We start from the raw sequence: 55,477 nt of genomic DNA, 5'->3' as shown, positions 1-55,477 counted from the left end.
GCCTCGATCAGCGCCACCGCGCGCGCCACGGCGATGCGATCGCGGCCGATCTCGTCGGGCTTGCAGCGCAGGCAGGCGCGATAGCCCGCGGCACGCGCGACGGCGCCATCGGCATAGAAAAGCACGTTTTCGCGCCGGGGATGCCGCGCCGGGCAGCTTGGCTTGCAATAGATGCCGGTGGTCCGCACGGCGACGACGAAGCGGCCGTCATAGGCCCGGTCCCGCGCGGCGAAGGCGGCCCAGGCGCTATCGGCATCGATGGTGGCTGGATTGGTCATAACAACGATATAGATCGTGCGCCGCGCGGCCACATCCCGCGCGTTGCGTTCAAAGCAATGGCGTCTCGCGTGCGCCGCCTCTATACGGCTGGCCGCCGTGTCGTCCGCCATCCTCCAGCGTTCATCCTATCGCCAGCGTGCTTCGCTGAGGAGCCGGCTATCGGCGCTGGCGCTGGCGATCGTCGCGACGGTGATCGTCATCCTGCTGCTGATCGAGCTCGGCATCTTGCCGCCGCCGACGCCGCGCGACGTAAACCCGCTGCACATCTTCGATGTCACGCCGATGGTGCCGACGCCGGTCCGCACCGTGTCACGCACCGTCAAGCCGGCTGGATCGGCGCCGCCCAAGGCGAAGCCCAAGCCGCAACCGACCCCCGCCGCCGCGCCGGTCCCGACGCCGCCGACCTTCATCCAGATGGATTCGACCTCGTTCGCCGCGACCGACATCGGCAAGATGGCCCCGGCGCCGAGCGCCGATGCCGATGGCGCGGGCAGCGGCAAGGACAGCGTCGCCGCTTACGGCCCCGGCGAAGGCCCGGGCGGCGCGCCGCTTTATTATGCCGAATGGTATCGCGAGCCGACGCATGCCGAGCTTTCGACCTACATGCCCGCCAATGGCCCACCGACCGGCTATGCGCTGATCGCGTGCAAGACGGTGGCCGCCTATCATGTCGATAATTGCCGCGTGCTCGGCGAGACGCCGGGATCGGGCTTCGGCCGGGCGATGCGGCGCGCGGCGTGGCAATTCCTCGTCCGCCCCCCGCGCCAGGGCGGCAAGTCGCTGATCGGGTCATGGGTGCGGATTCGCATCGACTTCACGCCCTCGGGCGTTGCCACTTCGGGCTGATGTCCGCGCGCTTGCATCCAACTGACACCGATGCTAGCAGCGCGCACAACCCATCGGGGGCCGGGAACGGCCCTCTTTTCGTATGGGCCATATGTTTCGAAGCGATAACGGGGAAGACGATCGCGTGGAGGTTTCCAGCGGGATTCAGGCGAGTTTAGCGGGTCGTTACGCGACCGCTCTGTTCGAGCTCGCGCGCGATGCGAAGGCGATCGACACGGTCGAGGCGAGCCTTGCGACGCTGCGCCAGGCGCTCGATGATTCGGACGACTTCAAGCGGCTGACCACCAGCCCCTTGGTTTCGCGCGGCGACGCCACCAAGGCAGTCGAGGCGACCGCCAAATCGCTCAAGCTCGATGCGACCACGGCCAAGTTCCTCGGCGTGTTGGCCGAGAATCGCCGGCTCAACCAGCTTGCGCCGGTGATCCGCGCGTTCCGCCAGCTTTCGGCGGCGCATCGCGGCGAGACCAATGCCGAAATCATCTCGGCCTATCCGCTCTCCGACGATCAGGTCGCTGCGTTGAAGCAGCAGCTCCGCCAGCGCATCGGGCGTGACGTCGCGGTCGACTGTTCGGTCGATCCGTCGCTGCTCGGCGGGCTGGTCGTCCGTATCGGTTCCCAGATGATCGACAGCTCGATCAAGACACGTTTGGACTCCCTCGCGCATGCGATGAAAGGCTAAAAGGCTAACGCAATGGATATCCGCGCCGCAGAAATCTCCAAGGTCATCAAGGACCAGATCGCCAATTTCGGCACCGAGGCCCAGGTCTCCGAGACCGGCACCGTGCTGAGCGTGGGTGACGGCATCGCGCGCATCTACGGCCTCGACAACGTCCAGGCCGGCGAGATGGTCGAATTCGCCAACGGCATCCAGGGCATGGCGCTCAACCTTGAAGCCGATAACGTCGGCGTCGTGATCTTCGGCACCGACGCCGAGATCAAGGAAGGCGACACCGTCAAGCGCACCGGCACGATCGTCGACGTGCCAGTCGGCAAGGGCCTGCTCGGCCGCGTGGTCGACGGACTCGGCAACCCGATCGACGGCAAGGGCCCGATCGACGCTGCCGAGCGTCGCCGCGTCGAAGTGAAGGCGCCGGGTATCATCCCGAGGAAGTCGGTCCATGAGCCGGTGCAGACCGGCCTCAAGGCGATCGACGCGCTCGTTCCCGTCGGCCGCGGCCAGCGCGAGCTGATCATCGGCGACCGCCAGACCGGCAAGACCGCCGTCGCGATCGACGCCTTCATCAACCAGAAGGACGTCAACAAGGGCAACGACGAATCGAAGAAGCTCTATTGCATCTATGTCGCGGTCGGCCAGAAGCGCTCGACCGTCGCGCAGATCGTCCGCCAGCTCGAAGAGAATGGCGCGATGGAATATTCGATCGTGGTCGCCGCGACCGCGTCGGAGCCCGCGCCGCTGCAGTTCCTCGCGCCGTACACTGGCTGCACGATGGGCGAATATTTCCGCGACAATGGCATGCACGCCGTGATCGTCTATGACGACCTTTCCAAGCAGGCCGTTGCCTATCGTCAGATGTCGCTGCTGCTGCGCCGCCCGCCGGGCCGCGAAGCCTATCCGGGCGACGTGTTCTACCTCCACTCGCGCTTGCTGGAGCGCGCGGCGAAGATGAACGACGATCTCGGCGCCGGCTCGCTGACCGCGCTGCCGATCATCGAGACGCAGGCGGGCGACGTGTCGGCCTATATTCCGACCAACGTGATCTCGATCACCGACGGGCAGATCTTCCTCGAAACCGACCTGTTCTTCGCGGGTATCCGCCCCGCGATCAACGTCGGCCTGTCGGTCAGCCGCGTCGGCTCGGCCGCGCAGACCAAGGCGATGAAAAAGGTGTCGGGCTCGATCAAGCTCGAGCTCGCCCAGTATCGCGAAATGGCCGCGTTCGCGCAGTTCGGCTCGGACCTCGACGCGGCGACGCAGAAGCTGCTCAACCGCGGTGCGCGCCTGACCGAGCTCTTGAAGCAGCCGCAGTTCAACCCGATGCCCTTCGAGGAACAGACGGTGTCGATCTTCGCCGGCACCAATGGTTATCTCGATGCGATCCCGGTCGAGCGCGTCACCGGCTTCGAGGCCGCGATGCTGCAGGACATGCGCGCCAACCACGCCGATATCCTGAAGGACATTCGCGACAAGCGCGACCTGTCCGACGAGACCAAGGGCAAACTCAAGACCGCGCTCGACGCGTTCGCGAAGTCGTTTGCGTAAGTAGTAACCGTCACCCCGGTGCAAGCCGGGGTCTCCACCTGCAAGAGATGCCAGCCATCGCTGGCATGACGTTGATGGGAAAGACATGGCGAGCCTCAAGGCCCTGAAAATCCGCATCGGCTCGGTGAAGTCGACGCAGAAGATCACCAAGGCGATGCAGATGGTCGCCGCCGCCAAGCTGCGCCGTGCGCAGATGGCGGCCGAAGCCGGCCGCCCGTACGCCGAGCGGATCGAACAGGTCGTCGCCAGCCTCGCCGCGCGGGTGACGATCAGTGACCAGACGCCCAAGCTGCTCGCTGGCAACGGGCACGATTCGGTGCACCTGCTGATCGTTACCACGTCGGAGCGCGGGCTCGCCGGTGCGTTCAATTCGAACATCATCCGTGCCGCACGTCGCAAGGCCGACGAGCTGATCGCCGCCGGCAAGACGGTGAAAATCCTGACCGTCGGCAAGAAGGGCCGCGTGCTCAAGCGCTTCTATCCAAAGCACATTGCCGGCGACATCGACATGAGCGCGATCAAGAACGTCGCGTTCTCCGATGCGCAGAAGGTCGCCGACGAAGTGATCCAGCGCTTCGACAATGGCGAATTCGACGTTGCGCACCTGTTCTATGCCAAGTTCCAGTCGGCACTGGTGCAGGAACCGGTCGGCCAGCAGGTCATCCCGGTGCCGGTCGATCCCGACGCTGCCAAGACCGCCGGCGCGGTCGAATACGAGCCCGACGAGGAAACGATCCTCGCCGATCTGCTGCCGCGCAACCTGGCAGTGCAGATCTATCGCGCGCTGCTGGAGAACGCCGCATCCGAACAGGGCAGCCGCATGACCGCGATGGACAATGCGACGCGCAATGCCGGCGACATGATCAATCGCCTGACGATCGAATACAACCGGACCCGTCAGGCCGCGATTACCACCGAACTCGTCGAAATCATCTCTGGTGCGGAGGCCCTGTAATGCAGCTTCGTTCCGTCCTTCCCCTGATCGCGATCGCCGCGCTGGCCGCGTGCAGCAGCAAGCCGCAGGCCGCCGACAACGGCGCCGCCGCGGCGCCCGCAGGGATGAACGAGCAGCAGCGGGCGCAAGCCGAGCATCGCGCGCCCGACCCCGACACCGTGCTGCGGGAACGCTGGCAGGCACTCTTCGGCAATCCTGACAGGCTGATCGCCGCGCTCAACGACATGGGCTACAAGGTCGGTGGCTATACCGCCAGCGGATCGAGCTATGCGGCAATCGGCCAGAAGCAAACGCTGCCCGACGACGATCCCAATCCGCCAGCGACGGTGAAAACCAACGCCATCGTCGCCGGCGACGCCCCTAATGCTGTGAAGTCGATTATCTTCACGTTCGACACGCATGTGTCGGGCTCGCCCGATTCGGATAAAGTGCGCGACATCCTGGGCATGCCGCGCCAGATCATCAACGGCGTGCTGCAGCGCTTCGAGGTCAATGCCGGCGATCCGATCGTTGCCGCGCTCCAGCAGTTCAGCGGCGGGACAATCAGCCGCTACGGCAGCACCATCACCGTCGACAGCAAGCCGGGCGCATCCGCCGGCCGCTTCGCCGACCAGCATATCGTCGTGACCATCAGCCGGACCGGCGACGCCGGCTCGGGCAATTGAGATTGAAGGCGTAAGGAAACGATCATGGCAACCGCAGCCCCCACCACCGAAAAGCCCGCGCGCAAGCCGCGCGCCAAGAAGGCCGCGCCTGCCGGCGGCGACACCGCGACGCCAAAGGCGACCACCAACAATGTCGGCCGCGTCACCCAGGTGATCGGCGCCGTCGTCGACGTCACTTTCGAGGACCGCCTGCCTGCGATCCTGTCGGCGCTCGAGACCGACAACAACGGCAACCGCCTCGTCCTCGAGGTCGCGCAGCATCTCGGCGAGAACACGGTTCGCACGATCGCGATGGACGGCACCGACGGCCTGACCCGCGGCCAGACCGTAACCGACACCGGCTCGCAGATCCGCGTGCCGGTCGGCCCCAAGACGCTGGGCCGCATCATGAACGTGATCGGCGAGCCGATCGACGAGCTCGGCCCGATCGGCGCGACCGAAACCGCGCCGATCCACGCCGAGGCACCGAAGTTCGTCGACCAGTCGACCGAAAGCGCGATCCTGGTCACCGGCATCAAGGTGATCGATCTGCTCGCGCCCTACGCCAAGGGCGGCAAGATCGGCCTGTTCGGCGGCGCCGGCGTCGGCAAGACCGTGCTCATTCAGGAACTCATCAATAACATCGCCAAGGGCCATGGCGGCACCTCGGTGTTCGCCGGCGTCGGCGAGAGGACGCGTGAGGGCAACGACCTCTATCACGAGTTCCTCGATGCCGATGTCATCGCCAAGGATGCCGACGGCAAGGCGACCTCGGAGGGATCGAAGGTGGCGCTGGTCTACGGCCAGATGAACGAGCCGCCGGGCGCGCGTGCCCGCGTCGCCCTCTCCGGCCTGACCATCGCGGAATATTTCCGCGACCAGGAAGGCCAGGACGTGCTGTTCTTCGTCGACAACATCTTCCGCTTCACCCAGGCGGGCTCGGAAGTGTCGGCGCTGCTCGGCCGCATCCCGTCGGCGGTGGGCTATCAGCCGACGCTGTCGACCGACATGGGCGCGCTGCAGGAGCGGATCACCTCGACCAACAAGGGCTCGATCACCTCGGTGCAGGCGATCTACGTCCCCGCGGACGATTTGACCGATCCGGCACCGGCGACTTCGTTCGCGCACCTGGACGCGACCACGGTGTTGAGCCGCGCGATCTCGGAGCTCGGCATTTACCCGGCGGTCGATCCGCTCGATTCGACCAGCCGCGTGCTCGAGCCACGCGTCGTTGGCCAGGAGCATTACGAGACGGCGCGTGCCGTCCAGTCGATCCTGCAGAAGTACAAGAGCCTGCAGGACATCATCGCCATTCTCGGCATGGACGAACTCTCGGAAGACGACAAGCTGACGGTGGCGCGGGCGCGCAAGATCCAGCGCTTCCTCAGCCAGCCGTTCCACGTCGCCGAGGTGTTCACCGGCATCCCCGGCAAGTTCGTCGCGATCGAGGACACGATCAAGTCGTTCAAGGCGGTGGTCGACGGCGAATATGATCACCTGCCCGAAGCGGCCTTCTACATGGTCGGCGGCATCGACGAAGCCGTCGCCAAGGCCGAGAAGATGGCGCAGGAGGCGTAACAACCTAAAGCCCTCCCCTTCAGGGGAGGGTTGGGTGGGGGACGCGGGCGATGGTCTCGATGAGACACGCCCCACCCCCAACCCCTCCCCTGAAGGGGAGGGGCTTAGGAAGAAGAAACAATGCTGCATTTCGAACTCGTCACGCCTGAAAAGCTCGTCCGTTCGGAGGACGTGTACATGGTCGTCGTCCCCGGCACCGAGGGCGATTTCGGGGTGCTCGAGCAGCACATGCCGCTGATGTCGTCGATCCGCGACGACGCCGAACTCGCGATCTACCGCGAGGAAAAGGGCGCGCCGGAAATGCTCCGCATCCAAGGCGGCTTCGCCGAAGTGAGCGAGACCGGGCTGACGGTGCTGGCGGAGCGGATTGGAGGCTAAGGCGGAGGCGCCCAAGATTTACCGGGCGTTAAAGGCTTAGACTTAACAGCGGGTAACCACACCGACCGTCGTGCTACCACGGCGTCGCGAGCGGGGGGCCTGTGACTAAGCTGATCATCCAGATACCCTGTTTCAACGAAGCGGAGAGCCTGCCCGAAACGCTGGTCGCGCTGCCTCGACGCATTGCCGGGATCGATGCGATCGAGGTACTGGTGGTCGATGACGGCAGCAGCGACGACACCGCCGCCGTCGCTCGTCGCTTCGGGGTCGACCACATCGTCCATCATCGCCGTAATCGCGGGCTTGCAGCAGCCTTCCAAAGCGGGCTCGACGCCGCCCTCGCGGCCGGCGCCGATATCATCGTCAACACCGATGCCGACGGCCAATATGTCGGCGAGGACATTGCCCGTCTGGTCGCGCCGATCGTCTCGGGGGAGGCCGATATCGCGATCGGCGACCGCGGCGTTGCCGACAACGCCCATTTCCATCCCGTCAAGCGGCTGCTGCAGCGCCTCGGCAGCCACATCGTCCAGCGACTGTCCCGAACCGACCTGCGCGATGCCGTCAGCGGGTTCCGGGCGATCAGCCGCGATGCGGCGCAGCGGATCACGATCACCACCGAGTTCAGCTACACCACGGACATGCTGATCCAGGCCGGCCGCAAGCGCCTGCGGATCGTCAGCGTCCCGATCCGCACCAATCCCACGCTGCGGCCGTCACGCCTGTTCAAATCGATCCCGCAGTTCATCGCGCGCCAACTGGTGACGATGACTCGCGCCTATACGACCTATAACCCACTGCGTGCCTTCATCAGCGTCGGCCTGCTGCTGGCGGTGGCGGGCGCGCTGCCGATCCTGCGCTTCCTGTGGTTCTGGGCCGATGGCAACGGCAACGGCCATGTGCAATCGCTGGTGATCGGCGGTGCCTTACTGGTGCTTGGCGTCATCACCGGATTGCTGGGCATGCTCGCCGACCTGATCGGCGCCAACCGCAAGCTGCTTGAGGCCGCATTGCTGCACATCCGGCAACTCGACGAGCGCGTCGCCAGCCTCGAACGATCGGATGATCGGCTCGCCGCAAGAGCGGAACCGAGGCGCGCGAAACGGGCATGAAGATAGTGCACGCCGCCAGCGAGAGGGCGCCGCGCGCGCGCCTTGCGCTACCCCGCGACGCCACCTTCTGGATGGCTTGTGCGCTAGCATTAGCGCTGACGCTGCAATTCACGCTGGTCGTGCATCGATCGATCAACTGGGACGAATTCTGGTTCTACAGCCAAGTCGAAGACCTTGCCCGCGGGAGATTGGCCTGGCCGCTGCAGACGCTGCACACGCGTGTGTTTGCGTGGATTCTCGACGTGCCGGGCACCAACATCGATCGGATCGTCGCCGCGCGGATCGTCATGTTCTGCTGCGAATTGCTCACCAGCACGATCATTTTTTTCCTCGCCGGCCGGTTCACCGACCGCAAGGCCGGGCTGCTGTGCGCCTTGTGCTATGTTTCGACCGGCTTCGTCTTTCAGCACGGCTATGAGTTCCGCACTGATCCGATCACCGCGGCGCTGCTGATGAGCGCGCTGTGGCTGGTTATGATGGCACCCGCCAGATGGACGACAGCGGCGTTGATCGGACTGATCGTTGCCACCGCCGCGATGTTCACGATCAAAATCGTGCTCTATGCGCCTGCCTTTGCCGGCGCCGTCTGGTTGCATTGGCGCCGCGACGATCGATCTCGCGACTATCTCCTGAAAATCGGCGCATCCGGCATCGTCGCGATCCTCGCCTTTGCCGCGCTCTATTATCTGCATTCGCGCGGCATCGTCGCGGACGACAAGACCGGGGCCCGCAGCATCCTGGGCAATGCCGGCGGCGTGATGTTCAGCACGCTGCTCTATTATTGGATATTCGCGCTCAAGGAGTTGCTGATCTCGCCGGTCCAGTCGCTCCTCGTGCTGGCGACGCCGGTGATCCTGTGGCGGTCCGATCGACATTTCGACGAGAAACTCTGCCTGACGGGGCTCTGGCTGCCGATCACGACCCTGTTGTTCTACCACAACACGGCGCCTTATTATTATGCGTTCATGCTGGCGCCGGTGATGGTCGCGGCAAGCGTCGCCATCGCCGCGACCGCCGCGCGATTCGGCCCAACAATAGTCACCGCTTTCCTTGCCTTTGGCGCGCTGGTGATATGGGCGGGCGAACCACCGAGCCCGATCGACAAGCAGCGCACGCTGCTGCGTGCCGCCGAGACGATGTTCCCGACACCCGTCGCTTATTTTGATTTCTGCGCGCTGCTCGGGAGTTTTCCCAAGGCCAACATCTTCATGACGCCCTGGGGGATCGGCATCTACAAGGCGGGCGGCTCGCCCAGCGTCCGCGAAACGCTGGCAAGCCGGATGGTGCCGCTGATCGTCGCCGACGACCCGATGTACACGCGCGCGCTGGAAACCAACGCGGCGGCGCCGGAATTCCTTCCCGGCGATCTGGCCGCGATGCGCGCCAGCTACGTTCACTTCTGGGGTCCCTATTGGCTTGCCGGCAAGAACATCCCGGCCGGACAGCAGCCGGTGACTGTCGATCTTCTCGTGCCTGGGCCCTATACGCTGCGCAGCGCCGCGGCGACGATCGACGGCGTTCGCTATCGGCCGGGTGACATCGTCACCCTGCAGCGCGGCCGTCATGTGATCGCCGATCATCCGGGCGCCATCCGCCTGATCTGGGGCAGGCGCATCGTGATGCCGGCGCTCTCCGCACCGACCGAGCCCTATTTCACCGAGTTCTGATCCGGATCAGATAGGCGACCGCGCCGAACACGCCATCGCCGAGCAGCGTCACAGCGCGGAGCAGCAAGGCGAAGGCGAGCACTTCGCCGCCGCGATCCGCCGGGCCGGCCAAAGCCACCAGTATCGCCTCGCGGACGCCGATTCCGCCCGGCGCCAGTGGGACGAGAAAACCCGCGAGCCACGCGGCGAAGAACCAGCCCGTCCATCGTGCCGCCGTGGCCGCATCATGGCCTGATACCGCCAGGACGAACACCAGCGACGCGAAACCCAAGAAAAACAGCGCCTGGCCGAACAGCGGCGCACAGCTTTGCCGCCAGCGCAGGGCGAGCAGCGACAGGGTGGCGCCAAGCGCACACGCCGCGATCCCCAAGGCGTCCGCCCCTCCGCCTGCCCAGATGAAGCTTGCAGCCACGAAACCGGAGAACAGCACGTGCAGCGCGATTTCGGTCGCCGACGCGCGCGCCATCGCCGCCTGCCTCATGCCGAGCCTGCCGCCGAGCCATTGCCGCGAGGCATATTGCAGCACCGAGCCCGGGACATATTTGGCAATCACCGCACGGCCATAGACGGCGATGGCCTCTCGCAGACGCAGGGGCTGACGGTCGGCCGCCTGGCGGCACCATCCCCAGGCCAGTGCGGCAAGCAATGTCGCGTAGATCGGGGTGACAGCTTCACCGAGGATCAGCGTCAGCGGGCGTTCGGCGCCGGCCAGTTGCCGCCAATCCAGCGCCGCGAACCGCCGTCCGAGATAGACCAGGCTGACGAGCAACAAGCAGGCGCCGAGCCAGCGCGCGGCGCGTTGCAGGCGCCCCCTGCTCACCGATACGGGTCGCGCCTCAGCGTGAGAGAATGCTGGTGTGATCGGGATAGGGAACACAATAAGAGCGCCCGAAATAGCGACGTTCGATCAACCCCGAGGAGGCGATCGCGTCGCGATAGCGCGCTCGCCCCGTATCGTCGAACAGGATGATGCCGCCGAGTGTCAGACGCCGCTTCGCCTGGGCAAGGCACACGCCACGATCGCGACCGTCGATCACGATCAGATCGAACAAGCCGGGTACCGCGTCGATCGCATCGACATAGGCGGATGGATCGGCCGATCGGTCCCGCCACAGAATCTGCGCATTCCCGCAAGGCCGGGCGAGATCGCGGCATCGCTCGTACCAATCGGCGTCGTGCTCGACCGATACGACCGTCCCGGCTCGACGCGCGAGCCAGATCGTGCTGGCGCCGGCACCATATTCGAAGACGCGTGCCGCCGGACGGGCGCGGAGGAAGGCCTCGACGTCGCGTGTCGCACGAACGTTCCACCAGGGACAATCGAGCGCGACCATCCGCTGCGGATTATGAATCGCGAACAGCGACGCCGCCCAGCGGGCCCAGCCATAAGGCTGCCTGGCGGGCGCGTCGCGCAACAGGCCGCTGAACGGACCGACGCCGCCGAGCGCTTGCAAGACCGTCGAATAGGGTCGTTTGATTACCTGCATCCTGCCGATCCCCGTTTCTCGCGCGCATCAATACCACGACATCGCTTAGGATAGGTAAGGTTAACGAATAGCTGCCATCGCCATCCGCACCTTCCGGAGAGCCGGCGAATCTCAGAAATTATTAAAGTTTAGCACTTATTGACGAAACCCGACTTCCAGGAGAGCCGGCGCTGGTCGCGGGCAGCACAACGAGGGTTGGAATGGGTGCATTCGGGCGACGCAGTGGTACGGGGACCGGGGGCAGGCCGTCTTTCGGGGTGGCGCGGCCGATGCAGGGTGGGTTCGCCAAGGCGAACGAGCCCGATCATGCCGAGCAGTTCCCGCCGCTCACCGATTTGCCGCTACCGGGTGCAGAAGCCGAACCGGCGAGCGAGGCGGCGGCCCCTGCCTCCGCGGCGCCGATGGCGTCCTCGATGGACGCGCTGGCGCGGCTGGCCGAGCGGCAGGCAGCGTCGGGCGATGCCGGATCGAGCCGCGTCGAGGGCTTCGAGGCTTCGATCCACAAGATCAAGGAGCAGGTGCTGCCGCGGCTGCTCGAACGCGTCGATCCCGAAGCGGCTGCAACGCTCAACAAGGACGAACTGGCCGAGGAATTCCGGCCGATCATCGGCGAGGTGCTCGCCGAGCTGAAACTGACGCTCAACCGCCGCGAGCAGTTCGCGCTCGAAAAGGTGCTGGTCGACGAACTGCTGGGCCTCGGTCCGCTCGAGGAGTTGATCGCCGATCCCGACGTCAGCGACATCATGGTCAACGGCCCCGACCAGACCTACATCGAAAAAAAGGGCAAACTGCAGCTCGCGCAGATCCAGTTCCGCGACGAGGAGCACCTCTTCCAGATCGCGCAGCGCATTTGCAATTCGGTCGGCCGCCGCGTCGACCAGACCACGCCGCTGGCCGACGCGCGCCTGAAGGACGGTTCCCGCGTCAACGTGATCGTGCCGCCGTTGAGCCTCAAGGGCACCGCGATATCGATTCGTAAATTCTCGGCCAAGCCGATCACGCTCGACATGATGGCCAAGTTCGGATCGATGTCCGAGAAGATGGCGACCGCGCTGAAGATCGCGGGTGCCTGCCGGTTCAACGTCGTCATCTCGGGCGGCACCGGCTCGGGCAAGACGACGATGCTCAACGCGTTGTCGAAGATGATCGACCCCGGCGAACGCGTGCTGACGATCGAGGACGCGGCCGAATTGCGGCTGCAACAGCCGCACTGGCTGCCGCTCGAAACACGCCCCGCCAACTTGGAAGGGCAGGGCGAGATCACCATCCGCGATCTCGTCAAGAACGCGCTGCGTATGCGCCCGGATCGCATCATCCTCGGCGAAATTCGTGGCAGCGAGTGTTTCGACCTGCTCGCGGCAATGAACACCGGCCATGACGGCTCGATGGCGACGCTTCACTCCAACTCCCCGCGCGAATGCCTGGCGCGTATGGAGAACATGGTGATGATGTCCGACATCAAGGTGCCGAAGGAAGCGATCAGCCGCCAGATCGCCGATTCGGTCGACCTGATCGTCCAGGTGAAGCGCCTGCGCGACGGCTCGCGCCGCGTCACCAACATCACCGAGGTGATCGGCATGGAAGGGCCGGTGATCGTGACGCAGGAATTGTTCAAGTTCGAATATCTCGACGAGAGTTCGGACGGCAAGATCGTCGGCGAATATCGCGCGATGGGCTTGCGTCCCTATACGCTGGAAAAAGCGCGGCAATTCGGCTTCGATCAGGCGTTCCTCGAAGCATGCTTGTGATTTGGGGCGGCACCAGCCGCCTCACGAACATGTCCCGTTCATTTGCGGTTTGAGCGCGACCGGCTAGGGCAACGGGCGATGCGCGTCCTCGCCGCCCTGTTGCTCGTTCTCACCGCCGCCGCGCCGCCGCCGATCGCGCCGGGCGCCACCGCCCCGGTCAGCACGCTGCTGCCCGACAGCGCGAAACGCTGGGTGCCGTTCACGCTGACACCGGGCAATCAGGTGCGCTTCACCGCGACGCTCGACGGTGCGCCGGTCAGCGCGATCCTCGATACCGGGCTGAGTTTTTCGGTGCTGTCGCGCGATTTCGTGCGGCGCCTGCACATCAAGGTGACGCAGCGCGGCAGCGCCACGGTGATCGGCGGCGCGGTACCGATCGGCTGGGCGGCGATGAACACGATATCGCTTGGCGGCCTGACGCGGCGCGGCGGCGAGATCGCCGTCGCCGACGTGCCCGCACTGGCAGCCGGCGGCGCCGATGCGATCGACCTGCTGGTTGGCCCCGACCTGCTCGCGGGCTATGCGCTCGACATCGACTATCCGGCCCACCGTTTCCGCCTGATCCCCTCAGGCCAGTTGCCGTTTCGCGGCGAGAGCGCGCCGCTCACCACCTCGCCGATCACCAACATCTACCTGACCGACGGCAGCCTGGGCGGCCACGCGCTGCACCCGCTGGTGGTCGACACCGGCGACGGATCGATGCTGACGCTGTCGCACGCCGCCTGGGTCGCCGCCGAGCCCGCACCGCCGCCGATGACTAGCGCAATATCCTATGGGTTGGGCGGATCGGTGGTGATGGGGCTGGCGATCGTGCCGGCGCTGTCGCTAGGCGATCTCACCGCGCGCCAGATCGAGGTGCGGGTCGAGCCGCCGCGAGGGTTTTCGGATGCGGTCGGCGCCCAGGGGCGGATCGGCACCGGGCTGTTGCAGCGCTATCGCGTGCTGCTCGATCCCCGCGCAGGACGGATGGTATTCACTCCCGGACCCGACGCCGACCAGCCGCCGGTGCGATCGACCAGCGGGCTGCTGCTCGGGCTCGACAAGGATCGGTTGCGCGTCGTACACGTCATGCGCGGCAGCCCCGCGGCGGCGGCCGGCTGGCGATCGGGCGACCTGATCTGCAGCATCGACGGCAAGCCGATCCCGGCGGACTATGCCGACAGCGCCCTGTCCAGCTGGTCGACCGGCACGCCGGGGCGAACCGTGACGCTGGGCCTGTGCGACGGCGCGACGCGATCGCTGACGCTACAACAATTCTACTGACGTTGGCGCTCAGCCATGTGTGACGAACGCCGCGATCGCCGCTGCCGCGATCAGCGCGAGCATCTGCACGGTCGGCCAGTGCACCGGCCCGACGCGATCGAGATCACGCCGCCGCCGCCGTCGCCAGTCGGCAAGGCCGGCAACTATCGCGACCAGCAGGCACGCCGCCACGGCGTACCAGCCCGGACTGATCTGAGACATGGTCGATAGCCGCTACTTGGCGAGTTTTTCGATCTTTTCCTGCATCCGCGCCATCTCGGCCTTGAGCGCGGCGATCTCGTCGTCCTTCGAGGAAGCGGACGGTGCCGGCGCGGGTTTGCCGCCGTTCTTGAACGCCGCGGTCGCCGCCTCGAACATCTCCATGTTGCGCTTGGCGATCTCGGCGAAAGGCGAGTTGGCGAAGGCGCCCTCGACCGCCGACTTGAACTGCTCCTGATTGCGCCGGAAGCTTTCCATCGAGGCATCGAGATACCCCGGCACCATCGCCTGCATCGAATCGCCGTACATCGCGATCAGCTGGCGCAGGAAATTGACCGGCAGCATCGTCTGGCCGCGCGCTTCCTCTTCCATGATGATCTGGGTCAGCACGTTGTGGGTGATGTCAGTATCGGTCTTGGCATCGACGACCTTGAAGTCGCGGCCTTCGCGAATCATCGCGGCAAGATGATCGAGCGTGATGTAGGATGAGGTCTCGGTATTATAGAGACGACGGTTGGCGTATTTCTTGATGATTACCGAGCCGTCTTCCGCCTGCTGCTTCTTCATTGGGATTTGCCCCCGACCGTGATCGACCCCGCTCTACCATCGAAACATGATGCGCCGCAACACGGGCCGCGCCCGTTGCCGCTGTTCCTCGATATGCTGCGCAGCGAAACCGCCGAATCGCCCGATAGGCGCGCCAAGGCACTGGCCGGATTGGCCGCCTATCAACGTGTCGATCGCAGCGCAGCATGGCCGCGGCCTGCTGCGGCGCACCGAATCGGCCGCGCCGCGCTGATCGATTACGGCGGCGCGGGGCGGCCGGTGGTGTTCGTGCCCTCGCTGATCAACCCGCCGTTCGTGCTCGATCTCGCGCCCGGCCGCTCCCTGCTGCGCTGGCTGGCCGGCCAGGGCGTGCGCCCGCTGCTGCTCGATTGGGGGAGCCCGGCGCCGGACGAGCGCGGCCTCGATATCGCCGGGCATGTCGAGACGCTGCTGCTACCGCTCATCGCGCGGCTGGAAGAACCACCAGTGCTGGCGGGCTATTGCCTGGGCGGGACGATGGCGATCATGGCGGCGGCCGCGCGGCCGGTCGCCGGCGTGGCGCTGATCGCTGCGCCGTGGCGGTTCGGCGGCTTCGGGGCACATGCCCGCGCCGAGATCGCCGAACTGTGGGCGACCGCCGAGCCCTCATGCCGCGCGCTCGGGCTGGTGCCGATGGAGGTGCTGCAATCGGGTTTCTGGCGACTCGATCCGGCGCGCACCATCGCCAAATACGAAGCCTTCGCCGATCTCGATCCGGAGAGTGGCAAGGCACGCCAGTTCGTCGCGCTGGAGGATTGGGCCAATGCCGGCGCACCACTGACCTATGCCGCCGGCGCGCAGCTGTTCGACTTTTTCGAGCATGACGTGCCCGGCAACGGCGGCCTGAGCATGGCGGGACAGCGCGTCGACCCCGCTGCCCTGCCCTGCCCGGTGGTCGATTTCGTCTCGACCACCGACCGCATCGTACCCGCGACCAGCGCGGCGGGCGTCACGGACACACGTATGCTGGGCGCGGGCCATGTCGGCATGATCGTGGGCGGGCGCGCGCAAGCGCAGCTCTGGGAGCCGCTCGCCGGGTGGCTAAGCGCGCTCGACGCCCCTAGATAGGCGGCAAACACGAATCAGCAGGAGCCCCACCCATGTCCGATATCGTCATCACCGCCGCCAAGCGCACCCCGGTCGGCAGCTTCCTCGGTGCATTCGCCGGCGTTCCCGCGCACGAGCTTGGGCGGCAGGCAATCGAGGCGGCACTGACGCAGGCCGGCGTGAAGGGTGAAGAGGTTTCCGAAGTCATCATGGGCCAGGTGCTCACCGCCGGGCAGGGCCAGAACCCGGCGCGGCAGGCATCGATGGCGGCCGGCGTGCCCAAGGAGATTCCAGCCTGGGGCGTCAACCAGGTGTGCGGATCGGGGCTTCGCGCGGTGGCGCTGGCGGCGCAGGCGGTGGCGACGGGCGACGCGACGATCGTCGTCGCCGGCGGGCAGGAATCGATGTCGCTTTCGGCGCACGCGCAGAACCTGCGCGGCGGCACCAAGATGGGCGACGTCAGCCTGATCGATACGATGATCAAGGACGGCCTGACCGACGTGTTCAACGGCTATCACATGGGCATCACCGCCGAGAACCTGGCCGAGCAATATCAGGTGACGCGCAGCGAGCAGGACGAATTCTCGGTGCGCTCTCAGAACAATGCCGAGAAGGCGCGCGCGGCGGGCAAGTTCAAGGACGAGATCGCGCCCGTCACCGTGAAGGGCCGCAAGGGCGACACGGTGGTGGAGGATGACGAATATATCCGCTCGGGCGTGACGATCGAAAGCGTGTCGGGCGTGCGGCCGGCGTTCAAGAAGGACGGCACCGTCACCGCCGCCAACGCCTCGGGCCTCAACGACGGCGCCGCCGCCTTGGTGGTGATGAGCCGCGAGGAGGCCGAGAAGCGCGGCGCGCCCATCCTCGCGACGATCAAGAGCTGGGCCTCGGCCGGCGTCGATCCTTCGATCATGGGCATCGGCCCCGTGCCGGCAACCAAGCGCGCGCTGGAGAAAGCCGGCTGGACGCTCGCCGACCTCGACCTGATCGAGGCCAATGAAGCATTCGCCGCGCAAGCGCTGTCAGTCGGCAAGGAACTGGGTTGGGATGCCGACAAGGTCAACGTCAACGGCGGCGCGATTGCGATCGGCCATCCGATTGGCGCCAGCGGCGCGCGGGTGCTGACCACCCTGCTCTACGAGATGCAGAAGCGCGACGCGAAGAAGGGCCTCGCGACCTTGTGCATCGGCGGCGGGATGGGCATCGCGATGTGCGTCGAGCGGTAGGACGGTCGGCATCGCCCTGAGCTTGGGGCGAGTTCCATGATGACCGCGGAACCCGCGAGTGCAGCGCCGGCGTTGCGCCATGGATGCCGAAACGAGTTCAGCATGATGGTTGGGTCCGTCGTCAGCCACTCCAGACGCGATCGAAGCGGGTGCCGAGGCTGGTGATGAGCTCGTATTGCGACATCCCGCTCGCCACCGCGGCGGCGGGGAGGTCGTAGTCGAGCGCCAGCCAGTCGCCTTCCGCGACGTCGGGGGCGGCGTCAACCAGCACCGCGAGCAGATCCATCGAGACGCGGCCGATCACCGGCAGGCGGACGTCGCCCGCGCGGGCCGCGCCGTGATCGGAGAAGCCGCGGAAATAGCCGTCGGCATAACCGATGTTGAGAATCGCGACCTCGCTGTCGGCGGGCGCGGTCCAGGTCGCGTTATAGCCGACGGTCTGCCCGGCGGGGACGGTGCGCCGCTGCAGCACCTGCGCCTCGGGGATCACCACCTGCCGGATCGCGTCATGTCCCGCGCGCTGCCGCCCGCCGTAGAGCGCGAGGCCGGGGCGGGTCAGATCGAAGGCATAATCGGCGCCGAGCGCGATTCCCGCCGAATTGGCGAGGCTCATGCGGCGCGCGCCGGTCTTGCGCGCCAGGCCGGCGAAGGCGTCTCGCTGGCGCGCGTTCATCGCGGTTTCCTCGTCGGCGCAGGCGAGATGGCTCATCAGCGTCTCGACCTGCAGGCCATCGAGCAGGCCCTCCCCCACTGCCTGAACCGAGACGCCGAGCCGGTTCATGCCGGTATCGACCATCACATCGCACGGCCCCCTGCCCGCCTCGCGCCAGCGGGCGATTTGCGCGGGCGTGCTGAGCACCGGCCGGGCGATGCCGGGGGCGACGGCCATATCCTCGGCGCGGACGCCGTGGAGCACCGAGACGGTGCACCCGAGCGGCGCCAGCGCTTCCGCCTCGGCCCAGGTCGCGACGAAGAAATCGCGGCAGCCGGCACGGGCCAGCCGCGCCGCGACCGCCGCCGCGCCGAGCCCGTAGCCATCGGCCTTCACCGCGGCACCGCACGCCGCTGCGCCGCTCAACCGATCGAGCGTCCGCCAATTGTCGGCGAGGGCGGTGCCATCGAGGCGGAGGCGCAGCGGAGCAATGGTCATCGCTCCGCCGTTAGCGATCCGCCGCGGCTAAGGCCAGTCAGCGGCGGCGGCGTTTTGCAATGGGCGCGGTTTCGGTGAGACCAAACATCGTCACCACCAGCGCGATCGCCACGATCACCCAGGTGTACCACAAGCCGGCATAGGGATTGCCGGTGCGCGCGACGACATATTGGCTGATGAACGGCAGGAATCCGCCGAAATAGCCGCAGCCGATATGATAGGGGATCGACATCGAGCTGTAGCGGATGTGCGGCGGAAACATCTCGGCCAGCAGCGCGGCGACGGGGCCGTAGGTCGCGCCGGACAGCGCGCTCAACGCGACGATCGCCAGCAGCATGACGATGATGCCGCGCGGCCCCGGCACGACCTTGCCGAGCTGATAGCCGTTCGCCGCCAGCGCCGCATCGAGATGCGCGGGCGTCGGATCCTCGACGGTGACGCCGCCGATCGTCACCACCGTCGCGGGCGCGCGGACGGTGGTGTAGGCGATGCCCTTCTTCGAGAAATAATCGAGCATCTGTCCGCAAGCACCAGTCTGTTGCTTGGCGAACGGGCTGTAGTGGCAATCGGTGCCCGAAACGACCACGGGCGCGCGCCGCGCCGCCTCTGCCAGGCCGGGATTGGCGGCATCGCCGATGATCCAGAACAGCGGGAACAGCGCCACCAGCGTGACCGCATAGCCGATCACGATCGGCTTCTTGCGGCCGATGCGATCGGATAGGCGCCCGAACAGCACGAACCAGAACAGGCCAGCGAGCACGCCCGTCCCGGTGACGAGCTGCGCGGTGGTTTCGTCGAGCCGCATTGCGTGCTCGGCGAAAGACAGGACGCTGAAGGTCGCGGTGTACCAGATCACCGTCAGCCCCGCGGCGATACCGATCATCGCGACGAACAGGCGCTTCCAGTTGCCGGGATAGCGAAAGCTCTCGATAAACGGGTTGCGCACCGTCTCGCCGGCCTTGCGCAAAGCGGCGAATACCGGGCTTTCCGACAGCTTGAGCCGCATCCACAGCGACACAGCGAGAAGCGCCAACGAAAACACGAACGGCAGCCGCCAGGCCCAGGCTTCCCACACCGCGTCCGGGCACAGCGCCTTGACCGCGAGCACCACAGCCAGGCTGAGAATGAACCCGCCGGCTACACCTGCCTGGATGAAGCTGGTGTAATAGCCGCTGCGGCCCGGCGGCGAATGTTCGGCGACATAGACCGCCGCACCGCCATATTCGCCGCCCAGCGCCAGCCCCTGCGCGATGCGGAGCAGCAGGATGATCGCGGGCGCGGCGAGCCCGATCGTCGCGACCGGCGGCACCAGCCCGACGCCCGCGGTTGCCACGCCCATCACCGTGATGGTGACGAGGAAGGTGTATTTGCGCCCGAGCCGGTCACCGAGAAAGCCGAACAGCACCGCGCCCAGCGGCCGGAACCCGAAGCCGACCGCGAACCCCGCCCAGGCGAGCAGCGTCTGCACCGTTTCGTTGCCTGCGGGAAAGAAGGCGCGGCCGATGATCCCCGAGGCCGCGAGCGTGCCGTAAATGAAGAAATCATACCATTCGAAGATCGTGCCGACCGCCGATGCCCCGATCACCAGCCGCATGTCGCCGCGCGCCAGCGGCGCCTCTTCCGTATCCGCCATCCCTCGCCCCTTTTCATGTTCTGCACCGGCTTCCCGTATAGGCGGCGAGTCTAGCCGCGCGCGACGGCGATCGGAAGAGCGTCCGAATCGGACCGACTTCTCGACATATATTTACGAGAATGAGCTGAAATCGCCGGATATTCGCCCTTGCGGCTGGACACGAAGGTCATATTCGGGCGTTGTTCTGATGTCATAGAGATCAAATGCAAGGAGCCGAAGTGAAATCGATCGCCATCCTGCTTGGCACTGCCGTCTGCGCGCTGGCGGCACCCGCCGCGGCGAGCACCGACGCGGCCTCGATTGAGCAGGCCGCTGCGATGCTGCAGCCAAGCGCCTGGGTGTGGCAGGACAATAGCGGCTCGGGTCCGCTGAACGTCATCGTCAGCCTGGCCGACCAGCGCGCCTATGTGTTTCGCGGCAACCAGATGATTGCTGTTTCCAGCGCGGCGACCGGTCGCGACGGCAAGGAAACGCCGACCGGCATTTTCCCGATCCTGCAGAAACAGGTGCACCACAAATCGACGCTCTACGATTCGGCGCCGATGCCCTATATGGAGCGGCTGACCTGGGACGGCGTCGCGATCCACGGCGGATCGACACCCGGCTATCGCAACTCGCACGGCTGCATCCACGTGCCGCTGGCCTTCGCCAAGAAGCTCTATGCGGCGACGCGGATCGGCACCGTGGTGGAGGTGACCAAGGGATCGGTGGTGCCGACCGATCCGTCGATGCTGCCGCCCGATCCCAAGGTGGACGCCAGCGATACCGCGCGCGCCAACGCCGCGGCGCTTAACACCAGCGAGACCGGGAGCCAACCCGCCGCCCCGCGGCCGCAGCCATCGCCGGCACCCCTGCCGACGTCGTCATAGCCGTCTGAAATCTGACGGTTACGTCATAAGCATCCCGGACGCTCGCCGGTGAGCGGGCGCCATGGACCCTGAAACAAGTTCAGGGTGACGATTATCTTCGTGGGGAATAAGCTCGACTTCGGTTTAGCGATCAGCCGCCGTGGGCACCGGCGGCAAAATAAACGGCGTGGCGTTTACACTCCGTTCGCCATCACCGTTTAGCATTCGACTCATGGTGGGGTTTCCGATCAGTCGCATTGTGATGCGGGTGCTGCTTGCACTTGTCTGCTTGACGGGCGGGCCGGCAGCGCATGCGCAGGTCGGTGACGTCGGCCTGCATATCCGCCCCTGCGTGCTGCGCGCCGCCCCCGGCATGGACCCGGCGACGTTGCTCCGCCAATCGGGCGGGTTCGATTGCACCACACCGCAGACCGATTTCGGGCGCGGCGATTTCTGGGTCCGATCGCAGCCGCTCGACCGGATCGATACACGATCGCCGCACGAAATCCGCGTCGCCAGCCTGTGGCAGACGCGGCTGACGCTCTACGCGCTCTACGCCGACGGCCGCATCTACCGGTTCAGCGACGACGGCCGCGGCGCGACGCGCCACATGCAATTGGGCGCATTGATCCAGCACCAGACGCCACCGTCGCCGGTGCCGCTGGTGCGCTTGCTGTGGCACGTCGAGGGTGCGGCCAATCTGCGTGGCATCCTGATCGGCGCCCGCGTGACCGATGCGTATCAGGCCGGCCAATCGACCCTGCGGCTCGGCGCGCTCTACGCCGGGTTCGTCGGGCTGTGCCTCGCCCTGCTGGTTTACAATCTGGCCCTGTGGGGGGCGCTGAGATACCGCTTCCAGCTCGCCTATTGCGCGATGGTCGCCGCGCTGATGGGCTATGCCATCTCGTCCTCGGGCGCGCTCGCCTGGATGCTGCCCGATATGCTCAACAACGATCGGCTGCGGATCAATTACCTGCTGCTGGCGATCTCGGCTGCGAGCGCGGTCGCGTTCGCGCGATCGTTCTTCGAGGAGCAGGTGTTCTCCGGCTGGCTGCGCGTCGCCAGCCGTATCGCGATGGTCGCGGTGCTGACGCCGGCCACGCTGTTCGCGCTGTTCGCGCCGCATGCGATCTGGGCGCTGGACAAGCTCTATGCCGTCACCTTTTGCGGGCTGATCGCGATCGTCATCCCGATCCTGTGGCGCGCGTGGCGGATGCGGAGCAATTATCTGTGGATGTTCGCGCTCGGCTGGGCCGCGCCGATCGCGCTCGCCTGCGTGCGCATCCTCAACAATTTCCACCTGATTCCGTGGAGCTTCTGGCTCGACAATTCGACGCTCGTTTCGATGACGATCGAGGCGCTGCTGTCGTCGGTGGCGATCGCCTATCGCATCCACCTGCTGAGCCGCGAACGCGACGAGGCGCGCATCCAGGAAGCGGCACAGCGGCTGCTCGCCGATACTGATCCGCTGACCGGCCTGCTCAACCGCCGCTCGTTCCTGCGCGAGGCGATCGGGCGTGACGGGATGCACACGCTGCTCGTTACCGACATCGATCATTTCAAGCGCGTCAACGACACGCTGGGCCATGACGGCGGCGACGAGGTGCTGCGGCTGTTCGCCCGCGCGCTGCGCGCGGCGGCGCCGCCGGGCGCGCTGGTCGCGCGGCTCGGCGGCGAGGAATTCGCGATTCTTACGACCGAAGAAGCCAAACTGGACGCCAACACGGTTCTCGCGCGGCTGCGCGCGCAACGGATGCCGTTCGACCTCACCGTCACCGCGAGCATCGGGCTGTGTACCGGGCCGCTCGCCACTGAAGGGCATTGGAAACTGCTCTACGGCCTCGCCGACCGTGCGTTGTTCGACGCGAAAAGCGACGGCCGTGACCGTGCGCGGGCTCGTCCGGGCTATTCGATCGCAGCTTGAGGCCACCGGTATGCGAGGCGAAGACCGCTCTCCGGCGCTTTTCGGCTGACCCGCTTTCGCTTGAGCGTGACCGCCTACCAGCGTACTGTCGTTGGCCGGACGGGAACGTGATCGAGGCGTGGCCAGCGTTTTTCGCGGGCCGCGTAAGAAACCGGGTGGCCCGGCGACTAAAGGGGCATGTTCGGCAAGGGAGACGTGTCATGCGGGAACGGCGGATCGGATTGGCGCTGCTGGTGCTCGCGCTGCTCGTGCTCGCCGCGCGGCATCCCTCGGTGACGATCAGCATCGACACGCATGACGGCAGCGATCCCGCGCCGCACACGATGCAGGCGGCGATCGATGTCGGGCTGGCCGGCGTATCGTTGCTGTGGACGTGGAGCGGCCGACACTTGATCGACTGACTTGCACGCTCGCCTGGCGTTGCTTACACCGTTGTAAATGAGCGATCCGGAAGCCGTCTGGCGCAGCGCCTATCGCCACCCCACGCCGTGGGACACCGACTTCCCGCCCGAATCGATGGTCGACCTGTTCGAGCGTTCGGCCGCGGCGCATCCGCAAGCGCCGCTGATCGAGTTCCTCGGCCGCACCTACAGCTATGGCGAAACGCTGGACGGCGCCAATCGCGTCGCCTGCGGATTGAAGGCGCTGGGCTATGGCCCGGGCGACCGTATCGGGCTCTACCTGCCCAATGTGCCGCATTATGTCGCGGCCTATTACGGGGTGCTCAAGCTCGGCGCGACAGTGGTCAATTTCTCGCCGCTCTACACCGCGCAGGAGCTGGCGCATCAGGTCGCCGATTCGGGGACGCGGCTGCTGTTCACCATTTCGGCGACCGCGCTGTTGCCGACGGCTCTCGAGGTGCTCGACACGTCGGCGCTCGAGCGGCTGGTGGTGGGATCGGTGGCAGGCGCGCTGCCGGGGGCGAAATCGCTGTTCTATCGACTGTTTCGCGGGCGCGAGGTAGCCAAGCGGCCGCACGACCCGCGCATCCTCGCCTTCTCCCAGCTGATCGACAATGACGGCGCCTGCCCCGCGCCGGCGATCGATCCGGCCACCGAGGTCGCGCTGATCCAATATACCGGCGGGACGACGGGCACGCCCAAGGGCGCGATGCTGACCCACGCCAACCTGTCGGCCAACGCGCGGCAGGTGGCGGCGATCGACCCGCATCCGCACGCCGAGGACCGCATCCTGGGCGTGCTGCCGCTGTTCCACGTCTTCGCCAATACCTGCGTGCTCAATCGCACGGTGGCGAACGGCGGCTGCATCGTCATGCTGCCGCGGTTTCATGCCGGGCAGGTGCTGGCGACGATCGGGCGGACGCGGGCGACCGCGCTGCCCGGCGTGCCGACCATGTATCAGGCGCTGCTCGACCATCCCAAGATCGGCGAGACCGATTTCTCGCACCTGCGGGTGTGCGTGTCGGGCGGGGCGCCGCTGCCGGCCGAGCTCAAGGCGCGGTTCGAGGCGGCGACCGGCGCCACCGTGGTCGAGGGCTATGGCCTGTCGGAAAGCTCGGGCGTGATCTCGGCCAATCCCTATGAGGCGGAGGGCAAGGCGGGCACGATCGGCCAGCCAGTGCCCGGCACCCGCGTGCGGCTGGTCGACAAGGAGGATGCCGGCAAGCCCGCGCCCGATGGCGAGCCCGGCGAGATCGTCGCCAACGGACCGCAGATCATGAAAGGCTATTGGAACCGGCCCGATGCCGACGCCAAGGTGTTCGTGACCGACGATGCGGGGGCGCGCTGGCTGCGCACCGGCGATGTCGGCGCGATCGACGCGGACGGCTTCATCCGCATCGTCGACCGGCTGAAGGATATGATCGCAGTCGGCGGGTTCAAGGTGTTCCCCAGCCAGATCGAGGCGATCCTCTACAAAAATCCGGCGGTGAAGGAGGCGCTGGTGATCGGGTTGCCCGATGCCTATCACGGCGAAATGCCGCGCGCCTTTGTGACGCTGACCGAGGGGGCGACGGCGACCGGCGCGGAGCTGGCGGCGTGGCTCAACCCGCAATTGGGCAAGCACGAGCGCGTCGACCAGGTGGTGGTGCGGGCGGCGCTGCCCAAGACGATGGTGGGGAAATTGAGCCGCAAGGATCTGATCGCCGAGGTGACGGCAGAAGGTTAGCGGGCGGCTGTTTTGTCGTCATGTCGGAAGACCAGGCCGGAGGCGAGGAGGACAGCGACGAGTGTTATCCTATATGGTTCGTTTTGTCAAGGTTAGTTTGCCGCACATGACTCCGTCGCCCTAATTCTGGTTCAGCGGTCGTGCACCGACACGGGCGTTTCCCAACCGGCAATTGTTGCGCCATGGATGCTGAAACGAGTTCAGCATGACGGAGTGGTGGGGTGCGCGCGGCGCTTCCGCGAGCGTCGGGAAGGCGCCGCCCCGGCCCGGAGGCTGGGGTGACGGGGATGATCAGTTCTCCGCGGTGCTCGCGGCGACGACGGGCAGCAGCACCGCGCTGGCGCCGGCGTCGCCGTGCTCGATCGAGATGGTCGCCTTTCGATAGTCCTGCGGCTTGGCGAAGAAGATGTTGGGCACGTAGGTCTGCGGATTGCGGTCGTAGAGCGGGAACAGGCTCGACTGGATCTGGACCATGATGCGGTGGCCGGGCTTGAACACGTAATTCTGCGTCGGCAGGCGGAATTTATATTCCTGCACCTCGCCGGCCGGAATCGGCGACGGATCGCTGAAACTCTTGCGATAGCGGCCGCGGAAGATGTCCATGGCTATTGGCAGTTGATAGCCGCCCATTTCGGGCTGTTCGGGATAAGCGGCGGGATAGACGTCGATCAGCTTGACGACGAAATCGCCGTCGGTGCCGGTCGTCCTGGCGAAGATATCGGCGATCGGCGCGCCTTCGATGCGAACCGATTTGGTCAAAACCGGGGTGGTGTAGCTAAGCACATCGGGACGCGTCGCGACGAAGCGCTGATCCTGCTCCAGCCAGGTCCGCCAGCGATCGTTCTTCTGCGGGATCGGTGGATTGAGATAGGGCACCGGCTTGGCCGGATCGGAGACGTAGCTATCCTCACCCGCCGCGGCCTGGCCGAAGCCGAGGCCCTTGTCGGCCTGGAGGTAGAGCGGCGTGAGCTGCTGGTTCGCGGCGACCGGCCAGTCGGCGAACTTGTCCCAATGGTTTTCGACCGGGTTGTAGATCAGCGCCTGCGGCAGCGGCGTCTTCTGCGGCTCACCCTTGAGATACTGATCGAAGAACGGGATCAGATAATCCTTGCGGAAATCGGCGGCGGTGTCGCCGTTCCACTTGAGCGGCCCCAAATCCCATGCCGAGCGATTGACCTGGCTGTGGAACCACGGACCCATCACGAGGTGGTTGTTGGCGCCGTGGCCCGATTTCTTGAGCTCCTCCCAGGTGTGGATCGCGCCGTACATATCCTCCTGATCCCACAGGCCCTGGAGCCAGATCGTCGGCACGTCCGAGGCGTGATCCGGCACCAGCTTGTCGAGCGCCTGGAGCTGCCAGAAAGCATCGTAAGCAGGGTGCGCCGAGAGGCGGTTCCACCACGGCAATTGCTTGAAGCCATGCTCGTCGGCCCAATGGCCCGCCGAGCCGGCATCGAGGAAGTTCTGATAATCGTCATAGCCGTCGCGCGGCACGCTCTGGCCGCCGCCCTGCTTGGACGACTGGCCAGTGAAATAATCGAGATTGACCTGGCGGAAGGCGCCGTAATGAAACCAGTCGTCGCCCATCCAGCCATCGACCATCGGGCTTTCCGGCGCGGCGACCTTGAGCGCGGGATGCGGGTGGAGCAGCGCCATCGCCACCGTCCAGCCGTCATAGGACGAGCCGATCATGCCGACCTTGCCGTTCGACTGCTTCACGTTCTTGACCAGCCAGTCGATCGTATCCCAGGCATCGGTGGTATCGTCGGTGTTGGTCGGGTTGAGCGGGCCGATCGGCGGGCGCGTCATGACATATTTGCCTTCCGAGCCGTATTTGCCGCGGATGTCCTGCCAGACGAGGATATAGCCGTCATCGGCCCATTCGCGATCCGCCGACCACACCGCCTCGCGCATGTGCGGGCTGTTGGTATTGCCGAAGAAGGTGGCGTCGTAGGGCGTGCGTTCGAGCAGCATCGGCGCATCGTGCGCGCCCTTGGGGATCATGATGACGGTGTGCAGCTTCACGCCGTCGCGCATCGGGATCATCACGTCCTTCTTGACGTAATCGAAATTGGCCTCGGGCTGCTGCCAGTCCTTGGGAATGTCGCTGCCAGTCTGGATCATGTCGGGCGTGACCTGATCCGAGCGCGCGCTCGACGATTGCTGCGCCGGCGCGGTGGTGGCGAGCATCGCGGCCAGCGCGACCGCGGCTGCCCCGAGGACTGGTTTCATCATGCGCCCGTATCCCTTTCGCTGAACCGCGCCATGCCGTCAGGCGCGGCTGCGAGCCGGGGTAGTCCGCTCGTCGCGGTTTCGCAACAATCGGACGCCGTAGGGTAATTTTCGATGTTGATGGCCAACCGGCGAAGTGGACAAAGTGGAGAGCGTCGCGAGGTTTTGCCGCCTGTTGCGCCTGCGACGCGCCCGCTCGGCACCGCGACGCGCCGTGTCGGCGCCACGCGCGCAACACAGACGCGACACCGACGCGCCTGACCAGCGACCGCTGCGCGTCGGTCGTGCGCCGGCTTTGCAGCAATCGTGCAACAGCGCTGGCGACAGGAGAACAGGTGTCGGTGATGCGGTGCCGTTCCATCGCCCAGGATAGACCAGAATAAATCCAACATTGGAAGGGCTTGCGGCGCGATTTCCCCCGCGCCGCCCCGTCCTGAAACGAGTTCAGGATGACGGGCATTGAGGCCGGCGGGTCTACTCGACGATCGTCTTGAGGTTCATGAACTCGTGGAGGCCGTAAGGGCCGAGCTCGCGGCCGTGGCCGGAACGCTTGACCCCGCCAAACGGGGCTTGCGGCGCCGAGGCGAGGAGCTGGTTGATCGCGGTCATCCCCGCCTCGATATCGCGGACGAAGCGGGCCTTCTCCGCCGCGTCATTGGTCCAGACGCTCGAGCCCAGGCCGAACGGCACGTCGTTGGCGATGCGGATCGCCTCGTCGATATCGCCGGCGCGGAAGACCATCGCGATCGGGCCGAATATCTCCTCCTGCGCGACCGGATCGTCGAGCGGCACGCCGGTGAGGATGCCCGCCGACATGAAGGCGCCCTTGCCCGGCAGCGCCTCGCCGCCCGTGAGGCTGGCGCCGGCCCGGGCAAGTTGATCGAGCTGGTCGAGCACGGTCCGGCGCTGCTCCTCGCTCGACAGCGGACCCATGTCGGTGGCGTCATCCATCGGATCGCCCGCCACCACCCGCGCCATGCCGGCGGTGAATCGTTCCATGAAGGCATCGTAGATATCGGCGTGGACGATCATCCGCTTGGCGCAGATGCACGACTGGCCGGTGTTCTGGATGCGCGCCTTCACCGCCGTCTCGGCCGCCGCATCGAGATCGGCCGAGGGCATGACGATGAACGGATCCGACCCGCCGAGTTCGAGCACGACCTTCTTGAGCGCGCGGCCGGCGGCTTCGGCGACCTTCATGCCAGCGCCCTCGCTGCCGGTCAGCGTGACGGCGACGATGCGATCGTCGGCGATCAGCCCGGCGACCTTGTCCGACTTGATCGCCAGGTTCTGGAACAGCCCGGCAGGCGCGCCGGCGGCGACGATCATCTCCTCGATCGCGGCGGCCACGCCCTGCACCGACGAGGCATGTTTGAGCAGCCCGACATTGCCGGCCATGATCGTCGGCGCGGCGAAGCGGACGACCTGCCAATAGGGAAAATTCCACGGCATCACCGCGAGTACCGGCCCCATCGGCAGCCAGCGCGCCGTCGCGGTACCGGTGGCAACGGCAACGTCATGGTCGGCAAGCATCGCCGGGCCGTTCTGCGCATAGTGGCGGAAGGCGGCGGCGCATTTTTCCACCTCGGCGAGCGCCGACTTGAGCGTCTTGCCCATTTCGCGCGTGGCGATCTCGGCAAGACGGCGCTTGTTGGCTTCGAACTGCTCGGCGATTCGCTCGAGCAGCGCGGTGCGCGTCGCATAATCGGTGGTGCGCCAATCGCGGAACGCGTCATGCGCGCGCTGCACCCGCGCTTCGATCTCGGGCGCGGTGAGTTCGGCGATCGTGGCGATGGCTTCGCCGGTGGCGGGGTTGATGCTGGTGAACATGATGGCTCCATTAAGGTCTCATGCGACAGAACGCCACGCGGCCGCCGTCGTATCCTTGACCGCGCTCGCCTCGCTGTCCCATAGCAGCGCCATGGATGCCGACCCCGCGATCGACGAACTGAGCTTCGAACAGGCCCTGCGCGAGCTGGAGACGATCGTCGGCCGGCTGGAAAGCGGCGACACGCCGCTGGCCGACGCGATCGCGCTCTACGAACGCGGCAATTTGCTGCGGCAGCGGTGCAGCGACCGGCTCGATGCGGCGCAGGCGCGGATCGAGGCGATCCGGCTCGACCAGGAAGGGCGGCCGACCGGCACCGCGCCGTTCGATGCCCAGTGAGGCCGGGGTGACCGCCAGCTCGATCGCGCTGCAGCAGGCGATGGCGCAGGTTTCCGAACAGATCGATCGCGCGTTCGACACGCTGCTGACCGTGCCCGACGACCCCCGCGGCGCGCTTTATCGCGCGATGCGCCATGCCGCGATCGGTGGCGGCAAACGGTTGCGGCCGTTGCTCGTCGTCGCCTCGGCACGGTTATTCGGGGTCGGCGAGCAGCAGGCATTGCGCGCCGGCCTCGCGCTCGAATGTATCCACGTCTATTCGCTGATCCACGACGATCTGCCGGCGATGGACGATGACGACATGCGCCGCGGCAAGCCGACGGTGCACAAGGCATTCGACGAGGCGACCGCGATCCTGGCCGGCGATTCGCTGCACGCGCTGGCGTTCGAGATATTGTCCGATCCGGCGACGCACGCCGATCCGTTCGTCCGCGCCGATCTGGTGCTCGAGCTGGCCCGGTCAGCGGGGCCGGCCGGCATGGCGGGCGGGCAGATGATGGACATCGAGGCCGAGCGGCGCAGCTTCGACCTCGCCACCGTGACGCGGCTGCAGGCGCTCAAGACCGGGGCGCTGATCTCGTGCGGGATCGAGTTCGGCATGATCCTGGGCCGTGTCGCGCCCGAGGGCCGGACGGGCCTGCGCGGCTATGCGCGCGACATCGGGCTCGCCTTCCAGATCGCCGACGACATCCTCGACGCGACCGGCGACGAGGCGCTGGTCGGCAAGAAACTGGGCAAGGACGAGGGCGCGGGCAAGGAGACGTTCCTGACGCTGCTGGGCCTCGATCGCGCGCGCGAGCAGGCGCGCGTGCTGGTCGACCAGGCGATCGCGCACCTCCACCAGTTCGGATCGGAAGCCGATCTGCTGCGCGACCTTGCCCGATTCGTGCTGGAGCGCGACCGGTGAAGCGGCGCATCGGCGTTTATCCCGGCACGTTCGACCCGATCACGCTGGGCCATATGGACATCATCCGGCGCGGCGCCAAGCTGGTCGATCGCCTCGTCATCGGCGTGACCACCAATCCGTCGAAGAACCCGATGTTCTCGGTTGAGGAGCGGATGGCGATGGTGCGCCGCGAGGTCGAGGGGATCGAGGGCGAGATCCACGTCGTCAGCTTCGATTCGCTGCTGATGGATTTCGCGACGCGCGAGGGCGCGAGCATCATCGTCCGGGGCCTGCGCGCGGTCGCCGATTTCGAATATGAATATCAGATGGCGGGCATGAACCAGCAGCTCAACAACACGATCGAAACCGTGTTCCTGATGGCCGATGTCGCGCTGCAGCCGATCGCCAGCCGGCTGGTCAAGGAAATCGCGCTGTTCGGCGGCGACATCGGCAAGTTCGTGACACCGGCGGTGCGCGCCGAAGTGGATGCGCGGGTGGCCGAGATCGGCCGCAAAGGCAGTTGAGGCGCCGTTTGCGAAAGAACGGAAAGGGAAATGGGCAGCCCGGCGAGAGCGGAGGCCCGACAGCGCGGCGATGAACGCGGCCCGCCGGCCATGTTCAGTTTGGCGCAAGCGGCGATTTGCTCTAAGCCCGCGCGCTGATGATGACTCTGGCGGGGAAGTGATGCGTTTCATTCTGAGTTTGGCGGCGCTGGTCGGCGCGTTCTTCGCAGGCCCGGCCTTCGCGCAGAGTTCGGCATTGATCCAGCCCAATGTGGCCGACCGCCCGCCCGTCGCATCGCCCACCGACCCGCAGAACCTGCTCTATCTCGACCTGTCGACCGGCGGCCGGGTGGTGATCTGGCTGCGCCCCGATGTCGCGCCCAAGATGGTCGAGCGGATCAAGACGCTGGTGCGGCAGCATTTCTATGACGGCCTGACCTTCCACCGCGTGATCGATGGCTTCATGGCGCAGACCGGCGACCCCAAGGGCGACGGCACCGGCGGCTCCTCGCTGCCCAACGTGCCGGCCGAGTTCAATTATCTGCCCCACGTTCGCGGCGCGGTGGCCGCCGCCCGCGAGAGCGCGCCCGACGGCGCCGACGAGGCCGCGCAGAAGAAGGCCGAGGACAGCGCCAACAGCCAGTTCTTCATCATGTTCCAGCCGCATATGACGCTGGACAAGAAATACACCGTGTTCGGGCGCGTGATCAGCGGCATGCAATATGTCGACATGATCCATCGCGGCGAGCCGCCGGCCGATCCGAGCCGCATCCTCCACGCCTATATCGCCGCCGACAATCCGCCGCCCTATCAGGCCGAAGCGCCCGCCGCGGCCCCAGGGCTCGGCGCGCCGGTGACGCTGCCGGGTGCCAAGCCGGCGGCGCCCGCGGGCAAGTGAGCCCGTTCCCCGGCGGCCGGCGATGAAGGTCGACCGGTTCGATTTCACGCTGCCCAGCGAGCGGATCGCGCTGCGCCCCGCCACGCCGCGCGACGCCGCCCGGATGCTGGTGCTCAACGGCGCCGCGACGCACGACGCGGGCGTGCGCGACCTGCCGCGAGTCCTGCGGGCGGGCGACCTGCTGGTGTTCAACGACACCCGCGTCATCCCGGCGCAGCTGGAGGGCAAGCGCGGCAATGCGACGATCGGGGCGACGCTGCACAAGCGCGAGGGGCCGCGCCGCTGGCGCACCTTCATCCGCAACGCCAAGCGGCTGCATGACGGCGACGCGATCGATTTCGGCAACGGCGTGTCGGCAACCGCATCCGATCGCGCCGAGGACGGCAGCTTCGCGCTCGATTTCGCCGGCGACGAGCCGGTCGAGCTGCTGCTCGCCCGCGCCGGACAGATGCCGCTGCCGCCATATATCGCGAGCAAGCGGCCGACCGACGCGCGCGATGCCGAGGATTATCAGACGATGTTCGCGCGTGAGGCCGGCGCGGTCGCCGCGCCGACCGCGGCGCTGCACTTCACGCCGGACCTGCTCGCTGCGATCGAGGCGGCGGGGATCGGCCACGCGACGCTGACGCTGCATGTCGGCGCGGGCACCTTCCTGCCGGTCAAGGCCGAGGATACCGACGAGCACCGGATGCACGCCGAATGGGGGCGGATCGACCAGGCGACCGCCGACCGGCTCAACGCCGTGCGCGCCGCCGGCGGGCGAGTGATCGCCGTCGGCACCACCAGCCTGCGGCTGATCGAGAGCGCCACGAGCGAGGACGGCGTGATCCGCGCGTTCGAGGGCGACACCGCGATCTTCATCACGCCGGGCTATCGCTTTAGGGGGATCGACGGGCTGATGACCAATTTCCACCTGCCGCGATCAACCTTGTTCATGCTGGTTTCGGCGCTGATGGGACTCGATCGGATGCAGGCGGCCTATGCCCATGCCATCGAAAGCGGGTATCGTTTCTATTCTTACGGCGACGCCAGCCTGCTGTTGCCGGAAAGGAGCCGATGATGCTGTTGCTGATGCTCGCCGCGGCGCTGCAGACGGCCGCCAACCCGCAGCAGCCGCCCGACCAGACGATGATGGTCGAGCCCGCCGCGATGCTGATCGCCGCGTGCGATGCCGATGGCGACGCGCAAGTGACGGCGGCCGAGCTTTCGGCGTGCCTCGCCCGGAGCTTCGCCGGGGCCGATACGGCACATGCCGGCTCGATCGGCTACATCCAATATGGCGACTGGGCGAAACGCTATCTCGGCGACGAGAATGCGCTGCCGAGCCCGTTCGAAGTCGACGGCGATCACGACAATCGCATCACGCTGGCCGAATTGCAGGCCGATTTCGCGCGCATCTTCGCGCGGCTCGATACCAACCACGACGGCGTGGTGACGCGCACCGAATGCCTGACGATCCGCGCGCTGCCGTTCGGCGACGGGGGACGGCGGCGGCGGCACTAATATGGCGCAATTGAAGGTCACCGCATAAGTTTGTCACCGGCGACCTCGTTTCAGAGTCCGTGACGCGCTATCACCGTCCGATGCGCGGCCACCGTTGCTCCATGGATGCTGAAACAAGTTCAGCATGACGATGTGCGCTGGCGAACAGGAGTTTCCTTCTCGGTGCAGGGCCCTTTACAGCGATAGACATGACCGCTTCTCGTTCCTCCTTCACCATCACCGCCACCGACGGCCGGGCGCGCACCGGCGCGATCGCCATGGAGCGCGGGACGATCCGCACGCCGGCGTTCATGCCGGTGGGCACCGCCGCCACCGTCAAGGCGATGAAGCCCGGCGACGTCGCAGCTGCCGGCGCGGACATCATCCTCGGCAATACCTATCACCTGATGTTGCGGCCGACCGCCGAACGCGTGGCGCGGCTGGGCGGGCTGCACGCCTTCATGGGCTGGGACAGGCCGATCCTGACCGATTCGGGCGGCTATCAGGTGATGAGCCTGGCCGATCTGACCAAACGCTCCGAGGAAGGCGTGTCGTTCAAGAGCCACCTCGACGGCTCGCGGCACCTGCTCAGCCCCGAACGCTCGATCGAGATCCAGCGGCTGCTCGGCTCGAACATCGTCATGGCGTTCGACGAGCTGGTGCCGACCAGCTCGACGCGCGAGGTTCAGGCAGCGGCGATGGAGCGATCGATGCGCTGGGCGAAGCGCAGCCGCGATGCCTTCGACGCCGGCGGCGACCATGCTGCGCACAACGCGATCTTCGGCATCCAGCAAGGCGCACTCGACGAGGGGCTGCGCCAGGCCTCAGCGGATGCGCTCACCGATATCGGGTTCGACGGCTATGCGATCGGCGGGCTGGCGGTCGGCGAGGGACAGGAGGCGATGTTCGGCTGCCTCGATTTCGCGCCGGGGCAATTGCCGGCGGACCGCCCGCGCTACCTGATGGGGGTCGGCAAGCCCGACGATATCGTCGGCGCGGTGGAGCGCGGGGTCGACATGTTCGATTGCGTGCTGCCGACGCGATCGGGACGCACCGGGCAGGCCTTCACGCGCGGCGGGCCGATCAACATCCGCAACGCGAAATTCGGCGAGGATGAAGGGCCGCTCGACCCGGCCTGCCCCTGCCCGGTCTGCGCGACGTGGAGCCGCGCCTATCTGCACCATCTGGTGCGCGCCGGCGAGATTCTGGGCGCGATGCTGATGACCGAGCACAACATCTGGTTCTACGAGACGCTGATGGCCGATTTGCGGGCTGCAATCGCCGAAACCCGGCTTGCACAATTCGCGCGTGACTTTCGTGACGGATATGCGGCAAGCTCCATGCGTTGATCGCTTATCGATCGCAACCGGGACAGTATCTTGAGTGACGCCACAGACACCCCGCTGAACGAGATCACCGCCGCCGCGCACGACGCCAAGCGATGCCGCGAAGGCGCCGCGGACACCGCCGAACCGGGCAAGGCCAAGAGCAATCGCTGGCCGCTCGCATCGATCGGTTTCGGCATCGGCTCCGCCGCGCTTGGCGCCGCGATGCTCTATGCCAATCGCGACCGGCGGCGGCGCGGTTAGGGCCGATCGACATTCAGTTCTGGCGGGCTGCAAATGGCGGCTCTCCGCGCTTCCGGTGCTCACGGACCTGTAGTCCGCTGCGCTCCGGGTCACGGAAATCCACCATTTTCGCTCCGCCACCTCCTGAATGTCGACCGACCCTAGGGTGCGCGTATTCAGTCCATGGCGAGCTGCAAAACACGGCTTTTCGCCTCACCCTGAACTGAATCTCCACACGCCCTGAAACGCGCTTCAGCAAGGTTAGCGCGGGGGCGACTTGTCCCATGGCCGGACAGACGAAAATCACGGCTAAACCGCGCGCGGGTGCTGTCGTATGACACGGCAGGATGATCACGCGTTTCTCCCTGTCACGGCCGCTCGGCGAGCTGGCGCTCGTCGCCGTGCTGGCGCTGATCTGCCTCGGCATGTCGGCGCATGCCGGGCTGCGGGCGATCGCGGCGAATGCGCCGGTTGTCGACGCCGCGCCGGCCAGGACCGGGTTCGAGGCCGAGGACCATTTCCCCGGCGCCGCCTATTTCTACGCAGTCGATGACGATGCCGCGCCCGCCGCCGGCGCCACCGGCACGACCGCGCTGCCGACCATGACGGTGCCGGCGAACGCGCGGTTCGACGTCGATGACGGCACAGTGCATGCCGCGCGCGCTTTCTCCATGGCCGCGGCCAGCGCGACCGATCGCGGCCGCGCGCTGCAATGCCTGGCCAGCGCGGTCTATTACGAAGCGGCGTCCGAATCGGACGACGGCCAGCGCGCGGTGGCGCAGGTGGTGCTCAACCGCGTGATGCACCCCGCCTTCCCCGATACGGTGTGCGGGGTGGTCTATCAGGGATCGGAGCGAGCCAGCGGCTGCCAGTTCAGCTTCGCCTGCGACGGCGCGACCGCGCGACCGCCGATGCGCGCGGCGTGGGACAAGGCGCTGAGGATCGCCGGCGCCGCGCTGGACGGATATGTGTTCGCGCCGGTCGGGCTGGCGACGCATTACCATACCTATGCCGTCACCCCGGCGTGGAACCGGCAATTGGTGATGACCGACGCGATCGGCGCGCACCTGTTTCACCGCTGGGCGGGCTATTGGGGGACGTTCGCCGCGTTCGACCAGGTCTATCGCGGCGGCGAGCCGTTGCCCGGACCGCACCCGCGCGCGGCGCCGGATGCGGTCGCCGCGCCGGCGACGCTGGCTGCGGCGGCGAGCGATGCGACGGCTTCTCCGGTGGCGCCCGCGCCGGCGAAGGCCGCGTCGATCACGACCGCGATGATCCAGCCGGCTTATGCCGACAGCGGCGCGATCAAGGCGGGCGCGCCGAGCGCCGATGCGCTGCCCGAGTCGACGGTGCTCGACAAGTGGAAGGACAGCGGCAAGCCGCTCCGCTAGGGCACAGCCGGCGCCTTATCTGGCTCGCATCCAGATCTAAGCGGTCGGCTTTCTAAAGCTCGATCTTCGCTGCCTCGGGCAAGGCGATGCCGTCGGCGGTTTCGCGTGGGCCGGGCTTGACCCATTGCGCGTGCGAATGGGCGGTGGCGACCACCTCGCGCTCGCCGCCGCCGGGCCAGGTGGCGATGCTGACGACCTGTTCGGCCGTCGCGCGATCGGGCTCCATCGCCACCCAGGCGAGCGGCCGCGCGGCGGTCGCTCGTGCGCCGGCGACGCGCATCGCGGCGCGGATCCGCGCCGCGCTCGCCTCGGGGAGATATTGCCACACCACCGAGTGCATCAGCACGCGCGTGACGCCTTCGCTTTGCGGCTCGGCGAGGCGCGCCTCGATCCAGTCGGCGGCGTCGGCGCGATCGAGGCGCACGGGGCGGTCGCGGACCATCGCGATCGCCTTGGCGAGCCGGGCGCGGCGCGCGGGCTTTTCGGCCCAGACATAAGCGGCGAGCCGGCGCTCGACCGCGGGATCGGTCGCATCCATCGGCGCAACGTCACAGCCGCGCACCGAGACGAACTCGACCGGCGGCAGCACGAGGCGATCGCCGCGCCATTCGGGCGCGATCGTCACCGGCGACCCGGCCGGGCCGAACAGCGCGCCGCCGAGATCGAAACGATAGCGGTCGATCAGCAGGTTGAGCCCGGCGCTCGATCCGATTTCGAGGATCTCGAGCTTCGGGCCGAACCGGCGGGCGACCTCGATCAAGCCGACGATCAGCGCGCCCGAGCGGCCCGGCTCGTTGGTCTGCGGCGGGCCGTCGAGCCACGGATAGAGCGCATCGTCATGGCGCCGGAGCACGCCCTGCAGGGCCGCTTCGATCGCGGCGGCATCGCGCGTTTCGCCGGAAAAGACCGCGGCGAGTTCGGCATCCTGGCCGGCCAGCACCAGCGCGTGGAGCCCGCCGACGAGGCGCAACGGCAGCGCGTCGCGGGTCGGCTCGCCCGGCCAATCGAGCACGCGGGCGCCGGTGCTGGTCTCGCGGGTGAGCCCGCTCGCCAGCGCCGCGCAGATCGCGGCATAGATCGGCGCATCCATTTTCGCGCAATAATATTGCTGGATCAGGAACGCGCCCCGGTTGTTTTCCTCACTCGCCATCCGCCGTCTCCTTCGCGCGCGTGTTGCTCCCGAGGCGCGTGGCAAGTAAAGCCCCGCTGCCCATGTCCGATCCGATCATCATCGCCGTCCCCAAGGGACGCATTCTCGACGAGGCGCTGCCGCTGCTGGCGCGCGTCGGGATCGAACCCGAAGCGGCGTTCGCCGACGAGGGCAGCCGCGCGTTGCGCTTCGCCACCAGCGACCCGGCCATCGAGCTGATCCGGGTGCGCGCGTTCGACGTCGCCACCTTCGTCGCGCACGGCGCGGCGCAGCTCGGCATCGTCGGATCGGACGTGCTGATGGAGTTCGATTATTCGGAACTCTATGCGCCCGTGGACCTCGGCATCGGGCATTGCCGGATATCGGTCGCCGAGCCTGCCGACATGGCGGCGGCGGACGACCCGCGCGGCTGGAGCCATGTGCGCATCGCGACCAAATATCCGCATATCACCGCGGGCCATTTCGCGCGGCGCGGGGTGCAGGCGGAATGCGTCAAGCTGAACGGCGCGATGGAGCTGGCGCCGACGCTGGGGCTGGCGCCGCGAATCGTCGACCTCGTTTCGTCGGGGCGGACGCTCAAGGAGAACGGGCTGGTCGAGGTGGAAACGATCGCCGAGGTATCGAGCCGGCTGATCGTCAACCGGGCGGCGTTCAAGACGCGCGCGCGGGTGGTGCCGCTGGTGGATGCCTTCCGGCGCGCGGTGGAGACGATGGATGCGGCGTGATTTCTGCATCCTCCCCTTCGTTGAAAGGGAGGGGCTTTCGTCGTGATTACGCTTTCGACCACCGATCCCGGCTTTGCGTGCGATTTCGAGGCGCTGGTCAATGCGCGGCGCGAGGCCGATGCGGATGTGGCGCGCGACGTGCGCACGATCGTCGCCTCGGTGCGTGACGAGGGCGACGCGGCGCTGGCTGCGTTCACCGCGAAATTCGATGGCCACGATCTGAACGAGACGGGGTGGCGGATCGAGCGCGCGGATTGCATCGCCGCGCTGGAATCGCTGCCCGCCGAGCTGCGCGCCGCGCTGGAGCTCGCGCATGCGCGGATCACCGCCTATCACCAGCGCCAGCGGCCGGCGGACAGCGACACGACCGACGAGGCGGGCGTGCGGACCGGGGCGCGGTGGCGCGCGGTCGATGCCGCGGGTATCTACGTGCCCGGTGGGCGCGCGGCCTATCCCTCCTCAGTGCTGATGAACGCGATTCCGGCGCGCGTCGCGGGCGTCGAGCGGCTGGTGATGGTGACGCCGACGCCCCAGGGCGAGGTCAATCCGCTGGTGCTCGCCGCCGCCGCGCTGGTCGAGGCCGACGAGCTGTGGCGCGTCGGCGGGGCGCAGGCGATCGCCGCTCTCGCTTATGGCACCGATCGGATCAGGCCAGTCGATGTCGTCACCGGGCCGGGCAATGCCTGGGTGGCCGAGGCGAAGCGGCAGCTTTACGGCGTCGTCGGGATCGACATGGTGGCGGGGCCGAGCGAGATCGTCGTCGTCGCCGATGGCGCCAACGATCCCGAGTGGATCGCCGCCGACCTGCTCAGCCAGTCCGAGCATGATCCGACCAGCCAGTCGATCCTGTTCACCGACGATGCCGCGTTCGCCCGCGCGGTCGGCGACGCGGTGGACCTGCAGATCGGCACGCTCTCGACCGCCAAGGTGGCGCGCGCGGCATGGGACGCGAACGGGACGATCATCGTCACCACGACGCTGGACGAGGCGCTGCCGCTGGTCGACCGGCTGGCGCCCGAACATCTCGAGCTCGCGGTCGACGATCCGCAATCGCTGTTCGATCGCGTGCGCCACGCCGGATCGGTGTTTCTCGGCCGGCATACGCCCGAGGCGATCGGCGATTACGTCGCCGGGCCGAACCATGTGCTGCCGACGGGGCGCCGGGCGCGGTTTTCGAGCGGGCTTTCGGTGCTCGACTTCATGAAGCGGACCAGCTTCCTGGCGCTGGATGCGGCGTCGCTGGGGGCGATCGGCCCGGCCGCAGTCGCGCTCGCCGAGGCCGAGGGCCTGCCGGCACATGCGCGATCGGTGGCGATCCGGACGAACCGGTAGGGTGTGCGGGTATTCAGTCCATGGCGCAACAGCGGCCGGTGCGTTCGACGGTGATGGCGCGCCATGGGCCCTGAAACGAGTTCGCAGGTGACGATGGGTGGAAGCGGCACCGGCCCGATTCAGCTTAGCTGAATCCAATTCTACCTGCCGCGGCCGAGGCCCGGCACCAGCATGCCGACGCGGCGGCGATAATCGGCATATGCGTGGCCGAACACCGCCAGCAGATCGCGCTCCTCGAAGCGGATCGCGATCAGGATATAGACGGTCATCCCCAGCGCCAGCAGCAGATGGCCGGCCGTCATCACCGGGATCGCCCAGAAAGCGAAGACGAAGCCGAGATAGAGCGGATGGCGCACCCAGCGATAGAATAAGGGCTGGCGGAATCGCGGCGGCGCCATCGGCTGCGCGCGCAGATTGCGCCACAATTGCTCGAGCCCGAACAGCTCGAAATGGTTGATGAGGAAGGTGCTGACGAGCACGATCGCCCAGCCCAGCGCGAACAAGGCCCACAACACGGTCGCGGCCGTTCCCTGCACCGACCAGATGATCGCGCCGATCGGCTGCCAGGCGAGCATCAGCACGATCAGCGCGAGGCTCGCCGCGGCGACGTAAACGGTCCGCTCCAGCACGGCGGGCACGGTGCGGGTCCAGCGTTGCTTGAACCCCTGGCGTGCCATGATGCTGTGCTGGAGGCCGAACAGGGCGACCAGCGCGACATCGATCACCACCGCGACGGCAAGCGGCGACGCCGGCCCGGTATCGACCGTGCGCGGCAGCAGGAAATCGCCGACGAAGGCGATCAGGCACAGGAAGGTGAGGAAAAACAGGGCGTAGACGAGAATTCCCGTCATCATCTGCGCATAGCGGGCCATGGACATCCTCCCGATGCGGCAGCCGCAGCCAAGGCGATATGGCGCAGTTGGCACGGCCCCGTCGAGCCATGAAAGCTAGGACGATGACCGGTGCGATGATTGGACGAAACCGCCAGAGGCACGAAAGGCTGGGTCGGCCTGCGCTCCCGGTCAACGGGCGTTCCGGACGATCACGGCCATTGCCGTTTATGGGCCTGGGCCCTAGATGGCGCGCGATGATCCGACGACCCAAAGCCCGTGCCGCCGCCCGCCTCGCCGCCGTGCAAGCGCTCTACCAGCATGACATGGAGGGCACCGCCATCCCGGCGCTGCTCCACGAATTCCACCAGCATCGCCTGGGCGCGACCATCGACGGCGACGAATTCGAAGACGCCGATGTGCCATTGTTCGACGATCTCGTCGGCGGCGTCGCAGCGCGGCGCGAGGAGATCGACGCCCGGATCGCCGCGAAGCTCGCCGCCGGCTGGTCGCTCGATCGGCTCGACAAGCCGATGAAATCGATCCTGCGCGCCGGCGCCTACGAACTGATCGCGCGCCCCGACGTGCCGACCAAGACGGTGATCAGCGAATATCTCGACGTCGCCGACGCCTTTTACGACAAGCGCGAAAAGGGCTTCGTCAACGGCCTGCTCGACGCGCTGGCGAAAGAGACGCGCGGCTGATGGGCGACGTCGTCAACCTCCGGCTGGCGCGCAAGGCGAAAGCGCGCGCGGGCAAGGAGGCGACGGCAGCGGCCAACCGGGCAGCGTTCGGGCGCGGCAAGGCGGAAAAGGCCGCGGCGCGGGCGGCGGCGCAGCGCGCCGCGCACCTGCTCGACGGGGCGAAGCGCGAGGAGTGATCGCATGATCGAGCGGATCGGCCATATCAACATCCGCACCCCGCTGATGGAAGAGACGCTGCGCTTTTACGAGCGGCTGTTCGATCTGGTGCGCGGCCCCGCCGCGACGATGGCGGACCAGCGCCGCAATGCCTGGCTCTACGATCGCGACGGGCGCGCGATCATCCACGTCAACATGCCGGGTAAGGACGAGCCGGTGCCGGCGATCGGCACGCGCGGGCGGATGGATCATATCGCGTTCGATTGCCGCGATCCCGACGCGATGGAGGAACGGCTGAGGCAGGCGGGCGTGCCCTATCTGCGGCGCGAGACGCGCGTCGCCGGGCTGACGCAGATCGTGCTGAAGGATCCCAACGGCATCAACCTCGAGCTCGCCTTCGGCACCGACCATGCGCTCGACCCGGGCCGGGCGCGGTAGGAAAATCCCTTCGTCGTTGCGAGCGTAACGGCGCGATCCATTGACGCCGAGCTGGATTGCGTCGTCGCTGCGCTCCTAGCAATGACGAGGGCAATCGCGGTCAGAGCAGGAAACTGCCCTCGATCACCGTGACGCAGGTGCCGCCGAGGAGGACGCGGTCGCCGTCGGCGCGGCAATCGAGATAGCCGCCGCGCTTGCTGGACTGGTAGGCGGTGAAGTGATCGCGGCCGAGGCGCTCGGTCCAATAGGGCACGAGGACGCTGTGCGCGGAGCCGGTCACCGGATCCTCGTCGATCCCCGCGCCGGGGGCGAAGGCGCGGCTGATGACGTCGGTATCGTCGCCGGGCGCGGTGACGATGGTCAGAACGTCGCCCTCCCGGGCCAGGCTGCGGAAATCGGGATCGAGCGCGCGGACCTGATCGGCGCTGTCGACCACCACCAGCCCGTAGCGATGCGGATGCCAGAAGGTCGGCAGGTCATCGGAAAGGCCGAGCGCGGCGACCAATTGCGGCAGCGGCTTCGGCGCGGCACGCCAGGCAGGCAGCGCCATGCGGTAGCCGGTTTCGGCGCGAGCGACCTCGAGAATGCCCGAATGGCGCGTCCTGAACCGCACGCGTTCGCGCTCAGGATCCGCGGAGAGGACGAAATGGCCGCTCGCCAGCGTCGCATGGCCGCACAGCACCACTTCGGACGCGGGCGTAAACCAGCGCAATTCGAAATCGGGCCCCTCCCCGCCCTCGTCGTCGCTATCGGCGATCGGCACGAGGAAGGCGGTTTCGCTGAGATTGTTCTCGGCGGCGATCCGTTGCAGCACATCGTCTTCGAGCCAGCCGTGGAGCGGCATCACCGCCGCCGGATTGCCGGTGAAGGGCGCGCGCGCAAAGGCATCGATCTGGGCAAATTCGATCCGCATCGTCATACTCCTACACGCGCTTGCCGAACCAGTGCGGCGTCACGTCCTCCTCGATCAGCGGATTGTCGGTATCGATATGGCCTTCGGGATCGAGGTGGATCAGCACCTCGGCCTTGGGGAAAGCCTGGTGCAGCGCTTTCTCGACACGCTCGACGATGTCGTGCGCGGCGGCGACCGACAGCGTGCGCTCGACCTCCATGTGGAATTGCGCGAAATGATGCGCGCCCGAGCGGCGGGTGCGGAAATCGTGGATACCCTTGAGGCCGGGCTGGCGCGCGGCGACTTCCAGGAAGCGGGCGCGCTCGTCCTCGGGCCATTCCTTGTCCATCAACTGATCGATCGCCTCGCTCGACGCCCGGAACGCGCCGAACGCGAGCCAAAGCGCGATGGCGATGCCGAAGATAGGATCGGCGCCGTGCAGCCCGGCATATTGTTCGAGCGCCATCGCCGCGATCACCGCGCAATTGAGCATCACGTCCGACTGGTAATGGACATTGTCCGCCATGATCGCCACCGAGCCGGTCTGGCGGATCACGCGGCGCTGATAGGCCAGCAGCAGCATCGTTGCGAGGATCGCGACGATCGACACGCCGATGCCGAGCCCGGCGTCCTCATTCAATTGCGGATTGCCGAGACGCAGCACGGCGCGCCACGCGATGGCGATCGCGGATGCCGTAATCAGCATGACCTGGAACAGGGCGGCGAGCGCCTCCGCCTTGCCGTGGCCGAAGCGGTGATCGTGATCGGCGGGCTCGGCGGCGAGCTTGACGCCGTAGAGCGTGACGAGGCTGGCGAGCAGATCGAGCCCGGTGTCGGCAAGCGACCCCAGCATCGCCACCGATCCCGTGTGCCAGGCAGCGAACCCCTTGAGTAACAACAGGAACAGCGCCATGCCGACGCTGAACAGCGCCGCGCGCACCGCGACGGGGATCAGGCGGCGGCGCTCCTCGGACGTCATGGGTAAAGCAGCCCTTCGTCCCAGCCCGTGGCGGTGCGGGCGAACAGGCGCCGCTCATGCAGGCGATGCGCGCGATCCTGCCAGAATTCAATCCGATCGGGCGCGACGCGATAGCCCGACCAATGCGGCGGGCGCGGCACCTCGCCGCCTTCGAAGCGCGCCTTGATCGCTTCGAACCGCGCCTCGAACGTCTCGCGCGAATCGAGCGGGCGCGACTGGTCCGACGCCCAGGCGCCGAGCTGCGAATCGCGCGCGCGCGTGGCGAAATAGGCATCGGCCTCGGCATCCGAGACGGTCGTCACCGGACCTTCGATGCGAATCTGACGGCGCAGCGACTTCCAGTGGAACAGCAGCGCGGCCTTGGGCATTGCGGCGAGATCGCCGGCCTTGCGGCTCTGCTGGTTGGTATAGAACACGAAGCCGTCGGGTCCGTGCCCCTTGAGCAGCACCATCCGCACCGCCGGCTGGCCCGACGCGTCGACGGTGGCGAGCGCCATTGCGTTGGAATCGTTCGGCTCGCTCGCGCGCGCTTCGGCGAACCATGAATCGAACAGGGCGAAAGGATCGTCTGCCATGCGCATTCCATAGCCAAGCCGCCGCACCGAGGACAGCCGCTATTGCCCGTGCTTTTCCGGCATTCCCGCGTTTCGGAGCGCGGGCACGCCGGCGCGTTCACGGAAATTATCTGATTGTCTACGACGTCGAACCAGACGTTGTCACCATAATCGCGGTTGTTCATGGCGCGCGGGATATCGACGAGCTGGATCGGCCCCATTGATCTTCGGAACGACTCCGCCGCTCGTCGATTGAATCGGTCTCGCAACGACGGAGACCGTGACCATGGCCGCGCGCGCCTATTGGCAGGGACAGATCAGGCTGGCGCTGGTGTCGATCCCGGTGGAAATCTACTCTGCGACCAAATCCGGCGCGGCGGTGTCGTTCCGGCAGATCCACGAACCCTCAGGCAAGCCGATCCATTACGAGAAGGTCGTCACCGGAGTCGGGCCGGTGGACACCGACGAGATCATGAAGGGCTATGAGATCTCGAAGGGCGAATATGTGCTGCTCGACCAGGACGAGATCGACGCGGTCAAGCTCGAATCGAAGAAGACGCTGGAACTGACCCAGTTCGTCGATGCGGGCGAGATCGACGTGCTCTATTTCGAGAAGCCCTATTTCGTCGTGCCGGCCGACGACCTTGCCGAGGAAGCGTTCATCGTGCTGCGCGAGGCATTGCGGCAATCGAAGAAGGTCGGGCTGGGGCAACTGGCGATGCGGGGGCGCGAATATGTCGTCAGCCTGAAGCCGTGCGGGCGCGGGATGGTGCTGGAAACGCTGCGCTATGCCGATGAGGTCAACAAGGCGCAGAGCTATTTCCGCGACATTCCCGACGACAAGCCCGATGCCGACCTGCTGGAGCTCGCCGAGACGCTGATCGACAAGAAGACCGCGCCGTTCCATCCGCAGGAATTCCACGATCGCTATGTCGATGCGCTGAAGGATCTGATCGAGCGCAAGCGCAAATCGCGAAGCAACAAGAAAATCATCGAGGAGGATGAGGATTCGACCGGCGGGCGCGGCGCCAGCAACGTCGTGGACCTGATGGCAGCGCTGAAGAAGTCGCTCGACAAGCCCGGCGCCAAGCCGGCGGCGAAGAAAACGCCGGCCAAGAAAGCGCCGGCCAAGAAGCGGGCCTGACCGATGGAGCTCAACGCACCGGCGATGCCATTGGCGATCGATCTCGATCTGGCGATGCGGCTGCTGGGCGCGGCGGTGGCCGGGCTGCTGCTCGGGCTCGACCGCGAGGTGCGCGGCTATGGCGCGGGGCTGCGCACGCACGCAATCGTCTGCTTCGCCGCGGCGCTGCTGACGACGACCGCGATCGGGCTGTTCTTCTCGCTCGGCGGGCCGACGACGCGGATCGACCCGTTGCGCGTGGTCGAAGCGAGTGCCGCCGCAATGGGCGTGATCGCCGCCGCACTGGTGTTCAAGGGGACGCACGCGATCCACAATCTGACGACGGCGACGCACCTCTGGCTGGTCGCGGTGATCGGCATCGCGTTCGGCGCGGGCCTCTATCCGATCGCGCTGGTGGGCGTCGTCATCGGCATGATCCTGCTGACGGTGGTGCGGCAGATCGAGGGCAAATCGTTCAGGGCGCACGACCATGGCGAAGGCTGACCCGCTGGCGCTCTACAATGCCAAGCGCGATTTCGCGAAGACCGCGGAACCGGCGGGGACGCTCGCCAAGGGCCATGGCAATCGCTTCATCGTCCAGAAGCACGACGCGACGCGGCTGCACTGGGACTTCCGGCTGGAGATGGACGGCGTGCTCAAGAGTTGGGCGGTGACGCGCGGGCCGAGCCTGAACCCCGACGACAAGCGGCTCGCGGTACGCACCGAGGACCATCCGCTGAGCTACGCGACGTTCGAGGGGACCATTCCCAAGCAGGAATATGGCGGCGGCACAGTGATGCTGTGGGACGAAGGCACCTGGGCGCCAATCAAGGGCAAGAGCGCGAAGGATCTGGAAAAGGGCCATCTCCATTTCATCCTCAACGGCGAGCGGATGAAGGGCGAGTGGCTGCTGATCCGGCTGAAGCCGCGCGGCAAAGAGAAGCGCGAGAACTGGCTGCTGCGCAAGATCGACGATGCCGAGGCGGGCGGATCGGACACGTTGGTCGAAACCGGGCTGACCAGCGTCAAGACCGGACGGACGATGCAGGAGATCGCCGAGGACGCCAAACCCCATCGCGCAGAGCCGGTGAAGCGGACCTCACGCAGCGGCAATGGCACGATACCCGAATTCCATGATTTGCAGCTCTGCACGCTGGTCGACGAGGTGCCGGGCGGGAACGGGTGGATCCACGAGGTCAAATACGATGGCTATCGTGCGTTGGTCGCGATCGGCGACGGCAAGGCCAAAGTGTTCACCCGCAACGGCCTCGACTGGAGCGACAAGTTCGCGCGCCTTGCCGAGGCGGCGGCGGCCCTGCCCGTCTCGTCCGCATTGATCGACGGCGAGATCGTCGCGTTCAAGGACGGGCGGCCCGATTTCTCGACGCTGAAGGAGGCCATTTCGAACGGCGGCGAGATGACATTGTTCGCGTTCGACCTGCTGGCGCTGGATGGTGAAGACCTCACCAAGCTACCCAACGTCCAGCGCAAGGAGCGGCTGCGCCCGCTGCTCGACGGCGCCGATCCGCATCTGCAATTCGCCGAGCACGTCACCGGATCGGGCGAGAAGCTGTTCGCCGCGATGTGCCGCGAGGGATATGAGGGGATCGTCTCGAAACGCGCCGATGCGCCCTATCGAGCCGCGCGGACCAGGGCGTGGCTCAAGATCAAATGCACCCGGCGGCAGGAATTCGTCATCATCGGCTGGTCAAGAAGCTCGGCCAAGGGACGGCCGTTCGCGTCGTTGCTGCTAGGTCAGCATAGAGACGGCGAACTGACCTATTCGGGCAAGGTCGGCACCGGCTTCAACCGCGAGATCATGGACGATCTGGCGGCCCGCTTCGACAGGCTGGCGCGCAAGACGCCGCCCGCCGAGGTGCCGCGTGCCGCCGCGCGCGGCGCGCAATGGGTGACGCCGAAGCTGGTCGCCGAGATCGCGTTCACCGAATTCACGCCGGACGGGGCGTTGCGGCATCCGAGCTATCTGGGCCTGCGTGAGGACAAGCCGGCCGACGAGGTGACGCCGGAAAAGCCGCAGCGCACCAGCGAGAAGGTCGAGAGCAAAGTGACAATCACGCATCCGGACCGCGTCATCTTTCCCGACAGCGAAGTGACCAAGGGCGACCTTGCCGATTATTACGCGCGCGTCGCGCCGCTGATGCTGCCATGGACCGCGAACCGGCCGGTCAGCCTGGTGCGCTGCCCGCAGGGACGCGGCAAGAAGTGCTTCTTCCAGAAACACGATGCCGGCAGCTTTGGCGATTACGTCCATCATGTCGACATTCGCGAGAAGGACGGATCGACCGAACCCTATCTCTACGTCGAGGATGCCGACGGACTCGCGGCGTGCGTGCAGATGGGATCGATCGAGTTCCACGGTTGGGGCTCGTCGGTCGACGCGCTGGAGAAACCCGATCGGCTGGTGTTCGATCTCGATCCCGACGAGGGGCTGGGGTTCGACGCGGTGAAGAAGGCTGCCGCCGACATCAAGCAGCATCTCGCCGAGATGGGGCTGGTCAGCTTCGCGATGCTGACCGGAGGCAAGGGCGTGCACATCATCGTGCCGCTGACGCCGCAAGCCGAATGGCCCGCGATCAAGGATTTCGCCGATCGCTTCGCGCGCGCGCTGGCCGAGGCTGAGCCCGATCGCTTCACCGCGACGATGTCCAAGGCCAAGCGCAAGGGGCGGATCTTCATCGACTGGCTGCGCAACCAGCGCGGCAGCACCGCGATCATGCCCTATTCGGCACGCGCGCGCAGCGGCGCACCGGTCGCAGCGCCGGTGACGTGGAACGAGCTGCGTGACATGGATGCGGCCAATCTGTTCCACGTCACCGACGCCGACGCGCTGATCGCGCGCGCCAATGACAAGGCGCTCGCCGGCTGGGGCGTCGCCGCGCAGGTGCTGCCGGACGTTTGATTGAGCAGTGCCGCGGCACGGCCGGCGTTAGCCGACCACGAACAAACGCATTTGCGCATCCGTCCCCGATCGCCCACATAGGCGGGCAACACACCTGATACAGGGACACCAATGGCCGATCCATATGCAACGCTGGGCGTGGCGCGGGGCGCGAGCGAGGCGGATATCAAGAAAGCGTATCGCAAGCTCGCGAAAGAGCTGCATCCCGATCGCAACAAGGACAATCCCAAGGCCGCCGAGCGCTTCAGCCAGGTGACGCAGGCCTATGACCTGTTGACCGACAAGGACAAGCGCGCCCGGTTCGACCGCGGCGAGATCGATGCCGACGGCAACCCGACCGCGCCGTTCGGCTTTGGCGGCGGGGGCGGCGGCGCGGGCAGCGCGGGCTTCCGCCCCGGCGCGTCGCAATTCGATTTCGGCGGCGACGTCGGCGGCATGGAGGACATTTTCGAAGGCCTGTTCGGGCAGCAGCGCCAGCAGCGCGGCGGGTTTTCGAGCGGATTCGGCTTCAATCGCGGACCCAAGCCGAAGGGCGCCAACGTCGCCTATCGGCTGCAGGTGCCGTTCGTCGACGCCGCGGCGCTGAAACCGCAGCGCATCACCCTGGCCGACGGCGCGACGATCGACCTCAAGCTGCCCGCCGGCGTCGAGAGCGGCACGCAGATGCGGCTCGCCGGCAAGGGGCAGGCCGGCCCCGGCGGCAATGGCGACGCGATCGTGACGATCGAGGTGCAGCCGCACCGCTTCTTCACCCGCGACGGCGACGACGTGCGGCTGGATCTGCCGATCACGCTCAAGGAAGCGGTCGCGGGCGGTTCGGCGCGAACGCCGACGGTCGACGGCGCGGTGAACCTGACGATCGCCAAGGGCTCGACCTCGGGCAAGGTGCTGCGTTTGAAGGGCAAGGGTTTCCACAAGAAAGGCGGCGGGCGCGGCGACCAGCTCGTCACGCTGATGATCGACCTGCCCGGCGGCGACGCGGCGCTGACCCAGTTCGTCGAGAACTGGCCGGGCAGCGATTACAATCCACGCAGCAAATTCGGCGTGTGAGGATTTGCCGCAGGACATCTCCCCCGTTTCGCCCGAGGAGCGGCGGCGCCTGGGCGGCAAGGCGCGGATCCGGCTCGATCGCCAGCTCGCCAAGCTGAAGCCGGGAAGCTACGCCCATGAGCTTGCCAAGCGGGTGCTGGTCGGCACCTATGCCGACGGGTTCATCCATGCCGGCAACCTGGCCTATCTGTCGCTGCTGACGCTGTTTCCCTTTTTCATTGTCGCCGCCGCGGTGGCGCGGCTGTTCGGCGCGTCAGGGCAAGGCGCGCATACGGTGGAGGCGTTCCTGCATACGGTGCCGCCGAGCGTCGCCAACGTGCTGGCCAAGCCGATCGCCGACGTGCTGGCGGCGCGATCGGGGGCGCTGCTGTGGTTCGGCGCGCTGGTCGGGCTGTGGACCACCGCGAGCTTCATCGAGACGATCCGCGACATCCTGCGCCGCGCCTATGGCGTCAAATCGCGCAAGTCGTTCTGGCAATACCGGCTGACGTCGATCGGCCTCATCATCGTTTCGGTGATCCTCACCCTGGTCGCGTTCGGGGCGCAGGTGATCCTGCTCGCGGTTGCCGAGTTCATCGCCCGGTTGCTGCCGCTTTCGGCCGATGTCGCGCGGCTGGTCTCGCTGAGCCGGCTCGCGCCGGGGGTGGCATTGTTCGTCGCGCTTTACCTCGTGTTCTATTCGCTGACGCCGAGCAAGTATCGCTATTCGAAATGCCCAAAATGGCCGGGCGCGCTGTTGACGACGGTGTGGTGGGTGGTCGTCACCGCGCTGTTGCCGCCGGTCCTGTCGATGCTCGGCAGCTACAGCCTGACCTATGGCAGCCTGGCCGGGGTGATGATCGCGCTGATCTTCTTCTTTTTCATCGGCCTCGGACTGGTTATGGGCGCTCACCTCAACGCCGCGCTGGCGGAAGACCCCGATGACGGGCTAGAGGAACCGGCGGGAGGCGCAACGAAGGAGGAACCGGCGACGTGACCGGACTGATGCAGGGTAAACGCGGCCTCATCATGGGGCTGGCCAATGACAAGAGCCTCGCCTGGGGCATCGCGCAGAAGCTCTCCGAGCAGGGCGCCGAGCTTGCCTTTTCCTATCAGGGCGAAGCGATGGAGAAGCGCGTGCGCCCGCTTGCCGAGCAGCTCGGCACCGCCCGGCTGATCGAATGCGACGTTTCCGACATGGCGGCGCTCGATACCGCGTTCGAGACCCTGGCGAAGGACTGGCCGACGATCGACTTCCTGGTCCACGCGATCGGCTTTTCGGACAAGAGCCAGCTGCGCGGCCGGTTCTACGATACCAGCCTCGACAATTTCCTGATGACGATGAACATCAGCGTCTATTCGTTCGTCGCGGTGGCGCAACGCGCGCAGAAGATGATGCCCGAGGGCGGCAGCCTGCTGACGCTGAGCTATTACGGCGCCGAAAAGGTGATCCCGCATTACAACGTGATGGGCGTCGCCAAGGCCGCGCTGGAGACCAGCGTGCAGTATCTCGCGGTCGATCTGGGCCGCGACAACATCCGCGTGAACGCGATCTCGGCAGGGCCGATCCGCACGCTGGCGGCCAGCGGGATCGGCGATTTCCGCTACATCATGAAGTGGAACGAGCTGAATTCTCCGCTGAAGCGCAACGTGACGATCGAGGATGTCGGCGGTGCCGGGCTCTACCTGCTGAGCGATCTGGCGAGTGGCGTGACGGGCGAGATCCACCATGTCGACGCCGGCTACAACGTCATCGGCATGAAGGCCGAGGACGCGCCGGACATCGCGCTGGCCTGACATGGCGACCGTCGTCGTCGAGCGCGCCGCGCCCAAGGACGCGTTCGACGTCGACGAGATCCTGCGCGCCTGCTTCGCGCGACCAGCCGAGGCGATGCTGGTCAAGCAGCTGGCGATCGACGGCGACCTGGTGCTGCTGCTGATCGCGCGCGACGAGGCGAGCAAGGCGCCGCTGGGGCTCGTCGCGCTGAGCAAGATGCACGTCGCGATCGGCGGCGATGCGGCGCCTTCGGTCGCGCTGGCGCCGCTCGCGGTATTGCCGGAACATCGCCGCTCGGGCGTTGCCGCGGCGCTGGTTCAGGCGGCGGTCGACGAGATGCGGCGCGCGAGCGCCTTGCTGATGTTCGTGCTCGGCGAACCGGGATTCTATGAAAAGTTCGGCTTTTCCGCGGCGAACGCGGAAGGGTTCGACTCGCCTTATGCCGGCCCGTATTTCATGGCGCTGGAACTGCAGGGCGGATTGCCGTGCGGGCCGCGCGGGCTGGCCGACCACGCCCCCGCCTTCGCGACGCTTGAGGAAACCCAATGAGCTTCAACACCTTCGGCCGCGTGTTCCGCTTCACGACCTGGGGGGAAAGCCATGGGCCGGCGCTGGGCGCGGTGATCGACGGGTGTCCGCCGGGACTGGCGCTGAGCGAGGACGATATCCAGCCGTGGCTCGACAAGCGGCGGCCGGGAACCTCGCGCTTCACCACGCAGCGGCGCGAGCCGGATCAGGTGCGCATCCTGTCCGGCGTGTTCGAGGGCAGGACGACCGGAACGCCGATCAGCCTGATGATCGAGAATGTCGACCAGCGATCGAAGGATTATTCCGACGTCGCCAAGGCGTATCGGCCGGGGCATGCCGATTATGCTTATGACGCCAAATACGGCTTTCGCGATTATCGCGGCGGCGGACGCTCCTCGGCGCGCGAAACGGCGGCGCGAGTGGCTGCGGGCGGCGTCGCGCGGCGGGTGATCCCCGGCGTATCGATCCGCGCCTGGGTGGAGGCGATCGGCGGCGACGCGATCGATTACGACCGGTTCGATGCGGACGAGATCGACCGCAACCCGTTCTTCTGCCCCGATGCCCAGGCGGCGGAGCGCTGGGAAGAGCTGATCGACCGCACCCGCAAGGCCGGATCGTCGATCGGCGCGGTGGTGGCGTGCGAAGCGACCGGCGTGCCCGCCGGCTGGGGCGCGCCGATATACGCCAAGCTCGATTCCGAACTCGCCGCGGGGTGCATGTCGATCAACGCGGTGAAGGGCGTCGAGATCGGGGACGGTTTTGCCGCCGCCACGCTGACCGGCGAGCAGAATGCCGACGCGATGCGGCCCGGCAACGGCGGCCCGCGGTTCCTCGCCAATCACGCCGGCGGGATCGCCGGCGGCATCTCGACCGGACAGCCGGTGCGGCTACGCGTCGCGTTCAAGCCGACCAGTTCGATCCTGACGCCGGTCGAGACGGTGACGCGCAACGGCGAGGCGAGCGAAATCGCCACCAAGGGCCGACACGATCCGTGCGTCGGCATTCGCGGCGCACCGGTCGTCGAAGCGATGGTGGCATTGGTGCTCGCCGACCAGATGTTGCTTCACCGCGCGCAATGCGGTTGATCCAGGTAAAGCCGAAGATCTGGCTGTAACCGCTTACAAGGCAGCCAAGTGAAAAATTGGCGCGGTAAATTGTAGCCAAGTCGGCGGCGTCCCGCTCGACTCGTCGCGCCTGGAACACGAAAGTCGGCGAACCGGCGAGCACTTGCGATCAACGCGCCGGAAATGCGGCGCCTTTGCGGCGATCGGCCGTTTCTTGTTCGTACGAACATGTTCCGGACAATGAAAACAAGGAGAGGCCAATATGCGTATCGCCACCATCATGGGCGCCGCCGTTCTCGCGGTCTCGGGTATCGCCGTCGCATCGATCGCGGCGCCGCAGGACCAGCAGCAGACTGCCCCGGACGCCCAGGACAACGCCATGACGCCGGACAATTCGGCGATGCCGGACGACATGACGCCGCCCGACAGCACCGCGCCCGATGCGACCGCGCCGGACGACACGCCAGACACCATGGCGCCGCCGACGCCGGACGGCGCAACGATGCAGCCGCCGACGCCCGGCACCATGCCGCCGACATCGGACGAGCCCGGCGCCGACCCGTCGACCGCGCCGGACCTTCCCGGCAACACGATGTAAGCGTTCGTCGCGCGATCAGTCCGCGAACGGGTCGCGCACCAGGATGGTGTCTTCCCGTTCCGGGCTGGTCGAAACCAGCGCGACGGGGCAGTTGATGAGCTCCTCGACGCGCCGGATATATTTGATCGCGGCCGCTGGCAGGTCCGCCCAGGAGCGGGCTCCGGCGGTCGATTCGTGCCAGCCCTCGATCGTTTCGTAGATCGGCTCGACCGCCGCCTGATCGGCATAATGCGAGGGAAAATAGTCGAGCGTCTGATCGCCGAGCTTATAGCCGGTGCAGATCTTCACCTCGTCGAAACCATCGAGCACGTCCAGCTTGGTGAGGGCGATGCCGGTGATGCCGCTGACCGCCGCCGATTGGCGCACCAGCACCGCATCGAACCAGCCGCACCGCCGCTTGCGCCCGGTGACGGTGCCGAATTCGTGGCCGCGCTCGCCGAGGCGCTGGCCGATCTCATCGTCGAGTTCGGTCGGGAAGGGACCGGAGCCCACGCGCGTGGTATAGGCCTTGGCGATGCCGAGCACGAAGCCGACCGCGCTGGGCCCGAGGCCCGAGCCACCGGCCGCCGTTCCCGAGATCGTGTTCGACGAGGTGACGAACGGATAGGTGCCGTGATCGACGTCGAGCAACACGCCCTGCGCGCCTTCGAACAGGATGCGCTTGCCGCCGCTGCGCGCCTCGTTGAGATCGCGCCAGACGGGCCGCGCATAAGGCAGCACGAAATCGGCGATCGCGCGCAGATCGGCAACCAGTGCGGCGCGATCGATCGGCGCCTCGCCGAAGCCGGCGCGCAGCGCGTCATGGTGCGCGGTGAGGCGATCGAACTGGGCGTCGAGATCGTCGAGATGCGCGAGATCGCACAGCCGGATCGCGCGACGGCCGACCTTGTCCTCATAAGCCGGGCCGATGCCGCGCCGGGTGGTGCCGATCTTGCCGGCGCCGCTCGCATCCTCGCGCAGCGCGTCGAGATCGCGGTGGAACGGCAGGATCAGCGCGCAATTATCGGCGATCATCAGCGTATCGGGGGTGATCGTCACGCCCTGCCCGCGCAGCTTCTCGACCTCGGCCTTGAGCGCCCAGGGATCGAGCACCACGCCGTTGCCGATCACGCTCAGCGTGCCGCGCACGATGCCCGACGGGAGCAGCGAGAGCTTGTAGACATTCTCGCCGACGACGAGCGTGTGCCCGGCGTTGTGGCCGCCCTGGAAGCGCACGACGACATCGGCGCGCTCGGCGAGCCAGTCGACGATCTTGCCCTTGCCCTCATCACCCCATTGGGCGCCGACGACTGCTACATTTGCCATGAATACGGGACTCCCCCTGCCGGGGCTGATCCGCGCGCCCTTCGACAGGACTCGGCGTGCGGACATTCCAAAACGCGGCGCGCCTAGCCGGGCGCGCGCGTCGCTGTCAACCGCCCGCGGGGCGAACCTCGCCATCGACCAGCATATGCGTGCATAGCTGCGCGGCCGGCGTGTCGGCAGCATCGAGCGCGGCGACCGTCACCCAGCCCTGGCCACGCAGCCGCGCCGCGGCGGCGGGATCGGCGCCCGGCGGCAGGAACAGCCGGCGCCGCTCGGCGGTGCCGACACCCGCCTCGACGATCGGATCGACGTAGAGCGAGAAGCCGACCGCGGGCTCCTCACCATCCTCACGCATCACCGTGTAGCTGCCGCCGCGGCCGATCTCGCCGCGCACCCCGGCGGCAAAGATCGAGAAGCCGAGCCAGCTTTGATATTCAAAGCCGTGACGTTCGGTGGGATCGATCGTCAACGCGACATCAAGCCCCTCGGCAAGCGCGGTGAGGCCGTCGAGGCGCGAGGCGAGCGCGCCATCGAACCCGCGCAGCTTGTCGAGCGCCGCCGGGAATGGCCCCGCCGCCTCGATCAGCGGAAGATAATCGGGGGCGATCGCCGCGACGCCGCCGGCATCCTTGGCATCGAGCCGGTCACGCAGCAGATCGATCCGATCGGCCGGGACCGGCACCGGCCCGGCGGCGAGCACGTCGACGAGATCGGGCAAGGTGAAGTCGATCGAGATGCCTTCGATCCCGGCTGCGCTCAGCGCCTCGACCGCGATGCCGACCAGCTCGCGGGCAGCGGCGACGCTATCGAGACCGATCAGCTCGCAACCGACCTGGCGACGCTCCCGCTCGGGCGCGAGATCGGAGGCGCGCAGCTTGAGCACCTGGCCGGCATAGGAGAGCCGCACCGGACGCGGATGGTGCGCCATGCGCGTGGCGGCGATGCGGCCGACCTGCGCAGTGATGTCCGGCCGGATCGCAAGGCTTTTCTGCGAGACGGGATCGACGAACCGCACCACGTCTTGCGGCCGCGCCGATTTGAGGCGGCCGGCAAGCCCCTCCTCGAACTCGGCGAGCGCGGGATCGACGCGCTCGTAGCCGTGCGCGAAGGCGGTGCCGAGCACGCGCGCTTCCAGCCGTGCCGCCGCATCGGCATGCGGCGGCAGGCGATCATGGAAGCCGGCGGGGAGGAGGGAGGAAGTCATCGCCGCCCCGTTTAGCGATTTAGAACGCCAACGCCATCGCCGTCTTCACGCCGGGGAGCGCGCGGACCTTGGCGAGGAGATCCTCGGCAACCGGCGAATCGACCGAGAGCAGCAGGATCGCCTCGC

General features: G+C 66.9%; 58 protein-coding genes (2 of these 58 only partly in view). 41 read left to right on the top strand and 17 right to left on the bottom strand.

Annotated elements, in window-relative coordinates; translation table 11 throughout:
- Positions 1-278 carry the 5' portion of a bifunctional DNA-binding transcriptional regulator/O6-methylguanine-DNA methyltransferase Ada gene (ada, locus tag K7G81_RS11460; protein WP_223030928.1) on the bottom strand. Its footprint begins 763 nt before the window's first position, so only the first 278 of its 1,041 coding nucleotides appear in the window; it begins with the start codon at positions 276-278; its stop codon lies off the left edge, out of view.
- 97 nt (positions 279-375) lie between these two features.
- Between ada and K7G81_RS11455 the strand changes: the two genes are divergently transcribed.
- From K7G81_RS11455 to K7G81_RS11415, 9 genes are all read left to right on the top strand, one after another.
- A complete protein-coding gene (locus tag K7G81_RS11455) occupies positions 376-1,125 on the top strand; it encodes an energy transducer TonB (RefSeq protein ID WP_369412093.1) in 750 nt (249 codons plus the stop codon).
- A 124-nt stretch (positions 1,126-1,249) separates the two neighbouring features.
- Entirely contained in the window at positions 1,250-1,804 is a 555-nt protein-coding gene (locus K7G81_RS11450; protein WP_223030927.1) for a F0F1 ATP synthase subunit delta, read from the top strand.
- A gap of 12 nt (positions 1,805-1,816) precedes the next feature.
- Entirely contained in the window at positions 1,817-3,346 is a 1,530-nt protein-coding gene (gene atpA / locus K7G81_RS11445; protein ID WP_223030926.1) for a F0F1 ATP synthase subunit alpha, read from the top strand.
- An 85-nt stretch (positions 3,347-3,431) separates the two neighbouring features.
- A complete protein-coding gene (locus K7G81_RS11440) occupies positions 3,432-4,301 on the top strand; it encodes a F0F1 ATP synthase subunit gamma (protein ID WP_223030925.1) in 870 nt (289 codons plus the stop codon).
- Positions 4,301-4,966 (top strand): hypothetical protein, encoded by a 666-nt coding sequence (locus K7G81_RS11435; RefSeq protein WP_223030924.1) that lies wholly within the window; start codon positions 4,301-4,303, stop codon positions 4,964-4,966. The genes K7G81_RS11440 and K7G81_RS11435 overlap by 1 nt, the downstream gene beginning before the upstream one ends.
- 24 nt (positions 4,967-4,990) lie before the next feature.
- Entirely contained in the window at positions 4,991-6,523 is a 1,533-nt protein-coding gene (gene atpD / locus K7G81_RS11430; RefSeq protein ID WP_223030923.1) for a F0F1 ATP synthase subunit beta, read from the top strand.
- Between the two features lie 120 nt (positions 6,524-6,643).
- Complete coding sequence (locus K7G81_RS11425; RefSeq protein ID WP_223030922.1) at positions 6,644-6,901, top strand: ATP synthase F1 subunit epsilon; 258 nt, start codon at positions 6,644-6,646, stop codon at positions 6,899-6,901.
- 101 nt (positions 6,902-7,002) lie between these two features.
- The gene (locus K7G81_RS11420) at positions 7,003-8,013 is read left to right on the top strand and encodes a glycosyltransferase family 2 protein (protein ID WP_223030921.1); all 1,011 of its coding nucleotides are present in this window, start codon (positions 7,003-7,005) and stop codon (positions 8,011-8,013) included.
- The gene (locus tag K7G81_RS11415) at positions 8,010-9,680 is read left to right on the top strand and encodes an ArnT family glycosyltransferase (protein WP_223030920.1); all 1,671 of its coding nucleotides are present in this window, start codon (positions 8,010-8,012) and stop codon (positions 9,678-9,680) included. Before K7G81_RS11420 ends, K7G81_RS11415 begins: the two co-directional genes overlap by 4 nt.
- Here K7G81_RS11415 and K7G81_RS11410 read toward each other — a convergent pair.
- A complete protein-coding gene (locus tag K7G81_RS11410; RefSeq protein WP_223030919.1) occupies positions 9,667-10,500 on the bottom strand; it encodes a hypothetical protein in 834 nt (277 codons plus the stop codon). The two genes, K7G81_RS11415 and K7G81_RS11410, sit on opposite strands and share 14 nt — an antisense overlap.
- A 16-nt stretch (positions 10,501-10,516) precedes the next feature.
- The gene (locus K7G81_RS11405) at positions 10,517-11,167 is read right to left on the bottom strand and encodes an O-methyltransferase (protein WP_223030918.1); all 651 of its coding nucleotides are present in this window, start codon (positions 11,165-11,167) and stop codon (positions 10,517-10,519) included.
- A gap of 200 nt (positions 11,168-11,367) precedes the next feature.
- On the opposite strand from K7G81_RS11405, the gene K7G81_RS11400 reads away from it, so the two are divergent.
- Both K7G81_RS11400 and K7G81_RS11395 read left to right on the top strand, forming a co-directional pair.
- On the top strand, positions 11,368-12,915 hold the full coding sequence (locus tag K7G81_RS11400) for a TadA family conjugal transfer-associated ATPase (protein ID WP_223030917.1): 1,548 nt from the start codon (positions 11,368-11,370) through the stop codon (positions 12,913-12,915).
- Between the two features lie 78 nt (positions 12,916-12,993).
- Positions 12,994-14,178 carry a retropepsin-like aspartic protease gene (locus K7G81_RS11395; protein ID WP_223030916.1) on the top strand — a complete coding sequence of 395 codons (1,185 nt, stop codon included), beginning with the start codon at positions 12,994-12,996 and terminating at the stop codon, positions 14,176-14,178.
- A 9-nt stretch (positions 14,179-14,187) separates the two neighbouring features.
- On the opposite strand, the gene K7G81_RS11390 is transcribed toward K7G81_RS11395, so the two are convergent.
- On the bottom strand, positions 14,188-14,379 hold the full coding sequence (locus K7G81_RS11390; RefSeq protein ID WP_223030915.1) for a hypothetical protein: 192 nt from the start codon (positions 14,377-14,379) through the stop codon (positions 14,188-14,190).
- A 12-nt stretch (positions 14,380-14,391) separates the two neighbouring features.
- A complete protein-coding gene (gene phaR, locus K7G81_RS11385; RefSeq protein WP_223030914.1) occupies positions 14,392-14,943 on the bottom strand; it encodes a polyhydroxyalkanoate synthesis repressor PhaR in 552 nt (183 codons plus the stop codon).
- A gap of 18 nt (positions 14,944-14,961) precedes the next feature.
- Between phaR and K7G81_RS11380 the strand changes: the two genes are divergently transcribed.
- A complete protein-coding gene (locus tag K7G81_RS11380) occupies positions 14,962-16,029 on the top strand; it encodes an alpha/beta hydrolase (protein WP_439649544.1) in 1,068 nt (355 codons plus the stop codon).
- 32 nt (positions 16,030-16,061) lie between these two features.
- A complete protein-coding gene (locus K7G81_RS11375; protein WP_223030913.1) occupies positions 16,062-17,234 on the top strand; it encodes an acetyl-CoA C-acetyltransferase in 1,173 nt (390 codons plus the stop codon).
- A 121-nt stretch (positions 17,235-17,355) separates the two neighbouring features.
- Here the strand turns inward: K7G81_RS11375 and K7G81_RS11370 are convergent, their stop codons facing one another.
- Both K7G81_RS11370 and K7G81_RS11365 read right to left on the bottom strand, forming a co-directional pair.
- Entirely contained in the window at positions 17,356-18,384 is a 1,029-nt protein-coding gene (locus tag K7G81_RS11370; protein WP_223030912.1) for an alanine racemase, read from the bottom strand.
- Positions 18,385-18,421: 37 nt separating this feature from the next.
- Positions 18,422-20,017 (bottom strand): MFS transporter, encoded by a 1,596-nt coding sequence (locus K7G81_RS11365; protein WP_255586929.1) that lies wholly within the window; start codon positions 20,015-20,017, stop codon positions 18,422-18,424.
- A 218-nt stretch (positions 20,018-20,235) separates the two neighbouring features.
- On the opposite strand from K7G81_RS11365, the gene K7G81_RS11360 reads away from it, so the two are divergent.
- From K7G81_RS11360 to K7G81_RS11345, 4 genes are all read left to right on the top strand, one after another.
- The gene (locus K7G81_RS11360) at positions 20,236-20,886 is read left to right on the top strand and encodes a L,D-transpeptidase family protein (protein WP_369412092.1); all 651 of its coding nucleotides are present in this window, start codon (positions 20,236-20,238) and stop codon (positions 20,884-20,886) included.
- Between the two features lie 241 nt (positions 20,887-21,127).
- Positions 21,128-22,789 (top strand): sensor domain-containing diguanylate cyclase, encoded by a 1,662-nt coding sequence (locus tag K7G81_RS11355; RefSeq protein WP_223030910.1) that lies wholly within the window; start codon positions 21,128-21,130, stop codon positions 22,787-22,789.
- 200 nt (positions 22,790-22,989) lie between these two features.
- Complete coding sequence (locus tag K7G81_RS11350) at positions 22,990-23,190, top strand: hypothetical protein (protein ID WP_223030909.1); 201 nt, start codon at positions 22,990-22,992, stop codon at positions 23,188-23,190.
- A 37-nt stretch (positions 23,191-23,227) separates the two neighbouring features.
- Positions 23,228-24,916, top strand: coding sequence for a long-chain-fatty-acid--CoA ligase (locus K7G81_RS11345; RefSeq protein WP_223030908.1), 1,689 nt, complete (start codon positions 23,228-23,230; stop codon positions 24,914-24,916).
- Between the two features lie 291 nt (positions 24,917-25,207).
- Here K7G81_RS11345 and K7G81_RS11340 read toward each other — a convergent pair whose 3' ends face one another.
- Positions 25,208-27,151: a CocE/NonD family hydrolase gene (locus K7G81_RS11340; RefSeq protein ID WP_223030907.1), complete on the bottom strand. Its 1,944-nt coding sequence runs from the start codon at positions 27,149-27,151 to the stop codon at positions 25,208-25,210.
- 471 nt (positions 27,152-27,622) lie between these two features.
- Positions 27,623-28,978 carry an NAD-dependent succinate-semialdehyde dehydrogenase gene (locus K7G81_RS11335; RefSeq protein ID WP_223030906.1) on the bottom strand — a complete coding sequence of 452 codons (1,356 nt, stop codon included), beginning with the start codon at positions 28,976-28,978 and terminating at the stop codon, positions 27,623-27,625.
- Positions 28,979-29,069: 91 nt separating this feature from the next.
- Here K7G81_RS11335 and K7G81_RS11330 point away from each other — a divergent pair, with 91 nt between their 5' ends.
- From K7G81_RS11330 to K7G81_RS11290, 9 genes are all read left to right on the top strand, one after another.
- Positions 29,070-29,315, top strand: coding sequence for an exodeoxyribonuclease VII small subunit (locus K7G81_RS11330; protein ID WP_223030905.1), 246 nt, complete (start codon positions 29,070-29,072; stop codon positions 29,313-29,315).
- Positions 29,316-29,355: 40 nt separating this feature from the next.
- A complete protein-coding gene (locus K7G81_RS11325; protein ID WP_439649546.1) occupies positions 29,356-30,222 on the top strand; it encodes a polyprenyl synthetase family protein in 867 nt (288 codons plus the stop codon).
- On the top strand, positions 30,219-30,725 hold the full coding sequence (coaD, locus tag K7G81_RS11320) for a pantetheine-phosphate adenylyltransferase (RefSeq protein WP_223030903.1): 507 nt from the start codon (positions 30,219-30,221) through the stop codon (positions 30,723-30,725). The genes K7G81_RS11325 and coaD overlap by 4 nt, the downstream gene beginning before the upstream one ends.
- 160 nt (positions 30,726-30,885) lie before the next feature.
- Complete coding sequence (locus tag K7G81_RS11315; RefSeq protein WP_223030902.1) at positions 30,886-31,602, top strand: peptidylprolyl isomerase; 717 nt, start codon at positions 30,886-30,888, stop codon at positions 31,600-31,602.
- Between the two features lie 22 nt (positions 31,603-31,624).
- The gene (queA, locus tag K7G81_RS11310) at positions 31,625-32,662 is read left to right on the top strand and encodes a tRNA preQ1(34) S-adenosylmethionine ribosyltransferase-isomerase QueA (RefSeq protein WP_223030901.1); all 1,038 of its coding nucleotides are present in this window, start codon (positions 31,625-31,627) and stop codon (positions 32,660-32,662) included.
- Positions 32,659-33,105: an EF-hand domain-containing protein gene (locus K7G81_RS11305; RefSeq protein ID WP_223030900.1), complete on the top strand. Its 447-nt coding sequence runs from the start codon at positions 32,659-32,661 to the stop codon at positions 33,103-33,105. The genes queA and K7G81_RS11305 overlap by 4 nt, the downstream gene beginning before the upstream one ends.
- 188 nt (positions 33,106-33,293) lie before the next feature.
- Positions 33,294-34,433 carry a tRNA guanosine(34) transglycosylase Tgt gene (tgt, locus tag K7G81_RS11300; RefSeq protein WP_223030899.1) on the top strand — a complete coding sequence of 380 codons (1,140 nt, stop codon included), beginning with the start codon at positions 33,294-33,296 and terminating at the stop codon, positions 34,431-34,433.
- Between the two features lie 30 nt (positions 34,434-34,463).
- Positions 34,464-34,673 carry a hypothetical protein gene (locus K7G81_RS11295; RefSeq protein ID WP_223030898.1) on the top strand — a complete coding sequence of 70 codons (210 nt, stop codon included), beginning with the start codon at positions 34,464-34,466 and terminating at the stop codon, positions 34,671-34,673.
- Positions 34,674-34,999: 326 nt separating this feature from the next.
- Entirely contained in the window at positions 35,000-36,043 is a 1,044-nt protein-coding gene (locus K7G81_RS11290; protein ID WP_223030897.1) for a cell wall hydrolase, read from the top strand.
- Between the two features lie 52 nt (positions 36,044-36,095).
- On the opposite strand, the gene K7G81_RS11285 is transcribed toward K7G81_RS11290, so the two are convergent.
- Complete coding sequence (locus tag K7G81_RS11285; protein WP_223030896.1) at positions 36,096-37,193, bottom strand: DUF2332 domain-containing protein; 1,098 nt, start codon at positions 37,191-37,193, stop codon at positions 36,096-36,098.
- Positions 37,194-37,255: 62 nt separating this feature from the next.
- On the opposite strand from K7G81_RS11285, the gene hisG reads away from it, so the two are divergent.
- Both hisG and hisD read left to right on the top strand, forming a co-directional pair.
- Complete coding sequence (gene hisG, locus K7G81_RS11280; protein WP_223030895.1) at positions 37,256-37,918, top strand: ATP phosphoribosyltransferase; 663 nt, start codon at positions 37,256-37,258, stop codon at positions 37,916-37,918.
- Positions 37,919-37,960: 42 nt separating this feature from the next.
- Entirely contained in the window at positions 37,961-39,250 is a 1,290-nt protein-coding gene (gene hisD / locus K7G81_RS11275) for a histidinol dehydrogenase (RefSeq protein ID WP_223030894.1), read from the top strand.
- A 140-nt stretch (positions 39,251-39,390) separates the two neighbouring features.
- Here the strand turns inward: hisD and mddA are convergent, their stop codons facing one another.
- Positions 39,391-40,122, bottom strand: a complete 732-nt coding sequence (mddA, locus tag K7G81_RS11270; protein WP_255586926.1) for a methanethiol S-methyltransferase — start codon at positions 40,120-40,122, stop codon at positions 39,391-39,393.
- A 215-nt stretch (positions 40,123-40,337) separates the two neighbouring features.
- Here mddA and nusB point away from each other — a divergent pair, with 215 nt between their 5' ends.
- From nusB to K7G81_RS11255, 3 genes are read left to right on the top strand one after another with little or no spacing between them, the layout of a single operon-like run.
- Positions 40,338-40,784 (top strand): transcription antitermination factor NusB, encoded by a 447-nt coding sequence (gene nusB / locus K7G81_RS11265; RefSeq protein ID WP_223030893.1) that lies wholly within the window; start codon positions 40,338-40,340, stop codon positions 40,782-40,784.
- On the top strand, positions 40,784-40,960 hold the full coding sequence (locus tag K7G81_RS11260; RefSeq protein ID WP_223030892.1) for a DUF4169 family protein: 177 nt from the start codon (positions 40,784-40,786) through the stop codon (positions 40,958-40,960). Before nusB ends, K7G81_RS11260 begins: the two co-directional genes overlap by 1 nt.
- Positions 40,961-40,964: 4 nt before the next feature.
- Positions 40,965-41,378 carry a VOC family protein gene (locus tag K7G81_RS11255; RefSeq protein ID WP_223030891.1) on the top strand — a complete coding sequence of 138 codons (414 nt, stop codon included), beginning with the start codon at positions 40,965-40,967 and terminating at the stop codon, positions 41,376-41,378.
- Between the two features lie 100 nt (positions 41,379-41,478).
- Here K7G81_RS11255 and K7G81_RS11250 read toward each other — a convergent pair whose 3' ends face one another.
- From K7G81_RS11250 to pdxH, 3 genes are read right to left on the bottom strand one after another with little or no spacing between them, the layout of a single operon-like run.
- Entirely contained in the window at positions 41,479-42,291 is an 813-nt protein-coding gene (locus tag K7G81_RS11250) for a PhzF family phenazine biosynthesis protein (RefSeq protein WP_223030890.1), read from the bottom strand.
- Between the two features lie 10 nt (positions 42,292-42,301).
- The gene (locus K7G81_RS11245) at positions 42,302-43,249 is read right to left on the bottom strand and encodes a cation diffusion facilitator family transporter (RefSeq protein WP_223030889.1); all 948 of its coding nucleotides are present in this window, start codon (positions 43,247-43,249) and stop codon (positions 42,302-42,304) included.
- Positions 43,246-43,824, bottom strand: a complete 579-nt coding sequence (gene pdxH, locus K7G81_RS11240) for a pyridoxamine 5'-phosphate oxidase (protein WP_223030888.1) — start codon at positions 43,822-43,824, stop codon at positions 43,246-43,248. The genes K7G81_RS11245 and pdxH overlap by 4 nt, the downstream gene beginning before the upstream one ends.
- Between pdxH and K7G81_RS11235 the strand changes: the two genes are divergently transcribed.
- The 10 genes from K7G81_RS11235 (at position 43,791) to K7G81_RS11190 (ending at position 52,842) form a co-directional block, all read left to right on the top strand.
- Positions 43,791-44,027: a type II toxin-antitoxin system RelE/ParE family toxin gene (locus K7G81_RS11235; RefSeq protein WP_223030887.1), complete on the top strand. Its 237-nt coding sequence runs from the start codon at positions 43,791-43,793 to the stop codon at positions 44,025-44,027. The two genes, pdxH and K7G81_RS11235, sit on opposite strands and share 34 nt — an antisense overlap.
- Before the next feature lie 62 nt (positions 44,028-44,089).
- The gene (gene ku / locus K7G81_RS11230; RefSeq protein WP_223030886.1) at positions 44,090-44,947 is read left to right on the top strand and encodes a non-homologous end joining protein Ku; all 858 of its coding nucleotides are present in this window, start codon (positions 44,090-44,092) and stop codon (positions 44,945-44,947) included.
- 3 nt (positions 44,948-44,950) lie between these two features.
- On the top strand, positions 44,951-45,430 hold the full coding sequence (locus K7G81_RS11225; protein ID WP_223030885.1) for an MgtC/SapB family protein: 480 nt from the start codon (positions 44,951-44,953) through the stop codon (positions 45,428-45,430).
- Positions 45,417-47,846, top strand: a complete 2,430-nt coding sequence (gene ligD / locus K7G81_RS11220; RefSeq protein ID WP_223030884.1) for a DNA ligase D — start codon at positions 45,417-45,419, stop codon at positions 47,844-47,846. The genes K7G81_RS11225 and ligD overlap by 14 nt, the downstream gene beginning before the upstream one ends.
- A 111-nt stretch (positions 47,847-47,957) precedes the next feature.
- Entirely contained in the window at positions 47,958-48,896 is a 939-nt protein-coding gene (locus K7G81_RS11215) for a DnaJ C-terminal domain-containing protein (protein WP_223030883.1), read from the top strand.
- A 4-nt stretch (positions 48,897-48,900) separates the two neighbouring features.
- The gene (locus K7G81_RS11210) at positions 48,901-49,872 is read left to right on the top strand and encodes a YihY/virulence factor BrkB family protein (protein WP_223030882.1); all 972 of its coding nucleotides are present in this window, start codon (positions 48,901-48,903) and stop codon (positions 49,870-49,872) included.
- A gap of 8 nt (positions 49,873-49,880) precedes the next feature.
- Positions 49,881-50,672 (top strand): enoyl-ACP reductase FabI, encoded by a 792-nt coding sequence (gene fabI / locus K7G81_RS11205; RefSeq protein ID WP_223031042.1) that lies wholly within the window; start codon positions 49,881-49,883, stop codon positions 50,670-50,672.
- Position 50,673: 1 nt separating this feature from the next.
- Positions 50,674-51,201, top strand: coding sequence for a GNAT family N-acetyltransferase (locus K7G81_RS11200; RefSeq protein WP_223030881.1), 528 nt, complete (start codon positions 50,674-50,676; stop codon positions 51,199-51,201).
- Positions 51,198-52,265, top strand: coding sequence for a chorismate synthase (aroC, locus tag K7G81_RS11195; RefSeq protein ID WP_223030880.1), 1,068 nt, complete (start codon positions 51,198-51,200; stop codon positions 52,263-52,265). Before K7G81_RS11200 ends, aroC begins: the two co-directional genes overlap by 4 nt.
- Positions 52,266-52,506: 241 nt before the next feature.
- Positions 52,507-52,842 carry a hypothetical protein gene (locus K7G81_RS11190; protein ID WP_223030879.1) on the top strand — a complete coding sequence of 112 codons (336 nt, stop codon included), beginning with the start codon at positions 52,507-52,509 and terminating at the stop codon, positions 52,840-52,842.
- Positions 52,843-52,857: 15 nt separating this feature from the next.
- On the opposite strand, the gene K7G81_RS11185 is transcribed toward K7G81_RS11190, so the two are convergent.
- The 3 genes from K7G81_RS11185 to serA form a co-directional block, all read right to left on the bottom strand.
- Complete coding sequence (locus tag K7G81_RS11185; RefSeq protein ID WP_223030878.1) at positions 52,858-54,147, bottom strand: adenylosuccinate synthase; 1,290 nt, start codon at positions 54,145-54,147, stop codon at positions 52,858-52,860.
- A 106-nt stretch (positions 54,148-54,253) separates the two neighbouring features.
- A complete protein-coding gene (locus tag K7G81_RS11180) occupies positions 54,254-55,351 on the bottom strand; it encodes an ATP phosphoribosyltransferase regulatory subunit (RefSeq protein WP_223030877.1) in 1,098 nt (365 codons plus the stop codon).
- 19 nt (positions 55,352-55,370) lie between these two features.
- Positions 55,371-55,477 carry the 3' end of a phosphoglycerate dehydrogenase gene (gene serA, locus K7G81_RS11175; RefSeq protein WP_223030876.1) on the bottom strand. It continues 1,471 nt past the right edge of the window, so the window shows 107 of its 1,578 coding nt (coding positions 1,472-1,578); the start codon falls outside the window, past its right edge; the stop codon is at positions 55,371-55,373.

This window comes from Hephaestia mangrovi, assembly GCF_019880555.1.
In the GTDB taxonomy this organism is placed as follows: Bacteria; Pseudomonadota; Alphaproteobacteria; order Sphingomonadales; family Sphingomonadaceae; genus Sphingomonas; species Sphingomonas mangrovi.
This window is presented reverse-complemented; position numbering and strand designations above follow the sequence as displayed.

What these genes read in the sequence shown, in the direction of transcription:
- atpA (WP_223030926.1), top strand. Translation starts at nt 1,817, where the DNA reads ATGGATATCCGCGCCGCAGAAATCTCCAAGGTCATCAAGGACCAGATC.
- K7G81_RS11440 (WP_223030925.1), top strand. Translation starts at nt 3,432, where the DNA reads ATGGCGAGCCTCAAGGCCCTGAAAATCCGCATCGGCTCGGTGAAGTCG.
- K7G81_RS11435 (WP_223030924.1), top strand. Translation starts at nt 4,301, where the DNA reads ATGCAGCTTCGTTCCGTCCTTCCCCTGATCGCGATCGCCGCGCTGGCC.
- atpD (WP_223030923.1), top strand. Translation starts at nt 4,991, where the DNA reads ATGGCAACCGCAGCCCCCACCACCGAAAAGCCCGCGCGCAAGCCGCGC.
- K7G81_RS11425 (WP_223030922.1), top strand. Translation starts at nt 6,644, where the DNA reads ATGCTGCATTTCGAACTCGTCACGCCTGAAAAGCTCGTCCGTTCGGAG.
- K7G81_RS11415 (WP_223030920.1), top strand. Translation starts at nt 8,010, where the DNA reads ATGAAGATAGTGCACGCCGCCAGCGAGAGGGCGCCGCGCGCGCGCCTT.
- K7G81_RS11405 (WP_223030918.1), bottom strand. Translation starts at nt 11,167, where the DNA reads ATGCAGGTAATCAAACGACCCTATTCGACGGTCTTGCAAGCGCTCGGC.
- K7G81_RS11400 (WP_223030917.1), top strand. Translation starts at nt 11,368, where the DNA reads ATGGGTGCATTCGGGCGACGCAGTGGTACGGGGACCGGGGGCAGGCCG.
- K7G81_RS11395 (WP_223030916.1), top strand. Translation starts at nt 12,994, where the DNA reads ATGCGCGTCCTCGCCGCCCTGTTGCTCGTTCTCACCGCCGCCGCGCCG.
- K7G81_RS11390 (WP_223030915.1), bottom strand. Translation starts at nt 14,379, where the DNA reads ATGTCTCAGATCAGTCCGGGCTGGTACGCCGTGGCGGCGTGCCTGCTG.
- phaR (WP_223030914.1), bottom strand. Translation starts at nt 14,943, where the DNA reads ATGAAGAAGCAGCAGGCGGAAGACGGCTCGGTAATCATCAAGAAATAC.
- K7G81_RS11375 (WP_223030913.1), top strand. Translation starts at nt 16,062, where the DNA reads ATGTCCGATATCGTCATCACCGCCGCCAAGCGCACCCCGGTCGGCAGC.
- K7G81_RS11370 (WP_223030912.1), bottom strand. Translation starts at nt 18,384, where the DNA reads ATGACCATTGCTCCGCTGCGCCTCCGCCTCGATGGCACCGCCCTCGCC.
- K7G81_RS11365 (WP_255586929.1), bottom strand. Translation starts at nt 20,017, where the DNA reads ATGGCGGATACGGAAGAGGCGCCGCTGGCGCGCGGCGACATGCGGCTG.
- K7G81_RS11355 (WP_223030910.1), top strand. Translation starts at nt 21,128, where the DNA reads ATGCGGGTGCTGCTTGCACTTGTCTGCTTGACGGGCGGGCCGGCAGCG.
- K7G81_RS11350 (WP_223030909.1), top strand. Translation starts at nt 22,990, where the DNA reads ATGCGGGAACGGCGGATCGGATTGGCGCTGCTGGTGCTCGCGCTGCTC.
- K7G81_RS11345 (WP_223030908.1), top strand. Translation starts at nt 23,228, where the DNA reads ATGAGCGATCCGGAAGCCGTCTGGCGCAGCGCCTATCGCCACCCCACG.
- K7G81_RS11340 (WP_223030907.1), bottom strand. Translation starts at nt 27,151, where the DNA reads ATGATGAAACCAGTCCTCGGGGCAGCCGCGGTCGCGCTGGCCGCGATG.
- K7G81_RS11335 (WP_223030906.1), bottom strand. Translation starts at nt 28,978, where the DNA reads ATGTTCACCAGCATCAACCCCGCCACCGGCGAAGCCATCGCCACGATC.
- K7G81_RS11330 (WP_223030905.1), top strand. Translation starts at nt 29,070, where the DNA reads ATGGATGCCGACCCCGCGATCGACGAACTGAGCTTCGAACAGGCCCTG.
- K7G81_RS11325 (WP_439649546.1), top strand. Translation starts at nt 29,356, where the DNA reads ATGGCGCAGGTTTCCGAACAGATCGATCGCGCGTTCGACACGCTGCTG.
- K7G81_RS11315 (WP_223030902.1), top strand. Translation starts at nt 30,886, where the DNA reads ATGCGTTTCATTCTGAGTTTGGCGGCGCTGGTCGGCGCGTTCTTCGCA.
- queA (WP_223030901.1), top strand. Translation starts at nt 31,625, where the DNA reads ATGAAGGTCGACCGGTTCGATTTCACGCTGCCCAGCGAGCGGATCGCG.
- K7G81_RS11305 (WP_223030900.1), top strand. Translation starts at nt 32,659, where the DNA reads ATGATGCTGTTGCTGATGCTCGCCGCGGCGCTGCAGACGGCCGCCAAC.
- tgt (WP_223030899.1), top strand. Translation starts at nt 33,294, where the DNA reads ATGACCGCTTCTCGTTCCTCCTTCACCATCACCGCCACCGACGGCCGG.
- K7G81_RS11290 (WP_223030897.1), top strand. Translation starts at nt 35,000, where the DNA reads ATGATCACGCGTTTCTCCCTGTCACGGCCGCTCGGCGAGCTGGCGCTC.
- K7G81_RS11285 (WP_223030896.1), bottom strand. Translation starts at nt 37,193, where the DNA reads ATGGCGAGTGAGGAAAACAACCGGGGCGCGTTCCTGATCCAGCAATAT.
- hisG (WP_223030895.1), top strand. Translation starts at nt 37,256, where the DNA reads ATGTCCGATCCGATCATCATCGCCGTCCCCAAGGGACGCATTCTCGAC.
- mddA (WP_255586926.1), bottom strand. Translation starts at nt 40,122, where the DNA reads ATGGCCCGCTATGCGCAGATGATGACGGGAATTCTCGTCTACGCCCTG.
- nusB (WP_223030893.1), top strand. Translation starts at nt 40,338, where the DNA reads ATGATCCGACGACCCAAAGCCCGTGCCGCCGCCCGCCTCGCCGCCGTG.
- K7G81_RS11260 (WP_223030892.1), top strand. Translation starts at nt 40,784, where the DNA reads ATGGGCGACGTCGTCAACCTCCGGCTGGCGCGCAAGGCGAAAGCGCGC.
- K7G81_RS11255 (WP_223030891.1), top strand. Translation starts at nt 40,965, where the DNA reads ATGATCGAGCGGATCGGCCATATCAACATCCGCACCCCGCTGATGGAA.
- K7G81_RS11250 (WP_223030890.1), bottom strand. Translation starts at nt 42,291, where the DNA reads ATGCGGATCGAATTTGCCCAGATCGATGCCTTTGCGCGCGCGCCCTTC.
- K7G81_RS11245 (WP_223030889.1), bottom strand. Translation starts at nt 43,249, where the DNA reads ATGACGTCCGAGGAGCGCCGCCGCCTGATCCCCGTCGCGGTGCGCGCG.
- K7G81_RS11235 (WP_223030887.1), top strand. Translation starts at nt 43,791, where the DNA reads ATGAATCGAACAGGGCGAAAGGATCGTCTGCCATGCGCATTCCATAGC.
- pdxH (WP_223030888.1), bottom strand. Translation starts at nt 43,824, where the DNA reads ATGGCAGACGATCCTTTCGCCCTGTTCGATTCATGGTTCGCCGAAGCG.
- ku (WP_223030886.1), top strand. Translation starts at nt 44,090, where the DNA reads ATGGCCGCGCGCGCCTATTGGCAGGGACAGATCAGGCTGGCGCTGGTG.
- K7G81_RS11225 (WP_223030885.1), top strand. Translation starts at nt 44,951, where the DNA reads ATGGAGCTCAACGCACCGGCGATGCCATTGGCGATCGATCTCGATCTG.
- ligD (WP_223030884.1), top strand. Translation starts at nt 45,417, where the DNA reads ATGGCGAAGGCTGACCCGCTGGCGCTCTACAATGCCAAGCGCGATTTC.
- K7G81_RS11215 (WP_223030883.1), top strand. Translation starts at nt 47,958, where the DNA reads ATGGCCGATCCATATGCAACGCTGGGCGTGGCGCGGGGCGCGAGCGAG.
- fabI (WP_223031042.1), top strand. Translation starts at nt 49,881, where the DNA reads ATGCAGGGTAAACGCGGCCTCATCATGGGGCTGGCCAATGACAAGAGC.
- K7G81_RS11200 (WP_223030881.1), top strand. Translation starts at nt 50,674, where the DNA reads ATGGCGACCGTCGTCGTCGAGCGCGCCGCGCCCAAGGACGCGTTCGAC.
- aroC (WP_223030880.1), top strand. Translation starts at nt 51,198, where the DNA reads ATGAGCTTCAACACCTTCGGCCGCGTGTTCCGCTTCACGACCTGGGGG.
- K7G81_RS11190 (WP_223030879.1), top strand. Translation starts at nt 52,507, where the DNA reads ATGCGTATCGCCACCATCATGGGCGCCGCCGTTCTCGCGGTCTCGGGT.
- K7G81_RS11185 (WP_223030878.1), bottom strand. Translation starts at nt 54,147, where the DNA reads ATGGCAAATGTAGCAGTCGTCGGCGCCCAATGGGGTGATGAGGGCAAG.
- K7G81_RS11180 (WP_223030877.1), bottom strand. Translation starts at nt 55,351, where the DNA reads ATGACTTCCTCCCTCCTCCCCGCCGGCTTCCATGATCGCCTGCCGCCG.